The organism is Dyadobacter sp. HNCC25DJ183 (genome assembly GCF_056895175.1).
The window spans coordinates 230,685-288,355 of record NZ_JBXHAP010000004.1 but is presented as its reverse complement, the minus strand read 5'-3'; the positions used below and the strand labels follow the sequence as shown (position 1 = coordinate 288,355).

General features: G+C 49.7%; 45 protein-coding genes (2 of these 45 cut by a window edge). 24 read left to right on the top strand and 21 right to left on the bottom strand.

All coding sequences use genetic code 11. The features are described 5' to 3' along the window. Nucleotides 1-112, top strand: the 3' end of a protein-coding gene (locus AC1XTG_RS11715) for a hypothetical protein (RefSeq protein ID WP_484842130.1). The gene continues 1,136 nt to the left of window position 1, outside the view; the window shows 112 of its 1,248 coding nt (coding positions 1,137-1,248); its start codon lies off the left edge, out of view; its stop codon occupies nucleotides 110-112. 21 nt (nucleotides 113-133) lie between these two features. Here the strand turns inward: AC1XTG_RS11715 and AC1XTG_RS11710 are convergent, their stop codons facing one another. The 4 genes from AC1XTG_RS11710 to AC1XTG_RS11695 form a co-directional block, all read right to left on the bottom strand. Next, nucleotides 134-790, bottom strand: coding sequence for an ATP-binding cassette domain-containing protein (locus tag AC1XTG_RS11710; RefSeq protein ID WP_484842129.1), 657 nt, complete (start codon nucleotides 788-790; stop codon nucleotides 134-136). Beyond that, nucleotides 787-1,107 (bottom strand): hypothetical protein, encoded by a 321-nt coding sequence (locus tag AC1XTG_RS11705; RefSeq protein ID WP_484842128.1) that lies wholly within the window; start codon nucleotides 1,105-1,107, stop codon nucleotides 787-789. The genes AC1XTG_RS11710 and AC1XTG_RS11705 overlap by 4 nt, the downstream gene beginning before the upstream one ends. Nucleotides 1,108-1,200: 93 nt before the next feature. Further along, nucleotides 1,201-2,985, bottom strand: coding sequence for a serine hydrolase domain-containing protein (locus tag AC1XTG_RS11700; RefSeq protein WP_484842127.1), 1,785 nt, complete (start codon nucleotides 2,983-2,985; stop codon nucleotides 1,201-1,203). Between the two features lie 49 nt (nucleotides 2,986-3,034). Continuing rightward, the gene (locus AC1XTG_RS11695; protein ID WP_484842126.1) at nucleotides 3,035-5,449 is read right to left on the bottom strand and encodes an ABC transporter permease; all 2,415 of its coding nucleotides are present in this window, start codon (nucleotides 5,447-5,449) and stop codon (nucleotides 3,035-3,037) included. A 278-nt stretch (nucleotides 5,450-5,727) separates the two neighbouring features. Between AC1XTG_RS11695 and AC1XTG_RS11690 the strand changes: the two genes are divergently transcribed. Continuing rightward, nucleotides 5,728-5,982 carry a hypothetical protein gene (locus tag AC1XTG_RS11690; protein ID WP_056282221.1) on the top strand — a complete coding sequence of 85 codons (255 nt, stop codon included), beginning with the start codon at nucleotides 5,728-5,730 and terminating at the stop codon, nucleotides 5,980-5,982. Nucleotides 5,983-6,020: 38 nt separating this feature from the next. Here the strand turns inward: AC1XTG_RS11690 and AC1XTG_RS11685 are convergent, their stop codons facing one another. Then, nucleotides 6,021-6,911 (bottom strand): dienelactone hydrolase family protein, encoded by an 891-nt coding sequence (locus AC1XTG_RS11685; protein WP_056282225.1) that lies wholly within the window; start codon nucleotides 6,909-6,911, stop codon nucleotides 6,021-6,023. Nucleotides 6,912-7,076: 165 nt separating this feature from the next. Between AC1XTG_RS11685 and AC1XTG_RS11680 the strand changes: the two genes are divergently transcribed. From AC1XTG_RS11680 to AC1XTG_RS11670, 3 genes are all read left to right on the top strand, one after another. Continuing rightward, entirely contained in the window at nucleotides 7,077-7,340 is a 264-nt protein-coding gene (locus tag AC1XTG_RS11680; RefSeq protein WP_056282228.1) for a hypothetical protein, read from the top strand. Between the two features lie 115 nt (nucleotides 7,341-7,455). Beyond that, complete coding sequence (locus tag AC1XTG_RS11675; RefSeq protein ID WP_484842125.1) at nucleotides 7,456-8,976, top strand: FAD/NAD(P)-binding protein; 1,521 nt, start codon at nucleotides 7,456-7,458, stop codon at nucleotides 8,974-8,976. Continuing rightward, nucleotides 8,960-9,874, top strand: a complete 915-nt coding sequence (locus AC1XTG_RS11670) for an AEC family transporter (RefSeq protein ID WP_056282234.1) — start codon at nucleotides 8,960-8,962, stop codon at nucleotides 9,872-9,874. Before AC1XTG_RS11675 ends, AC1XTG_RS11670 begins: the two co-directional genes overlap by 17 nt. Here AC1XTG_RS11670 and AC1XTG_RS11665 read toward each other — a convergent pair. Together AC1XTG_RS11665 and AC1XTG_RS11660 are read right to left on the bottom strand one after the other, a co-directional pair. Further along, nucleotides 9,848-10,345, bottom strand: a complete 498-nt coding sequence (locus AC1XTG_RS11665; protein WP_056283471.1) for a DoxX family protein — start codon at nucleotides 10,343-10,345, stop codon at nucleotides 9,848-9,850. The genes AC1XTG_RS11670 and AC1XTG_RS11665 overlap by 27 nt on opposite strands. Before the next feature lie 63 nt (nucleotides 10,346-10,408). After that, nucleotides 10,409-10,975, bottom strand: coding sequence for a Crp/Fnr family transcriptional regulator (locus tag AC1XTG_RS11660; RefSeq protein ID WP_484842124.1), 567 nt, complete (start codon nucleotides 10,973-10,975; stop codon nucleotides 10,409-10,411). A 300-nt stretch (nucleotides 10,976-11,275) separates the two neighbouring features. Between AC1XTG_RS11660 and AC1XTG_RS11655 the strand changes: the two genes are divergently transcribed. The 5 genes from AC1XTG_RS11655 to AC1XTG_RS11635 all read left to right on the top strand — a co-directional run bounded on the left by AC1XTG_RS11655 (nucleotide 11,276) and on the right by AC1XTG_RS11635 (nucleotide 20,331). Continuing rightward, a complete protein-coding gene (locus AC1XTG_RS11655; RefSeq protein WP_484842123.1) occupies nucleotides 11,276-14,407 on the top strand; it encodes a SusC/RagA family TonB-linked outer membrane protein in 3,132 nt (1,043 codons plus the stop codon). 11 nt (nucleotides 14,408-14,418) lie between these two features. Further along, nucleotides 14,419-16,314: a RagB/SusD family nutrient uptake outer membrane protein gene (locus tag AC1XTG_RS11650; RefSeq protein WP_484842122.1), complete on the top strand. Its 1,896-nt coding sequence runs from the start codon at nucleotides 14,419-14,421 to the stop codon at nucleotides 16,312-16,314. 128 nt (nucleotides 16,315-16,442) lie between these two features. After that, nucleotides 16,443-17,123 (top strand): DUF3823 domain-containing protein, encoded by a 681-nt coding sequence (locus AC1XTG_RS11645; RefSeq protein WP_484842121.1) that lies wholly within the window; start codon nucleotides 16,443-16,445, stop codon nucleotides 17,121-17,123. Nucleotides 17,124-17,392: 269 nt separating this feature from the next. Further along, nucleotides 17,393-18,697 carry a glycoside hydrolase family 99 protein gene (locus AC1XTG_RS11640; RefSeq protein WP_484842120.1) on the top strand — a complete coding sequence of 435 codons (1,305 nt, stop codon included), beginning with the start codon at nucleotides 17,393-17,395 and terminating at the stop codon, nucleotides 18,695-18,697. Nucleotides 18,698-18,765: 68 nt separating this feature from the next. Next, nucleotides 18,766-20,331 (top strand): glycoside hydrolase family 43 protein, encoded by a 1,566-nt coding sequence (locus AC1XTG_RS11635; RefSeq protein ID WP_484842119.1) that lies wholly within the window; start codon nucleotides 18,766-18,768, stop codon nucleotides 20,329-20,331. Here AC1XTG_RS11635 and AC1XTG_RS11630 read toward each other — a convergent pair. Continuing rightward, the gene (locus AC1XTG_RS11630; RefSeq protein WP_484842118.1) at nucleotides 20,328-22,880 is read right to left on the bottom strand and encodes a galactose oxidase; all 2,553 of its coding nucleotides are present in this window, start codon (nucleotides 22,878-22,880) and stop codon (nucleotides 20,328-20,330) included. The genes AC1XTG_RS11635 and AC1XTG_RS11630 overlap by 4 nt on opposite strands. A gap of 202 nt (nucleotides 22,881-23,082) precedes the next feature. Between AC1XTG_RS11630 and AC1XTG_RS11625 the strand changes: the two genes are divergently transcribed. Continuing rightward, on the top strand, nucleotides 23,083-25,314 hold the full coding sequence (locus AC1XTG_RS11625; RefSeq protein WP_484842117.1) for a GH92 family glycosyl hydrolase: 2,232 nt from the start codon (nucleotides 23,083-23,085) through the stop codon (nucleotides 25,312-25,314). Here the strand turns inward: AC1XTG_RS11625 and AC1XTG_RS11620 are convergent, their stop codons facing one another. Together AC1XTG_RS11620 and AC1XTG_RS11615 are read right to left on the bottom strand one after the other, a co-directional pair. Then, entirely contained in the window at nucleotides 25,315-28,419 is a 3,105-nt protein-coding gene (locus AC1XTG_RS11620) for a M12 family metallo-peptidase (protein ID WP_484842116.1), read from the bottom strand. Nucleotides 28,420-28,508: 89 nt separating this feature from the next. Next, the gene (locus AC1XTG_RS11615) at nucleotides 28,509-29,198 is read right to left on the bottom strand and encodes an HAD family hydrolase (RefSeq protein ID WP_056283482.1); all 690 of its coding nucleotides are present in this window, start codon (nucleotides 29,196-29,198) and stop codon (nucleotides 28,509-28,511) included. Nucleotides 29,199-29,278: 80 nt separating this feature from the next. Between AC1XTG_RS11615 and AC1XTG_RS11610 the strand changes: the two genes are divergently transcribed. From AC1XTG_RS11610 to dgoD, 3 genes are read left to right on the top strand one after another with little or no spacing between them, the layout of a single operon-like run. After that, on the top strand, nucleotides 29,279-29,842 hold the full coding sequence (locus AC1XTG_RS11610; RefSeq protein WP_484842115.1) for a Crp/Fnr family transcriptional regulator: 564 nt from the start codon (nucleotides 29,279-29,281) through the stop codon (nucleotides 29,840-29,842). A gap of 59 nt (nucleotides 29,843-29,901) precedes the next feature. After that, nucleotides 29,902-31,605, top strand: coding sequence for a PQQ-dependent sugar dehydrogenase (locus AC1XTG_RS11605; RefSeq protein ID WP_484842114.1), 1,704 nt, complete (start codon nucleotides 29,902-29,904; stop codon nucleotides 31,603-31,605). Nucleotides 31,606-31,660: 55 nt separating this feature from the next. Further along, the gene (gene dgoD / locus AC1XTG_RS11600; protein WP_484842113.1) at nucleotides 31,661-32,809 is read left to right on the top strand and encodes a galactonate dehydratase; all 1,149 of its coding nucleotides are present in this window, start codon (nucleotides 31,661-31,663) and stop codon (nucleotides 32,807-32,809) included. 29 nt (nucleotides 32,810-32,838) lie between these two features. On the opposite strand, the gene AC1XTG_RS11595 is transcribed toward dgoD, so the two are convergent. Then, complete coding sequence (locus AC1XTG_RS11595) at nucleotides 32,839-33,294, bottom strand: YdeI/OmpD-associated family protein (RefSeq protein ID WP_200942729.1); 456 nt, start codon at nucleotides 33,292-33,294, stop codon at nucleotides 32,839-32,841. Between the two features lie 182 nt (nucleotides 33,295-33,476). On the opposite strand from AC1XTG_RS11595, the gene AC1XTG_RS11590 reads away from it, so the two are divergent. Next, nucleotides 33,477-33,755 (top strand): type II toxin-antitoxin system RelE/ParE family toxin, encoded by a 279-nt coding sequence (locus AC1XTG_RS11590; protein ID WP_056283490.1) that lies wholly within the window; start codon nucleotides 33,477-33,479, stop codon nucleotides 33,753-33,755. 20 nt (nucleotides 33,756-33,775) lie between these two features. Next, nucleotides 33,776-34,087, top strand: a complete 312-nt coding sequence (locus tag AC1XTG_RS11585) for a HigA family addiction module antitoxin (RefSeq protein ID WP_056282487.1) — start codon at nucleotides 33,776-33,778, stop codon at nucleotides 34,085-34,087. 96 nt (nucleotides 34,088-34,183) lie between these two features. On the opposite strand, the gene AC1XTG_RS11580 is transcribed toward AC1XTG_RS11585, so the two are convergent. Beyond that, on the bottom strand, nucleotides 34,184-34,429 hold the full coding sequence (locus AC1XTG_RS11580; RefSeq protein ID WP_056282490.1) for a hypothetical protein: 246 nt from the start codon (nucleotides 34,427-34,429) through the stop codon (nucleotides 34,184-34,186). A gap of 116 nt (nucleotides 34,430-34,545) precedes the next feature. Here AC1XTG_RS11580 and AC1XTG_RS11575 point away from each other — a divergent pair, with 116 nt between their 5' ends. Further along, entirely contained in the window at nucleotides 34,546-34,740 is a 195-nt protein-coding gene (locus tag AC1XTG_RS11575) for a hypothetical protein (RefSeq protein WP_157474629.1), read from the top strand. Between the two features lie 13 nt (nucleotides 34,741-34,753). On the opposite strand, the gene AC1XTG_RS11570 is transcribed toward AC1XTG_RS11575, so the two are convergent. Beyond that, complete coding sequence (locus tag AC1XTG_RS11570; protein WP_056282497.1) at nucleotides 34,754-36,049, bottom strand: alpha/beta hydrolase family protein; 1,296 nt, start codon at nucleotides 36,047-36,049, stop codon at nucleotides 34,754-34,756. Between the two features lie 232 nt (nucleotides 36,050-36,281). Here AC1XTG_RS11570 and AC1XTG_RS11565 point away from each other — a divergent pair, with 232 nt between their 5' ends. Genes AC1XTG_RS11565 through AC1XTG_RS11555 form a run of 3 tightly spaced genes read left to right on the top strand, consistent with a single transcriptional unit; the run spans nucleotide 36,282 to nucleotide 40,815 of the window. Continuing rightward, entirely contained in the window at nucleotides 36,282-38,687 is a 2,406-nt protein-coding gene (locus tag AC1XTG_RS11565) for a GAF domain-containing protein (RefSeq protein WP_484842112.1), read from the top strand. Between the two features lie 42 nt (nucleotides 38,688-38,729). Beyond that, entirely contained in the window at nucleotides 38,730-39,944 is a 1,215-nt protein-coding gene (locus tag AC1XTG_RS11560) for a Pycsar system effector family protein (RefSeq protein WP_484842111.1), read from the top strand. A gap of 4 nt (nucleotides 39,945-39,948) precedes the next feature. Then, nucleotides 39,949-40,815 carry an SdiA-regulated domain-containing protein gene (locus tag AC1XTG_RS11555; protein WP_484842110.1) on the top strand — a complete coding sequence of 289 codons (867 nt, stop codon included), beginning with the start codon at nucleotides 39,949-39,951 and terminating at the stop codon, nucleotides 40,813-40,815. Here the strand turns inward: AC1XTG_RS11555 and AC1XTG_RS11550 are convergent. From AC1XTG_RS11550 to AC1XTG_RS11535, 4 genes are all read right to left on the bottom strand, one after another. Beyond that, nucleotides 40,812-42,524 carry an alpha-amylase family protein gene (locus AC1XTG_RS11550; protein WP_484842109.1) on the bottom strand — a complete coding sequence of 571 codons (1,713 nt, stop codon included), beginning with the start codon at nucleotides 42,522-42,524 and terminating at the stop codon, nucleotides 40,812-40,814. The genes AC1XTG_RS11555 and AC1XTG_RS11550 overlap by 4 nt on opposite strands. A 133-nt stretch (nucleotides 42,525-42,657) precedes the next feature. Beyond that, nucleotides 42,658-43,848, bottom strand: a complete 1,191-nt coding sequence (locus tag AC1XTG_RS11545; RefSeq protein ID WP_484842108.1) for an efflux RND transporter periplasmic adaptor subunit — start codon at nucleotides 43,846-43,848, stop codon at nucleotides 42,658-42,660. 41 nt (nucleotides 43,849-43,889) lie between these two features. Continuing rightward, nucleotides 43,890-48,266, bottom strand: coding sequence for a CusA/CzcA family heavy metal efflux RND transporter (locus AC1XTG_RS11540; protein ID WP_484842107.1), 4,377 nt, complete (start codon nucleotides 48,264-48,266; stop codon nucleotides 43,890-43,892). 81 nt (nucleotides 48,267-48,347) lie between these two features. After that, on the bottom strand, nucleotides 48,348-48,668 hold the full coding sequence (locus AC1XTG_RS11535) for a DUF6660 family protein (protein ID WP_484842106.1): 321 nt from the start codon (nucleotides 48,666-48,668) through the stop codon (nucleotides 48,348-48,350). A gap of 158 nt (nucleotides 48,669-48,826) precedes the next feature. On the opposite strand from AC1XTG_RS11535, the gene AC1XTG_RS11530 reads away from it, so the two are divergent. Together AC1XTG_RS11530 and AC1XTG_RS11525 are read left to right on the top strand one after the other, a co-directional pair. Beyond that, a complete protein-coding gene (locus AC1XTG_RS11530; protein WP_484842105.1) occupies nucleotides 48,827-50,296 on the top strand; it encodes a PhoX family protein in 1,470 nt (489 codons plus the stop codon). A 64-nt stretch (nucleotides 50,297-50,360) separates the two neighbouring features. Next, nucleotides 50,361-52,145, top strand: coding sequence for a cytochrome-c peroxidase (locus AC1XTG_RS11525; protein ID WP_484842104.1), 1,785 nt, complete (start codon nucleotides 50,361-50,363; stop codon nucleotides 52,143-52,145). Here the strand turns inward: AC1XTG_RS11525 and AC1XTG_RS11520 are convergent. The 3 genes from AC1XTG_RS11520 to AC1XTG_RS11510 all read right to left on the bottom strand — a co-directional run bounded on the left by AC1XTG_RS11520 (nucleotide 52,126) and on the right by AC1XTG_RS11510 (nucleotide 55,597). Next, nucleotides 52,126-52,947, bottom strand: a complete 822-nt coding sequence (locus AC1XTG_RS11520; RefSeq protein ID WP_484842103.1) for an MOSC domain-containing protein — start codon at nucleotides 52,945-52,947, stop codon at nucleotides 52,126-52,128. The genes AC1XTG_RS11525 and AC1XTG_RS11520 overlap by 20 nt on opposite strands. Further along, nucleotides 52,944-54,668 (bottom strand): FAD/NAD(P)-binding protein, encoded by a 1,725-nt coding sequence (locus tag AC1XTG_RS11515; protein ID WP_484842102.1) that lies wholly within the window; start codon nucleotides 54,666-54,668, stop codon nucleotides 52,944-52,946. Before AC1XTG_RS11515 ends, AC1XTG_RS11520 begins: the two co-directional genes overlap by 4 nt. Nucleotides 54,669-54,742: 74 nt before the next feature. Then, nucleotides 54,743-55,597, bottom strand: a complete 855-nt coding sequence (locus AC1XTG_RS11510; RefSeq protein WP_056282524.1) for a helix-turn-helix domain-containing protein — start codon at nucleotides 55,595-55,597, stop codon at nucleotides 54,743-54,745. 104 nt (nucleotides 55,598-55,701) lie between these two features. Here AC1XTG_RS11510 and AC1XTG_RS11505 point away from each other — a divergent pair, with 104 nt between their 5' ends. Then, the gene (locus AC1XTG_RS11505) at nucleotides 55,702-56,580 is read left to right on the top strand and encodes an SDR family oxidoreductase (RefSeq protein WP_484842101.1); all 879 of its coding nucleotides are present in this window, start codon (nucleotides 55,702-55,704) and stop codon (nucleotides 56,578-56,580) included. A 92-nt stretch (nucleotides 56,581-56,672) separates the two neighbouring features. Beyond that, a complete protein-coding gene (locus AC1XTG_RS11500; RefSeq protein WP_484842100.1) occupies nucleotides 56,673-57,542 on the top strand; it encodes an NmrA family NAD(P)-binding protein in 870 nt (289 codons plus the stop codon). Here AC1XTG_RS11500 and AC1XTG_RS11495 read toward each other — a convergent pair. Beyond that, a protein-coding gene (locus AC1XTG_RS11495) for a hypothetical protein (RefSeq protein WP_484842099.1) crosses the window boundary here: on the bottom strand, nucleotides 57,539-57,671 show its 3' portion. 1,208 nt of this gene lie beyond the right edge of the window; 133 of the gene's 1,341 nt are visible here — the last part of the coding sequence; the start codon falls outside the window, past its right edge; its stop codon occupies nucleotides 57,539-57,541. The two genes, AC1XTG_RS11500 and AC1XTG_RS11495, sit on opposite strands and share 4 nt — an antisense overlap.

Genomic DNA, 57,671 nt, shown 5'->3' with positions numbered 1-57,671 from the left:
CAAAGCTTATGTTGATCTTTCGGTCGGCGTCAGCCACAATCTTTTGAAAACAGATGCAGATTCGAAGCGTTTCCTGGGCGCAGTTAAGCTTGGCTTCGGGTTGATTTTGTAAAATGTGAAGGGGAGAAGCTGTCTAATAAATATATCCGAAATCGCGCAGCTGCTGCAAAGGTTCCTGCAAGAGAATAGTCCGTCCGCCGTTGTTGAGCAGATATACCTGGTCCGACAATGCCAGTACATCCCGGTAATAATGATCTGAGATAAGAATGCCTTTGGTGGCTTTCAACGCCAAAAGCCACGCCTTGATCCGCTCGACATGCAGTGGCATCAGATTCGAAAACGGTTCATCCAGCATGATAAACTCAGCCGGAAAAGAGATAACCATGATGGTCTCGATCAAACGCTGCTCGCCTCCTGATAGCTGATTCAGCCGCTGCGGCAACATTCTTTGCAGCTCAGGGAAGTACGCACCCGCTTCCGAAACGGGGACTTCGTAAAGCCGCAATGCTTCCGAAACTTTGAGGTACCCGGGGACAAACTGCCGCTGAGGCAGGTACGCAGCCGCATTGGGTTGCTGGTAAAGTTTGCTGACGTATTTCTTGTTAATCCTTACAGAGCAGTTTTGAGCTGCCCTGGTTCCGTAAATCACTTCCAGCAAACTCGATTTCCCGCTTCCATTCCGCCCCAGCAGGCCCACAATATTTCCCTTCTCTATTTTCAGGTAAATGTTCTGAAGAATTTTCCTGCGGCCATATTCCAGCAGGATACTGTCGGCTTCGAGCATATTCATCCGAAAATGATGGTCGCTAAAATGATCCATAATGCGAATACGACAAGATCGAGCAGGTAGGCCAGCAAAGCCAGCTTTACCTCCGACAGTCCGAAATGGTGGTAAAAAACAAAGCCTTTCCTGTTTGAGGAACGGAACAGGTACCATATCAGCACCTGGCATGCGCTCCGCAACCAGAGGAAAGCAAGGATAAACGTGGGGAACACCTCAGATGTTAAAGATGGAAAACCCGCAATGCCCCACATCAGCAGGGAAGTGGCTGTGGTTACCGGCCAGATACTTCTGTAAAAAACAGACACAACTTGAAGCTTTCGCATTCCCTTTTTTTGGGGGGAAGATAGCGTGCTTCAATCAGCAGCGGGAAAATTTAACAACTTTTAACCTGGTCGACCAGCTTCTGAAAAGCGCATTTACTTTCGCACAACATCGCAGTCCGTGACCAGGCCCGCTGCCGTTAAATGGACAAGTACAAACTGGTCTGGTTTATCGGCGAAAAGCCGGTAAGTAACAACTTCACTCACATCACTGCCGTGCCGCTGAATGCCGCGACCCTGTACATTTTCAGAATGTACAAGCTGGATGGATTTCATTCCAAGCAGGTCGCGGGTTCCCTGTGTGAAAGAGCGGCGGGTTCCGTCCGCTATACCCGGCGTCTCTTCCACCATTTTCCCGCCTTTGCCCATTGCATTCAGCGCAACTTCTATCTGCTTCGTGCGGCCCGGGTTCGGGTCGGAGATGGTTTTCGGGTTTGAAAATAATGGTCCGATCCGCGGGACTTTGCGTTGGTCATTTCCTGTTTTCCACATAAAGTCGGTTACCTTACCATTTGCATCGGGCGTAAAAATGACGATCGCATCACGGTCGGTGGAGGCGAATTGGGTTGGCGAGAGTGGCACAAATTCCTCGTCCGGCAGGTTGTCGGTTAATGAATAAAGGCGGTTGTTTTCAAATTGGAAGGCGATCATTCTGTTGTTATCCAGCTCATACCTTCCTTCAAAAGCCGCGGTTTGCGACGGAGTGACACTGGCTGCAATCCGTTGAATGGGTTTGCTCACCGGAAAGCCTTCCCAATGGTAATGCGCGGCAACTGCATTCAACACCTGGCCCACCATTCTTGAATTATCATTGGCATTAATCATGATCACCACGCCCTGTCCGGTCTCTGCGCCAGCTGTCATCAAAGCGTCAAATCCTTCGTCACGCCCTCCGTGTCCAAAGCGGAGGTTTTTCCCAGTGCCTTCCACAAACACGCCGAGTCCGTCATTGTTTTTCTGGTCGGTGAGCATTTGCTTGATCATGGATTGAGAGAGTACTGAACCGGCTTTTCCCGCAAGACCATTTTGAATACTGATTGCGAAACGAGCCAGGTCCGACGGTGTGGTCCACAATCCTGCGGCTGCCATTTCGGGGTAAATATGCCAGCGGCCTTCTACCATCGCCCTGTCGCTCGTGTGAGCAGTAGCGGTCAGCCTGGCCTTGTCCGCGGGCAGCGGCTGTGCAAAAGTACTTTCGCGCATGTTGATGGGAGCCAGCACCGTTTCCTGCATAAACGCGGGGAAGGATTTACCGGTGACATCGATGATCATTTGCTGCATTACCGTGTACCCGCCACCGGAATAGCGCCATTGGCTGCCGGGAACAAAGTCGACGCGCACAGGGCCGGTGTTAGCCGGTGGGGTCCCATCAAGTATCTGTACAACAGACGGGATAGATCCGGCTGCCGGATACCCCGGAAATCCGCTGACGGTCAATCCGGTAGTGTGGCTGAGTAAGCCGCGTAATGTAACTTTCTTGTCTTTTAAAAATTCATTTTCAGGTACTTTCCAGGTTTTGAGTTTGTTGTTAACATCTTCGTCAAGCGACAGTTTGCCTTTTTCCACCAAAAACAATGCGCCTGCTGCCGAGACGGATTTGCTGATTGAGCCGGCTAGAAACAAAGTCGATTCCGTCACTGGTACCTTGCCCGTTTTATCTGTAAACCCGTAACCTTTGGCCTTCACTATTTTACCATCCTGAATAACAGCCAGCGAGAGCCCCGGTACCTGCCGCTTTTTCATAATTGACTCAATGAAAATGTCCAGGCTGTCTGCCTTGATTTCTGATTTGACCTGATTACTTACACCAATTTCTGACGCTGAATTTGCCACCTGGCTTTGCAAAGTAATGGCCGCCAGCAGGAGGAATGTATATTTCATTCTGGGTAATGGTTTCGTGTAAATGATTAAAGTAAACAGGCGAAATCTCCTAGTCTGCGCGGAGTGCCTTTACCGGGTTTTCCAAAGCAGCTTTCAATGCCTGGAAACTTACGGTCGCAATCGTGAGTAAAAGTGCAGCCAGCCCCGGGCCCGCAAATATCCACCACGACATTTCTGAGCGGTAAGGATATTTTGATAACATTTGAACAAGAAAGTAGTAGCTGACGGGCGCGGCAATGCAAATGGCGACCAATGTAAGGTATACAAAATCCCGTGCGATCATGGCCCAGATACCCGCGATGGATGCACCCAGAACCTTCCGGATGCCAATCTCGCCCCGCCTTTGTTCGGCAGTGAAAGCTGCCAGCCCGAACAAGCCCAGACAGGATATACAGATCGCAACAGCAGCAAAAATAAAAGTAAGCTGCCCGATGCGGTTTTCGGCACTGAACTTTGATCCGTATTGCATTTCGGCAAACTGGAAATCGAACACGGCGCCGGGTATGTGCCTGTCAAACAGCGGGCGGATTTTGGTGAGCGCAGTGGCTGTCTCGACATCTTTATTCAGCTTGACAAACAGGTAATTAGGTGCGTAAGTCATGAAGTAAATCGTCCGCTTCACAGGTTCGTAGGGCGACTGCATTACCATATCCTGCACAACGCCCACAATGTGGTATTCAGCGTCTACGAAAGTCCCGTCTTTCCAGCGCACCGTCGTTCCCACAGGGTCAGTAAGTCCCATGTATTTGGCGGCAGACTGGTTGATGATGATTGCAGAAGAATCGGCGATGAAATCTTTTGAAAAATCCCTTCCCTGCATCACCTTCCAGCCGACAGTCTTCCCATAGCTGTGCGAGGCTGCTATCACTGCAAATTGATCCTCGTCAGTTCCCGCTTTGCCTTTCCAGGAAAACCCGCGGGCATTGGAAAGTACATCCGTAACAGGACCGGAAGATTGCGCCACAGATGATACCACCCCTGATTGCAGCAGATCGTTTTTCAATGCTTCCAGCTGCGCATTGCCGCGCGGTATCTTCACATTCAGCAAACCCTTCTGATCATAGCCGGTATCCCTGTTTTGCCCAAACTGAACCTGGCGGAATACACCTACGGTACCGATAATAAGGGAAACGGAAATGGTAAATTGCAGTACAACCAGCACCTTCCGCGGTACCGAGGCAAACCTGCCGGAGTTACCCGCGCTAGATTTCAAGATGTTCACCGGCTTAAAAGAAGAGAGGTACAATGCCGGATACCCGCCCGCCGCGAGGCTCACCGCCGCACAGAAGGCAATGGCGATCCAAAGGAAATAGGGATTTTGAAAAGGTCCGTTCTGGCCAAAAAAATCAATGTGCTTGTCCGTGATCGCATTGAACTGAGGCAAAGAGACCTGCACAACGAGCAGAGCGGCCGCAAACGAAAACGCAACCATAAGAGACGATTCACAGATAAACTGAAAAACAAGCTGTGCGCGCATGGAACCGACAGCTTTGCGCACACCAACTTCCCTCGCACGTTGCGCGGACCGGGCTGTGCTCAGGTTCATGAAATTGATGCAAGCCAATAGGAGAATGAAAATTGCAATGCCGGTGAAGAGTTTGACATAGTAGATCTGTCCGCCTGTATTAACACCATTTTCCCAGTCAGCATACAAATGCCACCTGTCCATCGGATGCAATGAAATGAGTGATGCGGCCGACCCGGCTTTATTTTTCAGGTGTTGGGAAGGTATGTTCTTTATCTTTTCCGAGGCGGCTGCTATCGTGGTGCTTTTCCGGGTTTGCACCAGGATTTCGAATGTATTTACCTCCCAATTATCCTTTATTTCATCCACCCACCGCCGGCTTTTAGCTGAGGTGAAGAGCTTCCATGGAGCGATGAACGCCAGGTTATAGTAGTCTGAATTGGACGGAAAATCCTTGTATACACCTGCTACAATCCCTTTCAGCTCGTTGTCAATGGTCAGGATCCGTCCATTCGCCTCCTTCGTGCCGAAAATCGAAACAGCAGCAGATTCCGACAGCAGCAGGTTTGTAGGGCCTTTCAATGCGGCATCACTGCCGCTGAGCATTTGCAGCGACAGGATTTTGGCCCCTTCAGGTTCCAAGAACCGGCCCTTTTTCCGGAATTTGTGCTCTCCTGACATCAGGTTGTAGTCTTCCGTATCCCACGAAACAGCAACGTGCTCAAAATCCCCAGCGAAATCCTCCCTTAATGTAGCAGCGAGCGGAAACGGCATATTGGGCGAGCTGACGATTTCTCCGTTTTGAGTGCGGTGCGCCATTAACCTTGCTACCTGCCGGTGGTTTTCAGCGGCTTTATTGAAATTCCACTCGTCCCATACCCATACAAAAATCAGCATGGCCACGCCCATACCAAGTGTGAGTCCCGACAGGTTGATTAGGGTGTAACCCTTGTTTTTGTAAAAACCTCTGAATGCGATTTTAAAGTAGTTTTTAAGCATGTAGGGAAATCGGATAGGGTAGCCGGGATCAGGTTTTTTAAGGCTCTTTGTACTATGTCACTACTTGTAAGATAAATATAGTGCCATGTTGATAATCAGCTGGTCAGTCTGTTTTTCAATGCATTCATGTTCGTATTCGGACACTTTATCCAACGTTTTCGGACAGCATCCCAGCGTTTGCAGAAACAGATTTTTGCAGCGGCACAATGTTTGAGACGCACAGGACTGTACGCAACATCAAAAAGGTATTTACCAGTAATCCCTGCAAGACTGCATTTATGAAAAAGAAAGACAGTTTGAAAAAAAGCTATATGAAAATGCTCGAATGGTACCAGTACCGGGCAGAAGAAAATACAGGATCATTGAAAAAGCTGCAAAAGCTGCTGGCCGAACTGGACAGGGAATCGGAAGCGAGTGAAGCTTATGAAAAAGACGTGGACGATCTGGAATCGCTCAAATTCATTTATGAAACCGGTATCCGCAATTTTGAAAGCCAGGTGGAGAAGTACAAAGCAATGATCGCCGAAATGTAAACGGGAGAGCACAATACACTGCATTGTGCTCTCATTTATTATGATTTTAGCTTCGCATTGAAAAAATCAATCGTGCGTTTCCAGGCAAGCTCAGCAGCTGCTTTGTCGTACCGCGGCGTGGTATCGTTGTGAAAACCGTGGTTTACCTCGGGATAGATGTAGGCTTCATATTCCTTGTTGTTGGCGGTTAATGCAGCCTGATAGGCAGGCCAGCCTTCATTCACGCGGGTATCGAGCCCGGCATAGTGGAGTAGCAGCGGCGCTTTAATTTTCGGCACATCTTCCGTCGCAGGCTGACCTCCGTAAAATGGTACAGCAGCTGCCAGTTCAGGCACGCGTACTGCCATCATATTGGCAATGCCGCCGCCGAAACAAAATCCGACCACGCCGATTTTCCCATTGCAGTCAGGATGATTTTTGAGGTAGTCAAATGCACCGATGAAATCCTCCTGCATTTCATTCCTGTCGCGCTTGCTTTGCATGGTGCGGCCTTCGTCGTCATTACCGGGATAGCCGCCAAGCGGGGTAAGTGCGTCGGGAGCGACGGAAAGAAAGCCCGCCAGTGCGGCCCGCCTGCCCACATCCTCGATGTGCGGGTTCAGGCCGCGGTTTTCGTGAACAACAATCACTCCGCCCAGCTTTCCTTTCGCATCAGCCGGTTTGGAAAGCAAAGCTTTGATCTTGCCGCCGCCTTTTGGAGAATCATACGTGATATAGTCGGATTTCAGCCTTGGATCGCCTGCATGTACCTGGATCGCGCCGTGGTAATCGGGCATAAGAAAGCTCATCAACGAAGCTACTGTAATCCCGCCAACCGCGTAAGCAGACAGTTTTTGCATAAAATCCCGCCTTTCCACCCGGTTGTGCGCGTAGTCGTCGTAGAGGTCAAACACTTCCTGTTTGATATCTTCTTTCCTGATTTCTGACATATATCATTTTGGGTTGATGTGATATGTAAATATATAGATTTGACCCGATATCCCTGCTTATGTATGCTTCACCCGAACTTATTACCGGTAACAAAATAATTTCGACCGATTACTAGCGTTTTTGGCACAAAACGGATAATTTATGTGGCAAAAATGCATTCATCCATGAATTCAAATCTAGAAGAGAAACGGAGGGAGTTGTTTGAACTTCATAAAGCGAAACTGGGCACTGACGCCCCGCTGATGAGAAGGCCGGTTGCTGCGCCCGCGGTGGCACAGAAAGTAAGCGCGACTAAAATGAGAGAAGCGGAACCCAGAGCGCCGCTCACCGCCAGAAGCAAGATCACGTATGTTATCATCGGCATTACTGCGCTGATCGTCGTAGCCGAGCTCGTATTCCTCGCTAGTCAGGCAGGTTGGCTCGGATAATCAAAGCTTTTTACGAATACCTGTCTCATTTTACATGGTTGTATAGCACGATTGTTTTAGTACACGCCTGAGCCGGAAAGTTGGTTTCGGTGTGTGTCGAAAGCAAACGTTAAAAATGAGTTCAGTAAATATTACAATCATCGGAGGAGGAGCGTGCGGAATTTCTGCTTTTACTGAGCTTTTTCTCCAACTCAGGATCGCGAACCTTCACCGGAAAGTTGGGATCACAATCATCGAAGAGAATGAGGAAGTTGGGAAGGGGCTGGCTTTTGGCACCAAACAGCCCGGCCACATTCTCAATACCCAGGCGGACCTGATGGGTATCCACCTGACCGAACCTGAACATTTCAGCGAGTGGCTGATCAGGCACCAGGAACGGATCGGGGAGGAGATTGTTGACAACCAAGGGCAGGACGAAGCTTTTACAACCCGCCGCCTCTACGGCGACTACCTGAAAGAGCAGTTTGAGCATTACTTTTCATTAGCCAAAGAAGAAGGAATGCAGGCGGAAGTGGTACATGCAAGTGCCACGAACGTCAAAAAGGAAGAAAATGGCTTTAACGTCTTCCTCTCCAATCAGCAAACACATGCATGCAATTACCTGGTGCTGGCGCCGGGTACCCCCGTGGCTAACAATTATCCGCATCTAGAAGGCAAGAAAAACTATTTCGGATCGCCCTGGCCTTCGTCAGACATTCTCGAAAATGTGCCCAGAGATGCAGATGTAGGCATTTTGGGTTCAAGCCTGAGCGCCATAGATGCACTGATGACGCTAGCCGACAATGAGCACCAGGGTAAAATCACTTTTTACTCGCTCGACGGTTTGCTGCCGCGGGTCCAGGTTGAAAAACCGGAACCTTACCAGCGGAAATACCTCACCATCAAAAATCTCCACCGCATTCAAAGAGAAAAGCTGCGCAACCCGACTGTTGTTGAGGTTTTCAGGCTTTTCATGAAAGAAGCCGAAAGTTATACAGGTGGAAAAATTGACTGGAAAGCCACCAAACGTGACGAAAAACCTGCCGCTGAACTGTTACGGGAGGATATACAAACTGCCCGCGCAGGCGGCGACGCATTGATGAACATTCCCTATTCGCTGCGTTACGATAGCTCCGAAATGTGGAAGGCGCTCGACGAAAGCGAGCGGATCAAATTCAAAAAATGGCTCGGCGGTTACTGGGCAACCAACCGGCACGGAATGCCGCTGGTCAATGCGGAGCGGGTTTGTAAATTATTTGATAACCAGCAGCTAAGTGTCGAGTCGGATCTGGAAGAGGTGAAATATATCGATGAAAAAGAAGGTTTCGAATTGCGTTTCGGTGATCAGGTGAACTTTACAAAGTACCTGATCAATGCAACCGGCCCTGCTTCGGCAGTGAAAGCAATGAAATCGGATCTTGTGAAAAATCTGGCAGAAGGAAAGCTCATCGAGCCAGAACCTGTCGGCGGGATCCGGATGGATACCCAAACCATGCAGGTAGTTACTTCCGGCAAGCCTGTCCCTCACTTTTACGTACTCGGCCACCTTTGTAACGGACTTTTACTCGACGTGAATGCGGTATGGTTCAATGTACGTACAATTGGCAGTCTGAGCCAGCACATTCTTAAAACCATTGTCAGTGAAAATCCTGCTTAAACTTTACGGCGAGCTGCTCCCGGTGATGGCATTTATCCCCATCGGATACTGGGTAAAGAAGAAATTCAATGTACAGGCCAAGTACATCAGCGGACCGCTGATCAAGGTACTGCTCCCGCTTGTCGTGTTTTTCAATGTACTGGACGCGGAAGCGCAGAAGCTTTATATTCTGCCGGTGATTACTTTCATCCTCGCATTGTCGATGAACCCGGTGGCGAATTTTGCCCACAAGAAATTCGCAAATGACATGGAGCCGCTGTTGTTGCGCAGCTCTTTTTCATTTTTCAACATCGCCTTTTTCGGCATTCCTACGATTACTGCATTGTTCGGCGAAAAGGATGTGAGCACATTGATCTGCATTTACCTGGGTTCCGCATTGTACGGGGATACCATCGGGTATTTTCAGGTTGCGAAAACCAAACTTTCCCGATCAGAAGCGATCAAAAAAGTACTGCAAATTCCGTTTCTGTACGTTTTTGTAGCAGCGATGATTTGCAAGGTACTGGAAGTGGAAACGCCCGAATTCATGAAAGCGCCCATTAAGGTAATCAGCTTCTGCGTGTCATCTGCTGGTATGCTCATCGTCGGTTTACAGCTCGCTGACGTGGATTTCAAAGAGCTCAAAGGCAAGCTTTACGCCAAACTTTTTGCATTAAGAACAGTCGCGGCCGCTCTGATCGTCGGTGCATTGATCCTGGCAGAATACCTGATCTTGAACCAGCTGGAAGATAAAGATTATAAAATGCTGGCGCTGGTACCGCTGTTTCCGGTGGCCGCCAATGTAACCGTGTTTGCATCCTTCCTGAAAACGGGCGAGTCGCAATCTGTGCTGCTTGTTTTCCTGTCGACAATCCTGTCGCTGGTGCTTGTTTCACTTGCGGTACTGTTCCTCTTCTAGGCGCCGCCGCTGCATGATCGTACGCGGCCGGATCGCAGAAAAGTAAACCCATGCGATAAAGAACAGCTGCAAAGGCATCCTGAACCACAGGTATCCCGGCCCGCTGCCGTCGTAAGTGGCTGTTTGCAGGTTAATGTGGTGCATTGCGCCGTAAATATTGGCCGGAAGTATCATTACAAAAAACACAATCAGCAGCCAGCCGGTTAACCTGGTGAATTTTGGTAAAAGCAGTCCGGCTGCGGCGGCAAGTTCCAGCACGCCCGTGATCCATACGAGCTCCCGCTTGAATGGCAGAAAGTCCGGCAGCATCATTTCCATTCCTTTTGTAAATCCGAAATGTGCGAGCCCGGTCACGATCAGCATCGCCGCCATCCCGATCTGCCCGGCGAGTGAGGGATCATAGTACCCGCGGGTTTTTCTCAAAATCAATAATGAAATTGTAAATACGACGATCAGAACTATCTCAGGCATATCGGTCCACGTTTTGTTTCCGTAAAGTTGCACCGCTGTGAAGTGCGATGAAATGAACCTGGGTTAAGAAATGCGTTTCCTGATGCGGCTGAGCGCCTGCGGGGTGATACCGATGTAGGAAGCCAGGTACTTACCCGGAATTTCCTGAATGAGCTTGGGCTGGTTGTCGAGTAAATGCAGGTACCGCTCTTCCGCAGTTTGTGTCAGGAATGCGAGTTCGCGTTCCGTTTTCTTTAAAAAAAGCTGCTCAGCCGCAAACCGCCCGATCCGGTTACCTGCGCTGGTACGTTCATAAACTTGCTGTAAATCGGGGTGACTAATGCGCCAGAGTACTGTTTTCGTCAAGGCCTGTATGTGAAAACCTGCCGGCTTCCGGGTAATGAACGAACTGTACCCGCTCATAAAATCGCCCGCGAACGCGAAGTCAAATGTGAGCTCTTCTTCATTTTTGTCAAGAAAAAACCGCACAATCCCCGACTCGATAAACGAAAGGTAATGCTCCACCTTTCCTGCTTTCAGCACCAACTCCTTTTTTGCAAATTCCTGTCTCACTAATCCGGCGGAAAATGCCTCCCATTCCAAGTCGGAGAGCGTTGTAATCTGTTCAAAATAGTTGCGGATCGCCTGCATTGGGGTAGGTAGCTTTTTTTAAATGAAAGATAAGCTGCGAAGCGGGTTAATGGCCGTTTTCTTTCAATTTGTCTATTTTTTATACAGATAATTAAAAAATTAATGGCTTTTCGGGGGCTGTTAATGATTTATTAACCATTTCTTAATAGCGCCCGCCTTTCTTTGGACCCAAGGTCAGGCCGACCAATCACCCTTATATTTTAACAATGAAAAGAACCCGGAGACGCACTTTCCCAGGCGGTACAACTGTGCGCAAACCTGTTGATCAGTCAAAAATGAAACTGGAACTAAACGGATAATATGGAAAATCAACTTTTATTAAAACGGGGAATTTTACAGAATTTCCAGAGAATACGCCGGTACTTATGCATTTGTCTGCTCCTCGCACTGCCGGTTGTTGCGGCAGCACAAAGCAGCGAAGTACAGATAGCAGGAGATGTCCGCGACGAGAAAAATATGGGAATACCTGGCGCGAGCATTGTTTTGCAGGGTACAACCAAGGGTACTACCACCGATGCAGACGGAAAATTCTCGTTCTCCGTGCCCAGGTCAGGTTCAGTTCTGATCGTAAGCTTTCTGGGCTATAAGCGCCAGGAAGTCACGGTGGGCAGTCAAACCAGCTTCACCATCAAAATGGAGCTCAGCACCGACGAGCTGAACGAAGTGGTCGTGGTTGGTTATGGTACCCAGCGCAAGCAGACACTCACCGGCGCCATTTCCAATATCGTCACCGAGCAGATCAAAACCACCACACATACCAGCCTTGCGCAGAGTTTGCAAGGTAAAGTAGCCGGTGTGCAGATCCGCCAGAACTCGGGCGAGCCGGGCTCATTCAGTACCAATATCAATATCCGTGGCTTTGGCGAGCCGCTGTATGTGGTGGACGGCGTTGCGCGCGACGGCGGTTATGAATTCCAGAAGATCAATCCCGACGACATTGAAAGCATTTCGGTGCTTAAAGATGCTTCTGCGGCGATTTTCGGTATTCGTGCCGGAAATGGGGTAGTGATTGTGACGACTAAAAAAGGCAAGCAGGGCAAGCCGCAGTTCAGCTACAATGCAGTGTACGGAAGGCAAAGCCCAACTGACGTTCCAACAATGACAAACGCGCTGCAATGGGCTGAAATGCGGAATGATGCGGCGAAGAACCTGGGCGAAAATCCGGTGTACTCTCCCGAAGAGATCGAGAAGTTTAGGACAGGCGCGCCGGGTTACGAGAGCACCGACTGGTACAAGGAAGTGCTCAACAAATCGGCCGGCCAGCAGCAGCATTTTATCTCGGCTTCGGGCGGCGAAGGTGCGGCGACCTACTTTGCGAGTTTCGGCTTTCAGAATGAAAACGGCCTGCTGAAAAGCAAGGATATGGGTTATAAAAAGTACACTTTCCGCACCAATGTGGGCATTGATCTGACCAAAAACCTGAAAGCGGATATTATCCTGTCGGGCTTGTTTGATAAACGTGACCAGCCGGGGGATAATTTTTTCAACATTTACAAAGGTACCCGCATTGCCCTCGCAACCGAAAAGCCTTACGCCAATAATAACCCGAGATACCCTTCCCTTTTGAGTGGCGGCTACAACCCGGTCGCACTGGCAAATGGCGATCTTACCGGATATAGCGAGGATGTGAACAAGTTCTTCCAGTCCACATTTGCATTGACTTACACGGTGCCATTTGTGCCGGGTTTGCGGGTAAAAGGTTTGGTGGCTTACGATAGCAATAATTACCGGAACAAATCGGTTTCGAAAAGCTATAATCTGTACACTTACGACGCTACGCTGGACAAATACATTCCCCACGCGCAGCGGAACCCGTCGCGGATCGGTAACAATTTCTCTGATAACAACCGCGTCACTTTCCAGGGGCAGCTGTTTTACAATACGGTGATTGCCAAAAATCATAACCTCGGTGCCACGCTCGTGTACGAACAGCAGGAATCAAAAAACCGCTGGGCGGGGCTTGGTCGCGAATATGCATTCTACACTAACGACCAGATTGACCAGGCGGGGCTTAATAACCAGACTACCAGCGGCTCAGAAAGCGAATACGCAAGCCAGTCGTACGTAGGCCGGTTGAATTACGATTTCAAGGAAAAATACCTGCTTGAAGTAGCTGCCCGCTACGACGGTTCTTACCGCTACCACCCCGACCGCCGCTGGGGATTGTTCCCGGTGGTATCTGCGGGCTGGCGCGTGACGGAAGAGGAGTTCATGAAAAAGATCCCATTCATTTCCATGCTGAAACTGAGAGGATCGTACGGTTTGGTGGGTGCTGATGCCGGCGCGCCATTCCAGTATGTACCCGGATTTTCGCTTACAGGCGGAGGAGGTTATGAATTTACCAATGGAAATTATACCACCGGCGCAGCTTCACCGGCGATCGTGAATGAAAAGCTGACCTGGTTCAAATCCAATATCCAGGATGTAGGTATCGATGTAGGTTTGTGGGACAACAAAATCGATTTCACATTTGATGTTTACCAGAGAGACCGCAAAGGCTTGCTGGCCAGGCGCAATGTTTCACTTCCCAATACATTCGGGGGTACTTTGCCGGAAGAAAACCTGAACAGCGACCGGGTGCGCGGGATTGAATTTTCAGCCAGCTACAATGGACAGATCCGCGATTTTAAATATGGCATTTCGGGCAACTTCAACTACGCCCGCACCATGAACCGCTATGTGGAAAGGGGCGATTTTCTGAGCAGTATGGACCGGTGGCGCAACGGCGCTGCCAACCGCTGGAATGACGTGGTTTGGGCGTATCAGCTCGAAGGTCAGTTCCAGAATGCCGACGAGGTCATTTATGCGCCTATCCAGAACGGTGACCTGGGCAATACCCGCGAGTTGCCTGGTGATTTCAGATACAAAGACGTGGACGGAAATGGCGTGATCGACGGAAATGATGCAATGCCGCTTTTCTTCGGTGGCGATCCTAAAATGTACTATGGTGTGACCTTAACCGCAGGCTGGAAAGGCTTTGATTTCACTGCATTGTTCCAGGGGTCGGGTAAATATAGTGTGCGTTTCAGGGAAGTGTATGCAGAGGTATTCGCATTCCGCGGCAACACACCCGAGTACTTCTACGACCGCTGGCATTTGTCGGAAGACAACCAATGGATCCCCGGCACCTGGCCTGCTTCCCGCTTCAATTACAATGTAGGCGCAATGTACGCGGAGAGCTCGGCATGGCGGAAAGATGCTTCCTACCTGCGGTTCAAAAGTGCGCAGCTGGGATACACTTTCAATCTCGGCTGGCTGAAAAAGATCGGGATCCAGGATGTGCGGATTTATGGAAATGCGCACAACATCTTCACCTGGGCTGATCCGTTCGTGAAGCCTTTTGACCCTGAAAAAATCGAAGGGTTGTTTGGCGCGGGACTTACTTACCCGGTGACACGCAGCTACAACTTTGGTATTAATGTTAAATTCTAACAGCGCTAACAATGAAAATGATTAAAAATATAGGGCTTCTGCTGGTCGTCTTTTTCGCATTAAGCTGCGGGAATGTGCTCGACAAGCAGCCGCTCGACAAGTTGCAGGGAGAAAACCTTTTCTCCAATCCTGAGGGTGTGAAGCTGTATATGGCCAACCTATACTATCAGTTGCCGATCGAGGATTTTACATTCTTCCGCCAGGGTTTCAACTGGAACACAGGCGATCCCAACAACGGCGGATTTGCCCCGGCGATGGTGACCGACGAAGCAGTACATACCGAGTTTGGCGACTTTATCGGAAATGAGGATTTTCAATGGTGGGACCAGGGTTACAAGCTGATCCGTGATACCAATATCCTCATTGACATTATCCCGACACTGGATATTACCGATGATGAAAGAAAGGCGCTGATCGGAGAAAGTTCGTTTATCCGTTCTTACGCTTATTTTGGTTTGGTAAAAAGATACGGCGGGGTTCCATTGATCACAGCTGTTCAGAAATATGAAGGTGACGTGGAAGCTTTGAAAGTACCGCGCAGCACAGAAAAGGAAACCTGGGATTTTGTGATGAAAGAATGCGATCTGGCCATTGCTAACCTGGCAGAATCTTGGCCGGGCGGCGAGCGGAGAGCAACCAAGTGGGTGGCTTATGCATTGAAATCACGGGCTGCATTGCACGCTGCATCTTTGGCAAAATACGGGGACAGGTCTCCATTGTCCGGTACTGCTGTAGACCAGAAGCTGGTGGGTCTTGACAAATCTGCCGCCGCTGAATTCTACAAAGCGGCAGCCGACGCGGCTGAGGCGATCATGAATTCCGGTAAATTCTCTTTGTTCCGGGCTAATCCGGCTACTCCGGAAGACGCGGCTAACAACTACCGGTTGCTTTTCGAAGATCCTAACAACGCGCCTGAGGAAGTCATTTTTATCAAAGGGTATGCAAGACCTGGTTCAGGCACAGGCCATAACTACGGGATCTGGTACCAGCCCAATCAAACCGCAAATGGCTGGCCGCACCCGGGCCGTATGAACCCGACCCTGGAACTGATGGACATTTATGAAAGCTACGACAAGCCGGGCGTAAGTGCACCGATCATGACCTCCGAAGCAGGCAACGATCTGACCGACTACAATGGATTCAATGCAGCCAAACAGTACAAGCGTTTTGAGGGGCCGAATGATATTTTCAAAGGGAAAGATGCGCGCATGTGGGCGACGATGATTTTGCCCGGTACCAACTGGAAAGGCCAGAAAATCATTATCCAGGCAGGTTTTATCAAGCCTGACGGCAGTCCGCAGATCATGGGAGGAGAGCCTTTTACAGTGAATGGAAAAACCTATTACACCTACGGAGCCGCCGACCGCACGCAATATTCGGGTTTTGATACCTGGGGTGGCAACAACACGCGTACCGGGGTAAGCTTCAAGAAGTTTTTGAATGAAGGCGTGAATGTGCCCCCTGGCTGGAACCAGAGCACTACTGATTTCGCCGATTTCAGGTATGCCGAAATCCTCCTGAACTACGCAGAGGCAATAGTGGAAAGTGGTACAGGCGATAAAGTGAAAGGTGCCAAAGCCCTCAACGATATCCGCCACCGCGCAGGCCACAAAACGGATATTCCGCTTACGATCGAGAATGTCATCCGGGAGAGAAGGGTAGAGCTGGCGTTTGAAAACAAACGTTTCTGGGATTTGATCAGAAGAAGGGAGTACCACACGACATTCAACAATACGATGCGTCACTCCATCCTGCCCGTACTCGACCTGCGTGCTACGCCTGCAAAATACATTTTCATCCGCACCAACGTAGCCAGAAGCAACCCATCAACCTTCGACTACAAGCAGTACTACCGCTACATTCCTGGGATCGGAGCAAATGGACTGGTGCAGAATCCGCAGTATTGAGTTAGCTGTTAGCCTTTAGCTATTAGCTCTTGGCTTTTAGTAATCCAAATTATTATAGATACTGTTTTTTAATAACCCTATGAGCCAACAGCTAATAGCTAACAGCCAATGGCCAAAAGCAAAAACAAATGAAAAATCTAGCATTTTATTTCATCTCCCTGCTGCTGCTCGCTTCTTGCAGCATCGACAACTATCCTGCGCCGGATGCGCAGTTGTTTGGGACTATTCTGGATATTGACACCAATGAGCCGGTGGAGCAGGATATCATTCGCGGCAGCGCCATTGAGTACATTGAGCACGGATATGCCTCGCAGACGAAGCAATTGATGATATTTAAGAACGATGGTTCGTACCGCAACAATCTGATTTTTTCAAATACCTACACCATTGCGCCGGTGCGCGGCAACTTTGTGCCGCTTACCCCGCAAGAGGTAACTGTGAATGGAGAAACGAAGCTGGATTTCAAGGTACAGCCTTACATTCGGATGAAGAACGCCAAAATTGAGAAGGTGGGATCCAAAGTAGTAGCCAGCTTCAAATTGCAGCAAACCGTGATCAACAATGTGCGCAAGATCGGCTTGTACGCACATCCTGAACCCTCAGTAGGAGAGCCAATGCGCACTGCGCTGGTTGAGCAGGAAATCAACGGAGCAGTAGATGCGAACAAGGTCTACACCCTCGAACTCGATGTCGCCGCCAACAGCAATGTCCTGAAAACAGGCAACCAATACTTCTTCCGCATCGGAGCCATCATAGACGCGCCCGAGTCGAAGTTCAATTACGCCAAGGCCGTGCGGCTGGGGTTGTGATGCTGGCTTTGTCACCCTGAGTACGCCCCCTTTTTGTGCCTGAGCGGCTCCCGCCTTTGTCACCCTGAGCGGACCGGGCCGCCGGGCGGTCGAAGGGAAGTAGCGCAGTGCCCGCCCTTCGACCGCCCGGCGGCCCGGTCCGCTCAGGGTGACAAGGTCTAGTGGGCTCAGACTGATAAAAAAAGGTACTCAGGGTGCCAAGGCTTTGACACACTCGCACAAACACACAAACCAAAAATTCAAAAATTAACAGAATAAACCAGTAACAAATGAGACTATTCCTAATCCCTTTTTTACTCTTAACGCTTGGCTGTGCGGCCAGTAATGATGATGGGCCCGGCACACCGCCGGCTCCCGTTGAAGAAGTCAAATACGACACGACCGGCGTTCTTTTTAAAAGCTACAAAGGACTTGTGATGGCGGGGTATCAGGGCTGGTTTACGGCTGAGGGTGACGGGGCCGGGCGGGGGTGGCACCATTATCAGAAAAACGGCAGGTTTGAGCCGGGATTTGCTTCCATTGATTTCTGGCCGGATGTGACTGACTATTCCAAAACCTATAACACTGCATTCAAATACGCGAACGGGGAAGCTGCAAAAGTGTACAGCCCCTACGATGAAGAAAGTGTCGATTTGCACTTTAAATGGATGAAAGAGCACGATATCGACGGGGTGTACATGCAGCGGTTTGTGAGTGAGGTAAAAGGAGAAAGCGGCAAAAAGCACTTTAACAAAGTCCTCGCCAACGCATTGAAAGCTTCTAAAAAGTACGGCCGCGCGATCAGCATCATGTATGATCTCAGCGGCTCTGTTTCGGCGGATATGGATTTCATAGTGAAGGATTGGGAGGAGCTGCAAAAGCTGTTCAACCTGTTTGACAACAAACAAAATCCGACTTACCTGCGCCACAACGACCGGCCACTCGTCGCAATCTGGGGCGTAGGGTTCAATGATGGCAGGAAATATACCATTGCCGATATTCAGAAGCTTGTTGAAAAAATAAAAGGTCCGACCAAGAAAGCGTCGATCCTGCTGGGAGTACCTTACTTCTGGCGCACGCTGGGAAATGATACCGAGAACTCGCAGCTGCTGCACAAGGTCATTAAAAGCGCCGACGTGATCATGCCTTGGGCGGTAGGCAGGTACAATGCGGCTTCCTACACGCAGGTGGCAGGTACGCAGCTGCCGGCGGATATTACCTGGTGCAAAACCAACAACATTGACTACGCGCCGCTTGTTTTTCCGGGGTTCAGCTGGGGTAATCTTAAAAACGATAAATCGCTGTACAACCAGATCCCGCGCGCCAAAGGAGCGTTTTTATGGCAGCAGATCGCCGGTGCAAAAATGTCCGGTGCGGAGGCTTTGTATGTTGCCATGTTCGATGAGGTAGACGAGGGTACTGCCATTTTCAAAACCAAAAAAGAAGGCGAAACCCCGCTGAATGCAGATGGTAAATTTGTGGGCATTGAAGCCGATCTGGCAACGGATTACTACCTCTGGCTTACCGGTCAGGGAGCTAAATGGTTTCATGGCGCAGGCGGATACAATGCCAGCAAGCCCGAACGCAAACCCTAGCAAGCGCATTTTCACTTCTGAATTCTGGATAAAATTCTTTTTCTTAGGTCAACCATTCTAATGAAAAGATGAGATTTCAGCTGCTTGCATTTGCATTGATCCTGTTTTTAAACCATCATATAACAGCCCAGAAAACGCCGCCTAGCCGGGTGATTACCTACCGTAACCCCGTGATCGCCGGCGACTTTGCTGATCCTTCGGTGATCAGGGTGGGGGATACCTATTATGCAGCCGGTACCTCATCCGAATGGGGGCCGGCTTATCCTGTTTACAGTTCCAAAAACCTGGTCGACTGGGAGTATGTGGGACCTGTTTTTGATGAACTTCCTGCATGGACAATGGGCAGCTACTGGGCGCCCGAGCTCTTTTTCCGGAACGGGACCTTTTACGTTTACTATACAGCCCGGCGCAAGTCCGATCAGAAATCTTTCATCGGCGTAGCGACTACAAAGGATTTGAAGAAAGGTTTTAAAGACCACGGCTTGCTGCTTGAATGGACCAACGAGGCAATCGACGCATTTATCGTGGAAGACAAAGGCCAGCTTTATCTGACCTGGAAAGCCTACGGGCTCGACAAGGACAGGGGCATTGAGATCCTCGGTGCCGAACTTTCGGCGGACGGATTGAAGGTGACCGGTAAGGAATTCAGCCTGATCAAAGCCGATCCTACTGGCTGGGAAAGCGGCGGGGCCGAAGGGCAGGCGATTTTTAAACGAGGCAATTACTGGTATATGCTCTACTCGGGCAATGCATGCTGCGGCGAGAAATGCGACTATCAGGTCGGGTTTGCGCGGGCTGAAAACCTCAAAGGGCCTTGGGTGAAGTACCCCGGAAATCCTGCCCTTTTTGGTGATGAAACCTGGAAATGTCCCGGTCACGGAACAATGGTGGTCACGCCCGATAACCGCTACTTTTACTTGCACCACGCCTACAATGGTGTCGACTTTACTTTTGCGGGCCGGCAGGGTGTGTTAAGCGAGCTGGTGTTTGACGAGGCTTCCAAATGGCCGGCTTTCCGCTATGGAAAAACAACGCCCGCTCAGGCAGAAGCGCCTTCCTCGGCCACTGTGATCCTCAATCCGAGCTTCTCGCTGGACTATGAACGCGATACTTTGCAGGCGCCGTGGGTCTATGACGTGCATTTCCCCAAACCAGCCTACGCCGTGGAGCGCAGCGCATTGCGCATTGATAATACCAACAAAGGAGCAGCAGGCAACTTCCTCGGAATGGTCCTGAAAAAAGGCAGCTATACCTTTTCGGCCGAGGTAGGGCTCAATGAACTGATGCAGCACATCGTGTTGTACGGCGATGCTGAGAATGCGATAGGGCTGGGCGCACGGGACGAGATGCTGGAAGTGTGGAAGATCCGTGACGGAAAGCGCCAGGTGATCAAGTCGCAGGCTATTCCCGAGCGGTTCAAGTACATCGACCTGAAACTCAACAGCCGGTTCGGGAGGTTTTATGAGTTCAGCTGGGAGATCAAGGGCCAGAAAATCGACTCGCTGGCCAGTACCGTTACCATGGAAGCACCCTGGCTGCCGCGCTGGGACCGCGCGCCGCGTGTGGGGGTAAGTGTGTCGGGTACAAGTCCGGGCAAAAGCGAGATCAAGGCAATCCGGATGAAATACGATTAAGAGTGCAATACTTCGGGCATATCCTTGCTGAACTCCTCGCCGTAAATCCTGCTGTACTCGCGGGCGAAGTTTTCGAGGGTGGTCTTGGCCAGTGAATGTTTGCCCAAATGCGCCAGCGCCTTGCATTTCAGGATCATAGCCTCTTCATTCACGGGATCGAAATAGAAAATGTAGTTGGCGAGCCGGATCAGGAACTCGGGATCGTCGGCCATGTTGACAGACCCGGCATACCGCAGGTAAGCATCGACGATTTCATTCGATACCTCCGATTTGAAGCTGTCCAGCCACTCATATTCCAGGTTGGAAAGGAAGCTTCCGCGCTTCGTAATGTTTGCCAGCCGGGTAATTTCGTGTTTGTTCAAAATGCGCTTTCCCGATACCAGGGCAAGGTATTCGGCGTAATCTACGCGTGTGATATCGTAATCTACATTCAGTCGCCAGTAGCCTGTTTCTTTCGAGATCACAGCGCTTTTCAGCTTTTCCAGTACTGCTTTCAGCTTGGCGATATTCACAGACCGGTTGTTCCGCGCGCTGTCCGCTGACTTATCAAACCACAATAATTCCTTCAATTTCTCTGAACTGATCCCTTCCCGGCGTGTAGAGTAAAGCAGGAGAACCAGAAACAGCTCTTTCAGCAAAGGCGTAAAAAGCTTGGTGATTTCCCTACCGTCTTCATCAAAAAGTTGCAGGTTACCAAACAGGAAAATGCTGTTTTGAAGCGGAATGGGGCTGAATTCCTGAGTAGGCGCGACTTCAATCTCAGGAACAGAATCAACAGTAACAGCATGATCGGCATTCGCCGGGATAGCCGGCTGTATACGCTTTTTGTTTTTGAAATAAATGAATGCAAGAACCAGAGCAATAGCGCCGGCTAGCAGGGCGAGCAGACCAGCGCCGGAAAAACCCGGCGACTTTTCGCCAGCCTCCTGGATTGTAGGACCGCTGCCTGGCAATGGCGGCGAGTAAAGCGAGTAAATGGAAGCCACAGTCTGGTTCCGATCGTTTTTGTGAAGCGTGACCGCTACAAAACGACAGGTATGTTTATCATAAAAAAGATCTGCATAAGAACCTGTGTCCAGAAACTGAAACGGGATTTTGGAACCCACAGCTTCGTAGTCCGGTGTTTTGAACGAGCCCCGGATCAGCTGCATTTCGGTCTGAAATTTGTCTTTCGGGAAGATCAATGCATAGTAATTATCCTCTTTTTCATTGATCACCATAGAATTGGCAAACACAAAATCCTCGCCCGGCGTGGGGAGCTGGTAAATCCGCCTGAACGATTGATCGCGCACATTGAAATACAGCAAATCATACCAGTTACGCGGATTGAGTACCTGCTTGCCGGTAGTGCTGCCGTAACCGCCGATCAGGTAAGCTCCGCCTTCCGTACGCCCCAAAGCAGCCAGGTACCTTGGATTAAATACGGTATCTCTCTTCGTGAGATCGGCCCAGCTGCTGCTTTTCAGATCATACTTCTGAATGTTGGCTTTGTATTCAAGATGCCCGTAGCCGCCCAGCATATAAATGGACGAATCCAGCGGGTTGAAAAACTTGTTGGCGTGAAGAAAATGCGTTTTCTGTGACGAATCAGCCACATTCCGGTTCCAGGTACCTGTTTTAAGGTCAAATGCAGTGACCTGTTTTTCATTGATAAACAGGTTGAAAATCTGGTTTTTCGATTTATCAAAAAGTACCTGGTTATCCATAAAAAACGACTGTGCTGGATAGGAGCGGTAGCTAACCGCATCTGTGGCCACCCGGTAGCTGACGAGCGTATCTTCACCCACCACAAACACCGTCCCCGATTCCTGGTCGCAGGTAACCCTGGCGGGACCCTGCAATGTGAAAGTGCGCAGCGGCTGCCAGTCGTAATGCATTTTCTTGATCCACAACGGGTTGGTAGCCAGTCCGTCCTTGTGGCTGACTATTTCACCCGCCTTGCTTTCCTTCATTTCGTCCAGCGGCCAGTGGTATTTGAGCGCTCCATTGTCGGTCAGCTGCACGTTCCGGATTTTCATCGGGGGCACGTCCGTCGTGTTGAAGTTCTTGTACCGCGTGGCGCCGAAAAGTATTTTGAAGCAGGAGGTAGGATTGACAGTCAAAGCGTGCCTGAAAGTCCTCGTTCCGGAGATCAGCCTGATTTCCTTTTGACTGCTGCTGTAAATCAGACGGATCCGGTTCCATTTTTGAAAAAGATCCTGCTCGGGAATATCAAATGCAATGGTGGAAAAGCGGTCGCCTGTAACCACTTTGAAATGCTGCGTTACGGCGTCCGAGTTATCGTAAAGAATGTCGATGTTACGGTTGTTATCGTCGATCAGCCTGACAATGTAGCCAAAGTAGTTTTTCTTGTCGGGCAGGAATGAGAGTTCAAATGAAAGCTCGAAATCTCCCTTGAAACAAAAGTTACTTCCGGGACTCAGGTCCAATCCTGTGCGCTTGTCCTGCACGGACTCGAAACTTTCAAATCCAAGCCCGTAAGCCTGCCCTTGCGCGAAGACTGCCGGACTTGAAATGCAGGTAAGCAGCAGAAAAACGCAGAAAAGCATGGTTCTCCTGCGGGTAATCGAGGGGTGTCTGATGAAGTGGAAAAGGGTTTTCAAATAAATCTCAAAAAGCGGGTTATACAGGAGCTGTTAAGCAAATATTAAGCTTTTTTTAAGTGCGATTTACTTAATTCGCTTCTCAAAAACGCCGTTGCGTTCGTTCCGGAGAACGAATTTGCATTATTATTTAAATTTAAATGAATTTATGCTGATTAAACAGTTTGGCCTTCTCGCTTTTGCGCTGTTACCCTTTTTCCCGCTTCAAGCACAGAAGAAAAATCCGGAAGCAGGCGCCGGCAATCTCCAATATATAGATCCCCGGATTGGTAACGTTGGGCAGCTGCTCGAACCGACACGTCCAACTGTTCAGCTGCCTAACCAGATGATCAGAATGGCGCCGATCCGCGCCAATTACCTCGACGATCAGATTTCTAGTTTTCCATTAACCATTGTGTCCCACCGGCTCGGGGAAGCATTTTCTATAAAACCTTTTATAGGCGATGTAAATGCAAAAAGCTGGGATAAAAAGCTGGCTTACGACCACGACCTGGAAACGATCCGGCCCTGGTTTTACTCGACGTATTTTGTAGATGACGAAGTAACAGTTTCCTATGTGCCCGGCAAAAAGACTGGGATTTTCCGCTTTCAATTTCCGGCCAATGCGACTAAGAGCCTGTTACTTGGCTTGTATAACGGAGCCGGAAGCTGGGAGTTTCTGAATGAACGGGAGGTAGTGGCAACCGAACTGTACCACGGGATGAAAATCCATTTATACGGGGTTTTCAATGAAGCCGGCAATGTGGTTACCGGAATGGGAGACAAGCTGGGCGCCGCCCGGAAGGTGGAAGGGAAGGGTGCACGTGCCGCCATTCATTTCCCGAAAAGCGATAAAGAAATAGAACTGAAATATGCGATCTCGTTCGTGTCTGCCGATCAGGCGAAGAAGAATTTTGAGAATGAGCTGAAAGCCGCTGATTTCGAAACCCTCAAAAAGCAGGGAGAGGGTGCCTGGGAGAAGGTGATCGGACAGATACAGGTTCAAGGCGGTACCGAGGCGCAAAAACGCAGCTTTTATACCGCATTATACCGGACTTACGAGCGGATGGTCGACATTTCGGAAGACGGGAAGTATTATAGCGGGTATGACAACAAGGTACATCACGAGAACCGTACTTTTTACGTAGACGACTGGATGTGGGATACTTACCTGGCGCACCATCCGCTCCGCACCATTCTCAACCCTGCCCAGGAAGAGGATATGCTGCAATCTTTTGTGGATATGTACAAGCAAAGCGGCTGGATACCACAGTTCCCGGTTTTGTTCGGCGATAATCCCTGCATGAATGGGTTCCACTCTTCCATTGTGCTGCTCGACGGCTACAAGAAAGGACTGCGCAATTTTGAAATCGAAAAAGCCTACGAGGGAATGGTGAAGAATGCGAACGAGGGTACCATGCTGCCCTGGGTGAATGGGCCGAAATGCGAGCTGGATGACTTTTACCTTAAAAACGGCTACTATCCTGCGCTTGGAAAAGGCGAAAAGGAAACCGTGAAGCTTGTTACCCCATTTGAAAAGCGCCAGTCGGTAGCTGTGACGCTGGGCGGTGCTTACGACGACTGGGCTGTGGCGGAATTTGCCGCTGCATTGGGCAAAACACAGGATCAGGCGGTTTTCAGCAAACGCGCTTTGAACTACAAAAACCTTTGGCACAAAGAGCAGATGATGTTTATTCCCAAAGACCGCAAAGGCAATTTTATCAAAATCGATCCCAAGTTCGATGGCGGAATGGGCGGCCGGGAATATTACGACGAAAACAACGGGTATACTTATAAATGGCAAGTACAACATGATATCCCGGGATTGATCAGCCTCATGGGCGGCAAGCAAAAGTTTGAAGCCGAGCTGGATCAGCTGTTCCGTGAAGATCTGGGAAGAAGCAAATACGAGTTCTGGGCCAAGTTTCCCGATGCGACGGGCAATGTGGGCCAGTTTTCAATGGGGAATGAACCGAGCTTTCACATCCCTTATTTATACAACAGTACTTCTCCCTGGAAAACCCAGAAACAGATCCGGTTTTTACTCGATGTATGGTTTAAAGACAATATTTTCGGGATACCCGGCGATGAAGACGGCGGCGGTATGACGGCATTTGTGGTATTCTCGTCTATGGGCTTTTACCCGCTCACGCCCGGCAAGCCGGAGTACACGATCGGTAGTCCGCTTTTTGAGAAAACAACCATTGACCTGCAAAACGGAAAGCAGTTCACGGTGCTCGCTAATGGAGCTTCTGTCGTGAACAAGTACATTCAGAGCGCGAGGTTTAATGGAAAACCTTTGAACAAACCTTCGTTTACACATACCGAATTAATGGCCGGCGGTACCCTCGAACTCGAAATGGGACCGAAACCTAACAAACAATGGGGGCTGGGGGATTAATCATCTCCTGAGTTCGACCGGTCGGCTGATCGTTTCCTTTCCATTGTCAATGCGGATGAAATAACGTCCGCCGGGAAGTGACGATAAGTCGACCGTTTCGGAGGTTTTCAGGAGCTGAACCTCTTTATCGACCAGCTTTTTTCCTTCCATTGTAATAACCGAGATCCGTCCGGGTGTCCCGGTTTGTTCGGGGAGCAAGGTGATGTGTACGGTATTTTGTGTTGGGTTTGGATATAAATAGGGGTCCGCAGCGTCAGGAAAAGTCACTGTTACAATCTTGCTTAATGCAAAATCCTGGTCTGTCTCTACGGATTTGAGGCGGTAATAATTCTTCCCGGCCGCCGGGTACAAGTGCCTGAGCTCGTAGTAAGGCTTCTGGGCAGCTTCCATGCGACCTGCCGGCTCAAATTTCTTTCCGTCGGTGCTGTGTTCTACCACATATTCGAGCATATCCACTTCGTCTTCCACCTGCCATTTCAGCTTCACCGCATGTTCCTCCTTGTCAGCTTCAAAGCTTACCAGCGTCACAGGCAACAAGCCGGAAGTAGCAATGCGTACGACACCGAAAATGGAAGTTAACCAGCAGCTTTCGTATTTATCTACATACATGGCGCCGCTTAGATTTTCATAAGGCATTTCCACCTCCATATTTTCCCAGGAGCCATCTTTGAAGCGATAAATGGAAGATTGGGAACCAGTCTCGAGAACGTAGGGTGTCCCGTTTGGCGCGAGTGCCAGGGTGTAGGGGGAGTTGATCGGAGAGTTGTTACGATCATAAACTGTCCAGCTGCTGCCGTTGTAGCTTGCCACTGAGCTGATTCCGGTATTGCTGTCAAGCTGACGTAGCCATATCGTACCATTTGTCGCCAATTCCAGCTGATATATGAAATTCTGAATGCCAGGTTGGGTGTTGTGGCTGATCGTCTCATAATACGAGGGATTTTCCAGATCAGTTACTACAATCCTGTTGCTACCATCATTTGAGTCAGATATGAGTGTCCAGACCTTTGTTCCCGAAACTTTTACCTGAATAATGTATTCATTTGGGGCGAAGTACCGGTGCTGCATGACATATCCATTCTTTTCCCAGAAAATCTGCTGCGAACTCCACGCAACTTTTCCATCGGGATCGAAGTCCTGCACATTTTCATAAAACTGGACTACGGTAGATTCCCCCGTCAGGTCCTCATTCACTGGACGCGACCACCTTACCGCATTGTAAGTGCCTCTGCTCATAAACTGGACCATCTGGTTTTTATCCGAATGCACCGAACGCGGCAACATACCCGAGCCGATCAGTCCGTCCGAAGTGTTCCGGTTGAAAATCTGGTAGTCGAGGTTGATCGGGTGCATACGTATGTATCCTGTGCCCGGTATTTCAAACCAGACATATTTGTTGGATACAGCCATATTCTGCGAAAGGGTACCAAACAGTTTGGCGTCGGTTGCAGTCAGGAAGGTGATCTTATCCGGCAACTTCGTGCTGCCGATTGTGAGTGTCATGACGTAGCTTGTAAGCGGTATTTCAGGGTACATGAGCCGGTTATCATTCCATTCTTCCACTTTCAGGTATAAGGTTTGATTGGCAGGAAGATCTTTGAAAAAACCGGTTGGCTCCTGCTCCTTCACAGTAATCGGACTACTGAAATCACTGTTATCATCAATCGTAACGCGCACGTGCGAAATCGGGTCCAGCATCGAATAGAAGTAGGGAAACGAAGTCAGGGTTTGCTGACCGTTCCAGCCGGCGGGAAGGATGAGGCCGTTATAGGGACTTACATTCGGAAGAATGAAGGAATGATCTGACCAGCTCCCTTTTTCGCTCCCATTGACCGCTCTTACCCGCCACCGCATGGGCATTCGGTACGGGATTGTAAAGCTGAAATCCGTCGTAGGGATCGTCTGATTTACGATCGCATTATTAAAACCAAGGTCGAGGGCATGCGAAATCTGGATCTCGTAACCGGAAGCGCCTGCTGCTGCATTGAAAATCAGCTGAACTGAGCTGCCGGTTTCCGTTCGCATGTCACTGCCGAGTGGCGCGGTGATGACGGGCGTGCCGATGTTTTTTGGCGTAATGGATAAAATGGAAGTCGCTGACCAATCGGAAGCCCCGAGCGCATTGACAGCTTTTATCCTGAAATAATACCCGGTACCCGCAACAAGCTGGCTCGTTTCAAATCCATTAAATGGAAGTTCGGTGATCGTTTCGCCTGAAAAATCCGGGTTTTGTGAAATGCTGAGTTGGTAGCTGGTAGCAGATAAAATGGGATCAAAAGTGAAGAAATCCTGCTGCCCTGCATTGTAAGCAGGTTGCAGGCTCACCTGCTCAGGGGCAGATCCAATGCTTGTAAAGTGACCTGCCGCGTGCAGCATCATAATTTCACGGGACAAGGGATGAAATGTATTTTCGCGACTGTTGCAGTAGCTCATAATGGAGCTTACCTGCAACATTTCCAGTGACTTATCGTAGCATCCGTACTCTGGCGCGCTGCAATAGTCGATCGGCCCGCCGGGCCAGTTGCAGCTGTGCGTATGTGGAGAACTGAAATTGTGGCCGAGCTCGTGCGCCAGCACCTGCGGCGAGTATAATGGAGATACGCTCTCCACTCCCGACAGGTATGCGATGCCGCCGAAGCCGTTATTTGGCTTGGTATAAAGGTAAATGTGTTTGTCGAAGCCGACTGCAAGTGGCATTTGGTTGATGCGTGTCAGCCAAACGCCGGAATCGTTGATTCCCCTGAACGGATCCGGTTCATCGGGCTTCCAGATCCTGATCACGCTCACTACCAGCCGGGTATTGATTTCGGCTTCATAGATCTTTGAACACCAGGAAACCATTTTCAATACATCGCGGCGGATTGCGGCAGTATCTCCGGCAAACTCAGCGTAAGTATCCGAGTCGATTTCGACAGCCAGCCGGCAAATGTTCATGTTCGCATTCGCGCGCGCGCGCATCAGCCCGGGCGACTGGCGCATCAGGTTCAGCAGGCTGTCTGTTTCCCTCGAAGTTTCTTCTGTGGTACCGCAGGAAACATCCTTAGTTTGCGCCGTAACCACAATGCTGCTTACCAGGAAAAATGTTGTTAGTAGAATTTTTCGCATAGGGATTTGGAAGTTTCCCATATGACCCTGAAAAGAAATCGCCCGCTGCCTGAGCGGCGCGGGCGATCTGAAATTTAGAATGCGCTGGTTTACAAATGGTCCAATATTTCTCCCAATCTTTCCAGCTGCATGAAATTGGCGTGTTCCAATGTGTGTTCGTAGTGCTCGTGGTGCCAGGTTACGTGAAAAGGAATGTGCGCCGCAAAGCCTCCGAGTTCGAGTACGGGCAGTACGTCCGATTTGATTGAATTTCCCAGCATCAGAAAGTTTTCGGGGCGGCAATCCAGGTGCCTGATCAGCTTGCTGTAATCCTGTACCCGCTTGTCGCTCATGATTTCAATGTGGTGAAAATATTCCAGCAGACCCGATTTCTGTAATTTTCGCTCCTGGTCGAGCAGGTCGCCTTTTGTTGCTACGATGAGCCTGTACCTTCCCTTGAGGGTTTCCAGTACATGCTGCACATCTTCCAGCAGCTCCACGGGTTTGTTGAGCATTTCCTGGCCGAGCGCGATAATGTCCCGGATGATCTCCATACTCGCCGTGCCTCCTGAAACATTGTACGCCGTTTCGATCATGCAAAGCATAAAACATTTGATTCCGTAACCATAAAGCGGCAGGTTTTTGACCTGCATTTTATAGAGTTCCTGTGAAATGGAATGCTGCGGAAGAAAGTCTTCCAGCATCGTGCAGAATTGCTGCTCTGTTTCCTGAAAAAACGGCTCATTAACCCACAAAGTATCGTCAGCGTCGAATGCAATGACCTTGATATGATTCTTCATTGTAATGTTTAAATTTAAGCCGCAAAAATCAGCCGCCTCGCCGGCAGGGAAAAGGACATTTGTCCCAATTGACTTAAAAAATGCTGCGTACCAATCTCACGTTTTTATCGTACATCGAATCACTTTTCGATAACCCGCAGAACAGGCAACATATCGCTTTGGAAGTATTCCCCAGAAAGGCGGCGATACTCAGCAAGGGAAGTGTTACTAAGAAGGTGTTTTTTGTAAAAAGCGGTGTTACCAAGTGCTTTTTAAGCGAGGAAAACGGGAAAGATTACATCGTCGAATTTTTGGGTGAAGGCGAGATCGTCGGCGAGATCGAGGCGATCAAGGATTCGGTTTGCCTGTGCAACATCGAAGCGATCACGGAGGTACATGCCTATGCATTGACTGTGAGCTACTTTAACGCGCTTTTGGAACAAAATCAAAAATTCAACAGGCTATTACTGGAAGAAATGGCCGAGCGGATCATCAACACGAGCAGCCGGTCGTCGGCACAGCAGCTTTACACCATGGAGCAAGGCTTGAAAAAGCTGCTTGAATTTCAATCCGGACAAAAAACAGCGCTCTCCAAGGAAGACATGGCGAGTTACCTAGGTATTACGGTGCGGAGCCTCAACCGCGCATTGAAGTTGCTGCAGTAACTTCTGCGCATTTTTATATTATCTTTCAAAATTCCTTTGCCCGATTCCTAAACCTGAATATGTCCCGCAAGTTCCTTTACCTTTTACTGGTTATCGTGCTTTTTACGCGATGTACCCGCACGCAGAAATTCAGCGCCAGCCAGCAGACAGCGGTTTCGCAAACCTCCGGCCAGGCCCTTTTTACTTCCAACTGCGCGTCCTGTCACGCACTCGAAGCCGAGGAAATCGGTCCGCGGCTCGGCGGGATCACAAGTCTGTTGCCGGCCGATCAGCTGACGGCGTTTATCAAAAATCCTGCCGCATTCATTGAAAAAGGCGACAAGCGCGCAATCGCCCTGTCGGCGCGCTACAAGATGGTCATGCCGCCATTTGATTTTTTGAAAGATGACGAGATCAAATCGATACTGACCTACCTGGACCAGGAAAGCAAGTCACGCGACCTGAAACCGCTGGTAGTAGATACCGATGAAATAGCTCCCAAACCGGAGCGACTGGCTGCGCCGATTACGAAATCAAGCCTGAAAGTAGAGCTGGAAGATTTTGTCACCATGCCGTTTTCAAGTGAAAAAATGCCGCGTACCCGCATTGCGACGATGCGTACTTCGCCTGCGGGAGACGGAAGTTTGTATGTGAGTGACCAGCGCGGATTCATTTACCGGATCGCCGGTGGTCAGGTAAGCGAATTCATGAACATCCGTCCGCTGGTTGACAACTTCATCAATGAGCCCGGGTTGGGTACTGGTCTGGGCAGCTTTGCATTTCATCCCGACTATCTTAAAAACGGCCTCATTTACATCACCCACACCGAAGCATTTAAAGGTAAAGTTGCCCACAATGTATATAACGATACCATCAAAGTAGCGATGCAATGGGTTATTTCGGAATGGAAGGTGGACGATGTGAAAAGCCCCGTTTTCAATGGAAAAAGGAGGGAACTGTTGCGGATCAATGTGCCGGGGGCTGTTCACGGCGTACAGGATATCGGCTTTGTTCCGGGCGTTGCAAAAAGCAGCCCGGAGTACGGACTTTTATATATAGGTATCGGCGACGGTTCGTCCACGATCAGCGGTTACCCGCAGCTTTGTCACACCTTGAAATCGCCGCTCGGCACGATTCTCCGCATTGATCCGCTTGGGAACAATAGCAAAAACGGCAGCTACGGAATTCCGAAGGATAACCCGTTTGTACGAGAAAAAGGGGAAGGTATTTACACTGAAATATACGCTTACGGATTCCGGAACCCGCACAGAATGGCTTGGTACGATGGAAAACTGTTTAGTGCGGAGGTGAGCGAGTCTAATTTTGAGGAGATCAATGTGGTGGTACCCGGCGGGGATTACGGCTGGAATGTCCGCGAAGGTAATTTCGGGATTTCGTTTAAAGATCTGAAAAAAGTATATAAAGTAACGGAGCCCGATACGCTGAAATACATTCGTCCATTTGCGTTGTACGATCACTATGATGGCAGCGCGATCAGCGGCGGTTATGTATATGAAGGCAAGCTGAATGCCTTGAAAGGCAAGTACATATTCGGTGATATTGTGAGTGGGAAACTGTTTTTTGTAAATGTGGATAAAAACCTGAGTGATCCTTCCGTGTACGAACTGACGGTCACATATAAAGGCAAGGATACCAGCCTCACTGAACTCACAGGCGCCAAACGTGTGGATGTAAGGATTGAATACGACCGTCAGACTGGTGACATGTATATCATGACCAAGCCCGACGGGAAGATCAGGCGGGTGGTGAATGCAACTTTATAAGTACGCAGCAACTGGTGGGCTGCTATACAAATGATGATTTAAAAAGAACATTGTAATGAAAATCAAAAGCTACGAATTGTTCCAGGTACCGCCGAGGTGGTTGTTTTTGAAAGTAGAAACCGACGAAGGTATCATCGGCTGGGGTGAACCCGTGATAGAAGGAAAAGCGGCTACCGTGAAAGCGGCCGTGATCGAGTTGATGGACACATTGATCGGTAAAAATCCGCTTGACATTGAAGAGCACTGGAATACTATGTACCGCGGCGGCTTTTACCGTGGCGGGCCTATTCTGATGAGCGCGATTGCGGGAATTGATCAGGCACTGTGGGATATCAAAGGTAAGTTTTACGACGCGCCTGTGTATGAGCTCCTTGGCGGTAAATGCAGGGATAAGATCAAGGTATATTCCTGGATCGGCGGCGACAGGCCTGCGGAAGTAGCAAGTGCCGCTCAGGCTGCCTTTGACATTGGTTTCAAAGCGATCAAAATGAATGGAACCGATGAAATGCAGTACATCGATTCATACGAAAAAATCGACCTGGTACTGCGGCGTGTGGCTTCCATTCGCGAGGCAGTTGGCTATGGACTGGATATCGGCGTTGATTTCCACGGCAGGCTGCACAAGCCTATGGCAAAGGTACTGGCCAAAGAGCTGGAACAGTTTCGCCCGATGTTTATCGAGGAACCTGTACTGCCCGAAAACAATGAGGCGCTACGCGAGATTGCGCAGCATACCTGTATTCCGATCGCTACCGGCGAGCGGATGTTCAGCCGCTGGGACTTCAAAAACCTCCTCATGGACGGATATGCGGATATTATCCAGCCCGACCTGTCGCACGCAGGAGGAATAACCGAATGTAAAAAGATATTGTCCATGGCAGAAGCATTCGATGTAGCCGCTGCGCCGCACTGTCCGCTCGGGCCGATTGCACTGGCTGCCTGTTTGCAGGTAGATGCCACCTGCCATAATGCATTTATCCAGGAGCAAAGTTTGGGAATCCATTATAACCAGGGTAACGATTTGATGGATTACCTGGAAGATAAATCAGTATTTACCTACGAAAATGGTTTTGTAAAAATACCTGCCGGACCGGGCCTGGGCATTCAGATCGATGAAGCGCAGGTACGGAAAATGGCCGAAGTGGGACACAACTGGAAAAATCCATTGTGGACGCACGAAGACGGCAGCGCGGCTGAATGGTAAGATTTTTTGAGGAAAGCGTGGTCTCAGGGTCACGCTTTTTTTTCTTGTTCCAGATCAGCAATTGCCTTTTCAATGCGTTTTTTCCGGGTATCCTCCGCCTTTGCCTGCTCGATGGGAATGGTAAAACGCTTTTTGTTGCTGTTGGAAAGCGTTTCAAAAAATTGCTTTGCAGCAGCATTCGCATTCAATGCAGATTGGAAATCCTCGGGCAATGCAACTTCGCGCACTTCTGTGTCGAGCTCCAAAGTGACTTCCACAGTTTCCCCTGCATTCACACCCGACTTTTCACGAACTTCCGCGCTTACAGGCAGCATAAATACCCCGTCCATCACAGCTACTGTGCTCTGGTAGGTGTAACTATTGATCGTAACCTTTACCGGCGGCTTCTTTCCAGCACCCAACTTTTCCACAATTTCAGCAGGCACCTGCACACCGGTAGCCGTTTTCTTAGCAAGAAGCAAAGTTGTTGTAAAAGAGAGCATCATGTATTTTTTTTGGGATCGAATTGCAGAATAAAGTTGGTAGCGTGGTGATCATACTGAGCGATGGCTATAAAAAAGCTGCTTGCTAAACAATACCTGCCATTGAATAAGATATTCGCGATTGATCGTTGCGAGCAACTAACTTTTCTTTTGTGATGTGTGACATTACACGTTACAAATTTGTTATGATTGTATCGATACGGCATAAAGGCTTATTGCTTTACTATGAACAGGGAAATGGGTCGAAGTTGCCAGCGGCCTATCTGGGTAAGATCAACCGGATTTTTGACCAGCTTGAAGCGGTTACATCAGTCGACGATATAAAGCAAATGGGTTCAGGAATCCACAAGTTGACAGGTGATTTATCAGATTTTTGGTCAATAAAGATTTCGCCGAATTTTCGGATTGTCTTTCGTTTTGATAACGGCAATGTGCTGGATGTCGATTATGTGGACTATCATTGAGTCATTTAAAGAAATATGGTATGTTGAAAAGAGGCTTGCCGCCGGTACATCCCGGTGAAATTTTAAGAGAAGAATATATAAAGGAGCGCGGATTGACCGTGACGCAAGTGGCCAAGGGAATTGGTGTTGCGCGGGAAAACTTATCAGCTGTTGTTAATGGCAGGGCCGGTATCAGTCCTGAACTCGCAGTAAAGCTTTCGGAAGCATTTGGAAACAGCACGCAGTTCTGGGTCGACTTACAAAAGAACTACGAAGTGTGGCATGCAGAAAAAAAGGTAAACCGTTCACAGATCGAGCATTTCGCAGGAAAAGATCTGCAAATTGCGCAATAACAGCGTCTTGAAGCCGATCTTCTTGTAAATAACCCTTTCGGGCTACCAGTAATCCATTATCTACAAAAAAGGCTGACATCTCTGCCAGCCTGATACTCAATGTTTCTCCCTCGTCGAATCTGCATTCAAATTGGACTGGTTTGCAGGATAGCCTGGTACTTCGTCCTGATTGTCTTCTCCCACACCCATTGCTTTGGTGCTTTCGGCATTGCCGCTGTCCGTTTTCATGGTGGTCGCCGAGCTGTCTGACGAGCCGCCGCTATCGTTTGTGGTTCCGCATGAATAGTTGGTAAAACCGATGGCCAGTGTCGCTAAGACGAAGCCAATTTTGAGCTTTTTCATGATCGTTTGGTTGATGAATAAGCCAGCCTTGTAAAAAAATGATACCACTTTCACCTTATTCCACCCCTAGCACGGATTTTGTCTTGCGTATTACTAAAATGTAAATGGTACTTCACATGAAACAATGCGAATTCAAAACGAAAGATGATGAGTCAGTTACCGTGCGGTTCTCCCTGGAAGATGTGACGGACGTTGTTCCGGATTCAGATATGCGGTACACACTGGTAGTCCTTAAAAACGGCGACAAGCATTTTATTTGCGGTACTAAATTGGAAATCCTTGATCAGCTCGGATTGAACAATGTGAATTAAAATTCACTGGCATTTACAGCAAAAATCGCTGCATATAACTGATCATCAGCTTCCAGTCACCCGGCAAGACGGTGTGGCCGCCGTCGTGCATATAGTAACCAAGATCATTCATTAACAGGGAAGTATCTCCTGCTGCGGGCATAGTTGTCGCGGTAGCAGGAGCTGTCTTGTTGAACAATTTGTAAACCGGCGCAGCTGCCTGGGCGGACAGGAATTCACCTTTCGGGTCGGACCAGTAATCCGTGCTGCCTGTTTGTAAAAGCAGTGGACGTGGCGCCATCAATGCCACCAACGCGTGCGCATCGAAGGGCATTGTGTTCACCTTATCCGCATAGAAGTGGTAGTTGGGGGCAAACTGGTACAGGTAGCGCGAAGGATCTGTGATGTGGCCGATCGTTTCACCATAATTGCGCCGCGCCAATGCCGCTCCGCCTTCTCCCGAAATGCTGGCAATGACCATCTTGAAGCGCGGATCGTGAATACCGGCCCAAAGTACCGTTTTGCCCAGCCGTGAAGCGCCCTGCAATGCAACCCGCTTACTGTCGATTTGTTTGTCGGATTCAAAATAATCCATAGCCCGGCTGAGTCCCCACGACCACGCTGCTATAGCGCCCCATTCGTCAGGAGCTGTTTCGATTTGCCCTGGTTTGAGATACATCTTCCGGATACCGTAGTTGATACCGTCTTTAAAGTCAGGCTCGATGTCGCCGTAGTAAACAGTAGCGAAGCCGATTCCCGCATCCATAAATTGTGCAATATCCATTTTACCAAAAACACTGGGCTTATCAGCCTTCACCCGTTTGCCTTCCTTGTTCCAGATCGTGCCGACCAGCAGACCCGGATCGTCGATAATCTGGTTGTATGCAGCGAAAGAAATGTTCAGCAGCATTGGAACAGGCTTTTTGGCAGCGGAAGGCAGGTAAATGAGCAGGTTCATCTTATGGTCCGAAGTATCTTTGGTAAAGTAAACCGTTACCTGCTTGCGGATCGCCTTTCCGTTGAAAGCGGGCGTACCTTTATCAAAGACGTGAAATTTCAGGGCAGCGGGTTTCTCCGGCATTTTGCCAAACTGTATTTCTTCAACTAGCTTCAACAGTTCCGGCCGCCGTTTTTGCGTCCAGATTTTCGCATTCGTAACAGCTTGTCCGTTGGCGCATTTCAGCAGATCGGGGAGGGTGTATGTGCCTGTTGAGTCTTCACTGTAATTAACGGGAATTCCCGCGACCAGCGTGGGGCGGTTGGCTGCCTGTTGTGCGTGCGACACCGTGCCGGCGATACTGAGGAGAATCAGCAGTAATAGATGTTTCATGTTCAGGAACAAATGGATTCATCCAGGAAAGGCAGCAATGGAAGACACATACTACCAGCACAGTCGCTCATTTTTGTTTTATGAAAAATAGGCGTAATTCATGCTGTCTTCCATCATTATCAGGAATTGAATTTTCACGTTTATTGTTAAACGGTTACCCAAATAGCGCAATAAGGCACAAACTCACCTTCCAGGCCGCAAATGCCAGCTGCGATAGCCACAAAAAATGTCAATGGAACCTATTACAATCGATGTAACAAACGACGTTCAATACGACGTCATTCCGATAGATTCGTCTATTTCATTTGAAAGCTTCATCCGCTTTCTGGAAGAAAAGGCGAATGAAGAACAATCAATCAAACGTACATTTTTCGAAATGGCGCTGGCGCGCCTGAAAGCGAGGCCTGAATTAAGCGGTACCGTGCCGCTGAAAGACATCGGCCGCTATAAAGATGAAATGGCGCTTGTGTGCAGTCTGCTGATGCCCATGTTCGCCGACGAAAAGCAGGTATGCTGGGCAATGAGCGCGCCCATTAATCCTACTGTATTTTATGGCACGTCGGGTTTTTACAACCTGTTGCTCGACAACAAAACGGGCGGTATCCGTTGCGATATCGTCCTCGATGACGAGGATAGTACTACCAAGAAGAAAGAAATGGTGTACTCCTTTGTGCTGGAAAAATTTTACGGCATACCTCCGTTGCACCGTCACGAACTCATTATTACAGTCCGCGACGATCACTCGGGATTGCAGAAATTTTACAAACTCAATATTGACACCCGTTTTTGCGAGGTGACCCCGAAAGATGCATTGCCGGACCTGGATCCGGAGTGGCTGGCATTGGTGACCCGGGACGGAATGGACATGCCGAAGATCATGGAGGCATTACCACTCTCACTTTTCCGGTTTGTAGGTTTTTCCGTGATCACGCTGGAAGATGTAACTGCCGAGAATGCGGTGGAACAAATCAAAAACACCATACTCGACCGGTCACTTTTTGATCCGAATGCATATTTCAACCGCGTGGCACATTCACTGAAAATGCTCGCCGGGGATCCGCAGTTTAATTTTGGTACGATGCCCATTTTACGGGTAAATAACCGGTTGATCTTCAATAAAGGGACTGTGCTGTTCAGCAAGCTGATGAATGCCGCTACCGAGAACAATATGGCGGAGCGAATGTACCTGCAAATGGCCGACGAATACCTGCTCGACCCCAAGCCGCTGCTGATCCGCGAACTCACCGCTGAAGATAGTAACAAGAAGGATTTTGCGCGGCTGTTATACGAAGATGGCGTTCGATCATTCGCTTTGATCCCCGTTTTTCATGATAAAAAGGTGGTCGGGCTGCTGGAAGTGTACTCCGGCCGGGCAGATTCGGTTGATGAGCAGGTGCTGCACAAGCTGGATGCCGCGCTGCCGCTGCTCGCGCAGATCTTCAAAAATTACATTGACGAATTCAGGACTGCGATCGATAATGTGATCCGCGACAAGTTCACCTCCCTACAACCTGCCGTGCAGTGGCGTTTCAGGGAGTCGGCCTGGCATTACCTGCGCGACAAATCGCTTGATCCGCAGACTGCCGTGATCGAAAAGATCAACTTCAAGAATGTTTATCCGCTGTACGGCGCCGTGGATATCAGAAATTCCACTATCGAGCGGAACCTTGCATTGAAACAGGATTTAAACCTTCAATTTGACTTATTGATAGAAACCTTTACTACCCTGAAAGAAAAGCTGGGATTTGGTCTGGCGGACGAAATGATCTTCAAATGCAGAAAATGGATCGAGGAGATCAATGACGATTCGACGGACATTGATGAAATGAAAGTGCGCGATTTTCTGGATAGTGAGGCACATCCGTTTTTGCAGCATTTCAGGGAAGAGAGCGTGGAGCGTTCCGGTGCAAGAAACGCGCGTTTTGATAAAGATGAAGTCGTGCTGCGGGACCAGATTGACCGCTATTTCGGTATGATCGATGAAAATACGGGCACTGCCAATACCAACAGGAAAGCGCTGGAAGCTTCCATGCAGCGGGTTAACAGCTCGGTGAACCTTTACCTGGACTTGTTTCGCCAGGAAATCCAGCAGGCTTACCCGACCTATTTTGAAAAGTTCAGGACGGACGGGATTGAGTACGATATCTACATTGGGCAGTCGATTGAACCGGAAAAGAAATTCAGCGACTTGTACCTCAAAAACATCCGTCTCTGGCAGCTCACTTCCATGGCAGCTATCACGCGGATCACGCACGCGCTGGTACCGCAAATGGAGAAGCCGCTCGAAACTACGCAGCTGATCTTTATCCATTCAACCAGTATAGATATCAGCTTCCGTGACGATGAGCGGCGTTTTGATGTGGAAGGCGCCTATAACATCAGGTACCAGGTGATCAAGAAGCGCATTGACAAAGTGCGGATCAAGAACACAGGCGAGCGATTGACGCAACCCGGGAAAATCGCACTCGTGTACTTTGCAGGAAAGTCGGCGGAAGAATATGTGGGATATATCAGGTATTTGCAGGAAAAGAATACTTTACTTGATGATCTGGAATTCCTGGATCTGGAAGAATTACAGGGCGTTTCAGGCCTGAAAGCATTGCGGGTAGGTGTAAACCTGAATGTAGACTGGGAATAGCATCATATCAAAATACGGACTCTTCAACCGAAGCACATATATATGAATTATCAGCATCAGCTCGACAAGGTAAGGCACAGTGTTCATCATTTTTTCAAAAATAAAAACCTGTCGCAGCTTTGTTACCACAACCTGGTACATACCGAATCGGTGGTGGCCAATGCTGCCCGGATCGGCGGTCACTATGAGCTGAATGAGCGGGATTTGTTTATTGTACAGACAGCGGCCTGGTACCACGACACGGGTTATGTCAATGGAGAAACAGCCGGACACGAGCAGCGCGGTGCCGAGCTCGCGGCTGCATTCCTGCGATCGGAAGGGATAGGAGAGGAAATCGTTGCAAAAGTGCAGCAGTGCATTCTGGCTACGATCTGGCCGCAGAACCCGTCGGATTTATTGGAGCAGATCGTATGCGACGCCGACGTGTACCACCTCGGCACGCCCGAGTTTAGCGACTGGAACAAGCTCGTGCGAAAAGAGGCCGAGCAGAAAGCCGGGCATAAAATCGACAAAGCAAAGTGGCGAGAGAGTACGATCAGACTTTTTGAAAGCCACCGGTTCCAGACAGATTACTGCCGCGACCTGCTGAACAAGCAAAAAGAGAAAAACCTCGCCAAGCTGAAAGAAAAACAGACAGAGGCAGCTGATACCAGTGAACCGCCCGCCGCATTGAAGGCTGCGGAAGTGCAGCCGAATGTAGCTGAGGATAAGAAAACAAAGTCGGACCGGCCCGATAAAGGCATCGAAACCATGTTCCGGATCAGTTCCAATAACCACCAGCGACTAAGCGATATGGCTGATAACAAGGCGCATATTATGATCACAACCACGTCTATCATCATTTCGGTGCTGCTAAGTGTGCTGATCAGGCGGCTGGAAGATAATACTTACCTGATTTTCCCTACTACCTTGCTGCTCGCTGTTTGCCTGGTGACAATGGTCTTTTCCATTCTGTCGACGCGGCCAACTATCCCGCACGGGACGTTTTCGCAAGAGGATATTGATAACAAAAGTGTGAACCTGCTCTTCTTCGGCAACTTTTACAGAATGTCTTACCAGGATTACGCCGGCGGAATGCAGCGACTGATGAACGACCGAGAGTTCCTTTACGGTTCGCTCACAAAGGACGTGTATTCACAAGGGGTTGTTCTGGGTAAAAAGTATCGCTTACTCCGCATCGGGTACAACGTGTTCATGTTCGGCATCATCGTTTCTGTGATTTCTTTTGTAGTGGCTTCCCTGCTTTTTGAACATTAATCCAATGCAGTTGACCGTTTTTAGCTTTTTACCTTCTTTACTAAAACCCGCAATAATCCTGCTATTGCTCGTCAGCTGCAATGCTTCCGAGAAGAAGGAGGTACGCACCGGCGATTACGATCTGGCAAATCCCGACAGGTTCAATATGCCCGAAAGTTTGTTCGAGATTTCAGGGATTGCATTGCGCAACGGGAGTAGCGACACGGTGTATGCCGTGCAGGATGAAGAAGGAAAAGTGTTCCGGCTGGGCTGGGATGTAAGCCGGCAAGTACATACCAAATTTTCCAAAAAGGGGGATTATGAGGATATTTCCATACTCGGCGACACGATTTTTGTATTCAAAAGCAATGGCGTGATCTACAACTTTCCCATTGCTGAATGCACATTTGAAGAAGCTGAAAATGTGCGGGAGCTGAAAGGCGTGCTGCCGAAAGGAGAGTACGAGGGAATGTTCGCCGATGAGGAGTCGGGCAGGCTCTTCGTGCTCTGTAAGAATTGCCCCGGAGACGATTCCAAAACCGCAGTAACAGGTTATACATTAGATACCCGCAAACATTTCGCGTCCACCACATTTAGTATCAATGTAAATGAAATTGCCGCAATTCACGGAGAAGTAGCGCGCGGCTTTCGGCCTTCTGCACTTGCCCGCAATCCTGTGACCGGTGAGTGGTATATCCTCTCGGCGGTCAACAAGCTGCTGGTAACTACCGATGCAAACTGGAAAGTAAAAGACGCATTTCCGCTCGATGGTAACATTTTCATACAGCCCGAAGGAATCGCATTTGACAAGCAGGGCAGCCTTTACATTTCAAATGAAGGCGACGATCTTTTCAGCGGGAATATCCTCAAATTCAAAAGGATCGCCCATTAACGCATTACATCTCCCGCGCGAAACCATTTGTAACCGTATCCATCCAGAGACACCGTGTACTTATTCCCTGCCGGTTTCTGATCCTCCAAATTGATCAGGTCGAAAAGAGTGTCTTTGTCTTCCAGCGTAATGGTCGGTTTTTGCGGCTTGTCACTGAAATTGTGCAGTATCACCACCGACTTTCCCTCGTATGTGTACCGGATCGCAAATACATGCGGTGATCCGGTTTCAAGCAGCTGGTAGGTACCTAATGCAATTTCCGGGCACGATTTCCGGAGCCTGATGATCTTCGACGTCCAGCTCAAAAGTGAATTGGGATCACGCTGCTGCTGAGCCACGTTGAGCGTTTGGTAACCATATTCTCCCGAACTGATCACCGGCCTGAATGCCGTATCCGCGCTGGTAAACCCGCCGTTTTTCCCGGCAGTCCATTGCATTGGCGTACGTACCGAAATCCGCTCCTTCAATCTCAGGTCATCGCCCATCCCGATTTCATCCCCATACCTGATCACCGGCGTTCCGGGAAGGGAAAAAAGCAGACTATATGCGAGTTCAAGGTGTTTGCGGTTATTGGAAAGCATCGGAGCAAGCCGGCGACGGATCCCGCGGTCGTACAACTGCATGCTCGTGTCGGGGCCCATTTTGGCATAAACTTCCTGCCGCTGCTTGTCGGTTAGTCTGCCCAGGTCTATTTCATCGTGGTTACGCAGGAAATGCGCCCACTGTGAAGCCTGCGGAATTTGCTGGGTCTGGGTGATTGCTTTTTTAAACGGATCCAGGTTTCCTGTCGCCAGTGCGTAAAACAAATGCTGATTGGCAAAGAAGTTGAACATCATGTGCATTCCGCTTCCATTCTCTCCAAAGTAGTTTTTCGTATCCTCCGGAACTACATTAGCCTCGCCCAGAATGGCCACATCCGCCTTGCGCGTTTGTGCAAACTGACGGATATCAGTTAGAAACTGGAAATCAAGCTCAGGCTTTTCACTTCCCGTTTTCGGAACTTCAAGAATGAACGGTACCGCATCCAGTCTGAACCCGGAAATACCCTGATTGAGCCAAAACCCGATGATCTTCTGACTTTCCAGGACTACTTTCGGATTGGCAAAATTCAGGTCCGGCTGAAAATCGTAAAAACGGTGATAGTAGTACTCACCCGAAGCGTCTTTGGTCCAAACGGCCTTTTGCACACCCGGAAACACCATTCCTTTATCATAATCTTTCGGCAACTTGTCCGACCAGATGTACCAGTCGCGGTAAGGCGAGTTCTTGCTCTGGCGGGCGGCTTTAAACCACGGGTGCTGCTCGGAAGTATGGTTTATAACCAAGTCCATTATCACCCGGATACCGCGCTTTTGAGCCTGGAACATAAATTCAGCAAAATCGCCCGGCGTGCCGAGCTTTTCGTCTACTGCATAAAAATCCGCCACGTCGTACCCGTCGTCCTGGCCGGGTGAAGGCTGGAAAGGAGCCAGCCAGATCGCGTCAACGCCCAATGCGGTAAGGTAATCAAGCTTTTGGATCAGCCCGGTAAAATCGCCGCGTCCATCGCCGTCACTGTCTTTAAAAACACCGACTTCCAGGTTGTATATCACGCTGTTTTTATACCATAGCTGATCTTTGAGATCGACACTTGCCAGTTTTTTTTGCGAGAAGCAGGCCCCGGAAAAGAGCAAAAATGTGAGTTGTAAAAACGCGTATCTTTTTTTCATCAAGCTGATTTTTTGATTGCACCAAGCAGTCCGTTGGATGTGTTTTTGGACTTCGAACGCGTAGGGGCATCAAAAGATATGCCGGGTACTTCCGGGCGCATTTTTGTTGTGTGAATGCAACAGTGCCGGGTACTTAGTGCCCGTGTGTGTCTTCTTCCGAGTTTTTTAGTTTGGATAGAAGTGAATAAGCGCCTTTAACGACGATCTGCGCATCTTTCAGCTTCGCCGCTGCCGGTGACTTGATCTGCGTGTAGCCATTTTCCGAAGTTCCCTTGCTGATTTCTTCCATTACAAAATGGGCTTCCTGCGCTTCTTTCCCGGTTTGCTGCGCTTCATTTTGCTGTATAAAAACGAAAGATTTACCCTCAAAATCGACGATAGCTTCATTGGGTAAAGCACTTACCGGGTTCGCACCGGTTTCTATTATCGCGCTAACGAAATTTTGCGGCAAAAGGGCGGGATCATCTTTCGACAAATGGCAATGCACGCGCACCGTGCGGTCCTCATTGATCTTCTGGTTGATCAGGTAAACTTTCGCAAGATGCGATTTGCCGGGATTATTGCTAACCGTAAACCGCACCAGCTGCCCGATTTTCAATTTCGGAATGTCCTGTTCAAAGACCGATAGCTCCACGTGCAAATGGTCGGTATCCACGATCTCAAACATCACGTCAGTCGGGTTCACATACTTGCCCAAATTCACATTCACCGTCGTCACCGAGCCGCTGATTGGCGCGTAAATGGCCGCGCTATTCACAATAGTCCCTTTTTCCAGAACATGCATATTAATACCAGCGGTTCTCAGCCTTTCTTTCAGTCCTGCCAGGCGCGCTTTCTGCGTTTTTACTTCTGCCGCAGCCAGCTGGAAGGTTTTTTGCGCATTTACATTCTCTTTGCTCAGCGCCGCCTGCCGGGTATAATCCAGCTCCGCATATTCCAGTTTTCCGGCTGTTTCAAGATAATCCTGCTGCATCTGAATAAAATCCGGGTTTTCAATCGTCGCGAGCAGCTGCCCTTTTTTCACATGCATACCTTGCAACAATTCTGTCTTCCGCACAAATCCCCCGAGCGGGGCTGATATACTTACCAGGTTTTGAGGCGGAATGTCGATCAGTCCGTTTGCATTGATCACCTCGCTCAGGTTGCGTGTGCCGAGAGCGCCCAGCTCAATGCCGGCCGTCTGGTACTGCGCCTGCGTAAGCTCCACTACATTGCTTTCTTCTTCGTGGTGCTGTTCTTCCGTTTGGTGGGGCTGATCTTCTTCTTTTTTTGTGCAAAAAGTCAGCGTGCAAATCAGGATAATCAGAATGGCTATATTTTTCATTGTTATATTTTTTGGGTTAAAAACCGGGATCAAATAAAAGCTCAGGGTTTGTCGAGCAGGAACTCGATCTGTATCGCCGACTGGTTCAGCGAGTCGAGCAGGTCGAGGTAAGTTTCCCTGATCCGGAATGCGCGTGCAATCGCCTGCGAAAACTCCACGTACCCGATCTCACCTGCTTCGTAAGCTTTTGCTGCATTGCCCCTGATCACTTCAGCGAGAGGTAGTGACGTTTGTTCGTACAGGCTGAGGTTGTCTGCATCGGTTCGGTAAGTGAGTACAGCCTGTTGCAGATTGGCTTCCAGCTGCATGCTCGCAAAGCCCAGCCGCGTGGTCGCAATTTGCTGGTTAATCTCGCCAGCCCTGATCCGCGACTTTGCCGCTCCATTGAAAATAGGGATTCCGATACCTGCCTGAAACCCCTGGAATCGTTTTCCGGCACCGTAATAGATTTCTGTTCCATTTACATTCTGATTCCCGATGAGCGACTGGTTGAAGTACCCGATGCTGAAATCAGGCAGCAGCGCAGTTCTTTGCAAGGCCACAGACTGACGCTCCACTGCCACTTCCTGTTCGAGCAAACGCAGCAGCGGGTTTGCGCTCACAAGTTGTGCGTCAGCTGCAATGGAAGTCAAAGCCGGTCGGCCTACTGAGTCTTCCGCAGCTTCTACGGGGGCAGGACTGTTTACGATTAATTGAAGCTGCTTTTGCAGGTTAACCAGCCTGGTTTTATTCTGCGCCAGCCTCGCCTGGATTTCAGCCACTTCACTTTTCGCCACGGCCTCTTCAAGCTGGTTTGTCTCACCTGATTTGAAACGGAGTGTGGCAGCCGCTGCAAAACGGCTCGCCCGTTCATATTCATTCAGGAGCAGCTGCTGCCTGCTCTTCGCCGAGCGTTGCAGATAGTAAATTTGCTTTACACTTTTGACCAGCTCAGCCCTGGTCACTTCCACGCTGGCGCGGGCTGCATTCACCTGTTCCGCAAACAAGGCCTTTCGTCTTTTGCTTACGGCCGGATTGGGTAAGCTCTGAGATAAGGTAAAATGATTATCAAACTTCCTGCTGTTGTACTGTCCGCTCATCCAGGATAGCTCCGTCTTCGGAATTTCGGTCGCGGTACCCGACAATTCTTCCTGGTATCCCACCTGAAACTGCCCGGATTTGATCTCAGGATTCCTGGAAACTGCTTCTTCGATCGCCTGTGGCAGGGTCAGCTTTCTGGTGCCCGTACTGTCCTGCGCATTGGTATTGCTGGCCGCAAACACAGGTAACAGCAGAATAATGAGCGGTTTAACAGTAAGTTTATTGCCAAACCTTGATTCAATGATCAGGTAAAGGACCGGCAGCACAAGCAAGGTCAGCAATGTAGCCGAAACGAGCCCGCCGATTACCACTGTGGCAAGCGGACGCTGTACCTCGGCGCCTGCGCTGTTTGACAATGCCATCGGAAGAAACCCGAGTGAAGCGACCAGTGCGGTCAGCAGCACCGGCCGCAGACGCGTTTCGGTACCCTGGAAAATGACGGCTTTCAGATCCGAAAGTCCCTGTTTGCGGAGGTAGTTGAACTCTGCGATGAGTACAATCCCATTCAAAACAGCCACCCCAAAAAGCGCGATAAAACCTATTCCGGCAGAAATGCTGAAAGGCATACCACGCGCCCAGAGCGCAACTACGCCGCCGATTGCCGACAGCGGAATGGCAGAGAGTATCAGCACACTTTGCCGCACAGACCTGAAACTGAAATACAGCAGCACGAAGATGAGCAGCAGCGCCACAGGTACCGCAATGCCCAGCCTGCGGTTGGCCTCTTTCAGATTTTGAAACTGTCCGCCATAAGTTGTATAGTAGCCGGCAGGCAGTTTTATTTCCCGGTCAATTTTGGATTGCAATTCGCTGACAACACCCTCCACATCCCGGCCCCTTACGTTGAATGCCACGATAATGCGTCGCCTGGTATCCTCGCGCTGGATCTGGTTAGCGCCGGTTACCATTTCAACGGCAGCCACCTGGCTGAGCGGAATTTGTTCTCCGTGTGGTGTGGTGATAAAAAGGGCTTTTACATCGTCGAGCGTCTGGCGGTTCTTGCTGGCAAGCCGCACTACCAGGTCAAAGCGTTTTTCACCTTCATAAACCAGTCCGGCGCTGCTTCCTGCAAATGCGGTGCTGATCGTGCGGTTGGCGTCTTCAACATTCACTCCGAACTGCGCCATTTTATCCCTGTCAAAGTTCACCACGATCTGCGGCAACCCGCTTACTTCCTCCACATACAAATCCTCGGCACCTTCCACACCGGCCGCAAGCTTGCCGATTTTCCTTGCTTCCCGCGCGAGTACCGCCAGGTCTTCTCCAAAAATCTTGACAGCTACATCCTGTTTCACCCCGGATATAAGTTCATTGAAACGCATCTGGATCGGCTGCTGAAACCCGAATGTGACGCCCGGGATTGTCTCCGTGAGGAGTTCCTGCATTTTGCCCGCGAGCTCCTCCCGACCGGCCGCTTTTGTCCATTCCGATTTTTCTTTCAAAATCACCATCACGTCGCCAGCTTCCACGGGCATAGGATCTGTGGGTATCTCCGAAGAGCCTATTTTGCCGACCACTTCCACCACTTCATCGGGAAAATGCTTTTTAAGCAATCCCGCTGCCTTTTGACTCGCATCCACGGTCTCTGACAGTGAGCTGCCGGTCAGCACACGCATTTCAATGGCAAAATCACCTTCGTCAAGCTGCGGGATAAACTCGCCGCCCATTTTCAGAAAAAGCCAGAGCGCAACACCAAACAGCAGCACGGAGCCTGCTATAATACCCAGCCTGTTTTTCAATGCGAATGCGAGCGCAGGCAGGTACCTGCGGTGAAAAAATGCCGTGATCCGGTCGGAAATGTTAAGGGAATGCCGGTTTTCCTTACTTAGAAAAAGGGCTGAAATCATGGGTACATAGGTGAGTGATAAAATGAATGCGCCCAGAATGGCGAAGCTGACAGTCTGCGCCATTGGCTTGAACATCTTGCCTTCAATGCCGGCCAGTGCGAGGATCGGCAGGTAAACGATGAGGATAATAATTTCTCCGAATGCGGCCGAATTGCGGATCTTGGAGGCTGATGCATATACTTCCGCGTCCATTTCGTCCTGCGTAAGTCTGCCGGTCAGTTTTCTGGCCGCCATGTGGTGGAGGGTCGCTTCCACGATGATCACAGCGCCGTCGACGATCAACCCGAAATCAATTGCCCCGAGGCTCATCAGGTTGCCCGATACACCGAAGATGTTCATCATCGTCACGGCAAAAAGCATTGAAAGCGGGATTACCGAAGCTACTATCAGCCCGGCCCGCAGGTTTCCCAGCAACAGGATCAGGACAAAAATGACGATCAATGCGCCCTCGATCAGGTTACGCGAAACCGTACTGATTGCCTTGTTCACCAGCTTGGTGCGGTCCAGAAAAGGCTCTATTACGACTCCTTCGGGCAGCGATTTGCTGATTTGCGCAATCCTCTCCTTTACATTCCCGATCACTTTGGATGCATTCGCGCCTTTGAGCATCAGTACCAGTCCGCCCACTACTTCGCCCTCGTCATTACGGGTCATTGCACCATAGCGCACTGCCGCGCCGAACTGTACCTTCGCGATGTCCCTCATGCGGAGTGGAAGTCCGTTTTCAAGTTCTTTCACCCGGATCCTTTCAATGTCAGCCAGACTGCCGATGAGCCCTTCGCTGCGGATAAAGTAGGCATTTGGTTTTTTATCAATGTAAGCCCCGCCGGTATTCTGGTTATTCTTTTCCAGGGCGGTAAAAACGTCGCCCATGGTCACCTGCGCACTTCTCAGTTTAACCGGATCAATGGCGATTTCATATTGTTTCAAAAAGCCGCCGAAGCTGCTCACCTCGGCTACACCCTCGGTACCGAGCAGCTGCCGGCGCACCAGCCAGTCCTGAATGCTGCGCAGTTCCATGGGCGGGTACTGTTTTTCAAATCCCGGCCTGGTATGCAGCACATACTGGTATATCTCGCCAAGTCCGGTAGTGACAGGAGCGAGTTCGGGTGTGCCGGTACCGGACGGTATTTGTTCTGCGGCACTTTGCAGCCGCTCCGAAACCTGCTGCCGGGCCCAGTAAACGTCAACCTGATCTTTGAACACGATCGTAACCACCGACAATCCAAACCGGGATATCGACCGGATTTCTTCGGTATTCGGAATGGTGGCCATAGCCGTTTCCACCGGGAAGGTAACAAGCCGCTCTACTTCCTGGGCGGCCAGCGACGGACTTGTGGTAATGATCTGAACCTGGTTATTGGTAATGTCAGGTACGGCGTCAATGGGGAGTTGGGTAAGTGAATAAATGCCTCCCGCAACCAGGGCAAGCATAAATATCCCGATCACAAGCTTGTTGTGAATGGAGAAATGGATGATTTTATCCAGCATTTTAAATGGGATTGCGTGTAGGGATGCGCTCCTGCCGTCGCGAAAGCTCCGGCATTTGCAGAAAACAACAAACGGTGTACACTAAGCCCTGGGCGGCTGCCAGATGCTATTCAGGTTTTCACTGTGGCCGGGCGTGGTATAAGTATCAAACCGGTCCTGGAAAATGAGGGAAGAAGCTGCTTCGGGTAAGGCTGCGGGCACTTGCTGTAAGGTGATTCCCGCGCAGCACGCACAAATGCAAAAGGGTGAGCACAGGTCCATCGCTGCGTGCTCATCGGCAGGCTGATCGGCACGGATACTTGCTGCGTATGCTTCACTGACCGGTTCCAGTGCTTCATCCTGGCAGGGTATGCAGGAAAGCAGGATCGTGTACAGCGATAATATGTAGTAAAGCAGCTTCATGTGGCGGCAAATATAAGGTGATAAGATGTGCAACAGGGAGTCAGGTAGGGTTTGTTTTTGATGAATTTCAAAGACCCGCAGAATAGGATCACAATTGCTTAACACTGGCTTAACTGCCAGGTATTGTTGGCAGGATAGCTTTGTGAAAACAACTCACCATGACCAGACATCTTACTTTCTCCAAGGCTGCAAGTGCAGCTTCCATCATTCTGGCGTCCATGACGTTTTCAGGATGCGCATTGCAGGACCATACCAACCAGCCCGTCGATCCCGACAAGCTTGTAAACCGTTCGGTAAACCCCGCGTTGATTCAGTCACTGCCCGGATTTGAAGACCTGAAAATCACGACGCTGATCAGTTCAGACGACCAGCTTCCCGAATCGCCGGATTTCATTTACGGCGCACAGCCGGACGGAGGTGCATTCATGAAAAACCCGAATGGCGAAGGATTTGTGATGATCAACAACCACGAGATCCTGTTTTCTGTATCGCGCGTTTACCTGGATAAAGAACTGAAACCGGTAAAAGGCGAGTATATCGTAGATGCGGAAGGCGGACAATGGAGACTTTGCTCTGCTACCATGGCAACGCCAGAAGAGCACGGTTTCGGGCCGTTATTCCTGACTGCCGGAGAATCCAACTCCGAATCGATGACACACGCGATCGATCCTTTCGCTCCGGCTGACAAGAAAAACAAGACGCGTACTGTGGCTGCATTCGGTAAATGGAATGCGGAAAACGCGGTACCACTTCCGAAAGATGCATTTCCCGGAAAAACGGTGATCATCATCGGTGAAGATGATACAAACGGGCAGCTGGTAGCTTATGTATCGGATGTAGTAGGTGATTTGAACAATGGTAAACTATATGCACTGCGCCGTACCAACCAGGAAAGCGTAGAAACGGATATGGTAAAGGGCCAGAGCTACGATGTAGAATTCGTGCCTTTTGACAATGTAAAAACGAGCACAGGTACAGAATTGCAGGCGCAAACCGTGGACAAGAAAATGATCCAGTTTGCCCGGGTTGAGGATATCGACTACGTAAAAGGCGGCAATGGCGCCGGACGCGAGATCTACTTCACCGCTACAGGTGTGAGCCAGCCGGATAAAGTAACGCCGGTAGCAGGCAAGAACATGTGGGGCCGGGTGTACCACCTTGAATTTGACAAAACCAACCCGCTGAAAGGAAAGCTGAACATCATTATGGACGGTGCCGATAAACCTGGCAGCTTCATCGTGAACCCTGACAATATCTGCGTCACTAAAAACTACGTGTATGTACAGGAAGACGGTGATTCGTTCTACCGCGACAATGACCACGACGGTACGATCTGGCAGTATAACATTGCGACCAAGGAGAGCAAGGCAATGCTCCGCATGAACCACCGCCGCAACGATCCGACATTCAATGCGAAATACAACTCCGTGGGTAACAACAGTCTGAGTACCTGGGAATACGGCGCGATGATCGATATTTCAGAAGTAACAGGTATTCCTGAAACTTTCATGATCAACCTGCACCCGCACACGTGGCAGGATGAAAAATACAAAGGCGCTGACGGAAGCGGCATTTCTACCAACAAAGAAGGCGGACAAACCGTGATCGTAAGAGGTATCAGACAATAATTGATCAGAACATCATGCATCGGGAAGGTTCCGCTACGGAGCCTTCCTTTGTACTTATATATGTATGAAAAGATTTTTGGTATTAATGGGCTGCTTGTCGGCCTGGCTGGTGGTCGGCTGTACCGGCGGGCGGGACGCAAGCGAAAAAGTTTACGCACAATTTCTGGAAGATCTCAACACGCTCATTGCGAGGAATGAAGACTTCCTGGGTTATGTACGTACCAGCTCCGACAAAACTGAATTGCAGGAGAAGTTTCTCGAACTCAGGCTGCATTACAAGAAAACAGAGGCTTTTGCCGAGTACTTTTTTCCTACCACCGTCAGGCTTGTGAATGGCGCGCCGCTGGATGAGGTGGAGGATGAGGAAAATGCCGTTTTTGAGCCGGGTGGCTTACAGGTGATCGAGGAGCTGATTTATACAGACGAGCCGCTGAACCGGGAAGAGCTGATCCGCCACGTTCGGAAGTTGCAGGTGAACAGCAAGCGGATGAAAATGTTATGGGCTGATATCAGGATCACGGACTCGCATGTGCTGGACGCAATCCGTCTGGAAATGTTCAGACTGATTTCGCTCGGTATCTCCGGTTTTGACACACCGGCATCGGGCAATGCGATCGCCGAAAGCAAAGTGGTGCTCCTCGCTACGGAAGACTATCTCGGCTTTTATAAAAGAACATTGCCGGAAGTTGACCAGCTGCATGAGCGCATTGAAAATGCCGTGAAGTTTTTAGATAAAAGTAAAGACTTCAACAGTTTTGACCGGGCGGCATTTATCACCGAACACATCAATCCTTTTTGCGAAGCCCTGCATGAAAACCAGGTGCTGGCATCCATTCCGTTCAGTAAAGACCGCAAGTTGCTGCGCAGCGATGCGGCGACCCTTTTTGAGAAAAATGCATTTGATCCCGAAGCAATGGTCTCGGTGAGCCGGTTCAGTGCTACCGCAGACCGTGTCGCGCTGGGAAGAAAACTCTTTTTTGACGCACGCGTATCGGGCAATGGGAAAACAAACTGCGGCTCCTGCCACAATCCGGCGCTCGCTTATACCGACGGACTGAAAACAAGCAACGGCGCGGCCGACAATCCGATCCTGCGAAATGCACCCACGGTCATGTATGCGGCTTTGCAGCAAAATATGTTCTACGATTTACGTTCACCTTCCCTGGAAGACCAGGCTGCGGACGTGATCCACAATACCGACGAAATGCGCGGGTCTTTGAAGGAATTTACGCGCTTGCTCACCGCTGACAAGGAATATCGCACGCTCTTTGAAAGAGCTTATCCTGAGCTTGACAGTATCCGTCCGGTTTTTGTCCAGAATGCGCTTGCCACTTTTGTCCGCTCGCTCAGCCCGTTCAATTCTCCTTTTGACAGGTATATGCGCGGCGAGAAAAAAGTATTGACTGACAGTCAGGTGGCGGGTTTCAATGTATTTATGGGCAAAGCCAAATGCGGTACCTGCCACTTTGTGCCGCTGTTTAACGGAACCGTGCCGCCGGATTACCAGCGCACCGAATCGGAAGTGCTCGGTGTTACCAGCAATGCGGATTTTGTACACCCGGTGATGGACACGGACAAGGGCAGGGGCAAGTACAACCGTTTTCCGCAGTGGCAGCACGCATTTAAGACAAGTACGCTCAGGAATATTGCGAAAACCGCGCCTTACATGCACAATGGCGCTTATGCGACTTTGCAGCAGGTTATGGAATTTTATAACGAAGGGGGAGGAGCAGGATTGAAAATCAGCGTACCTAACCAGACGCTGGCTGCTGATAAGCTGAATCTGACGCCGAAAGAGATAGCGCAGGTGATTGATTTTCTTGAAAGTCTTACCGATCAGCCTCAATAACCAACACGGAATCTCCTGTGTTGACGGTACCCGTTCCTAACCCGATCACATTTTGGCCGAACCGGATCTTCTTGTCAGACCTGCGATAGCCGGCCAGCGTTTTGAGCGGTTCGGGACTGCGGTGGCCGGTTTGCTGGTCAACCGTCACTACCACGCACCTTTCGCAGGGAGATACTACTTCGAAATTAATGCCGCCGATCGAGATGTTTTTCCATGAATCTTCTTCAAAAGGCAAAGTGCCTGCGACTACGAAATTCGGACGAAAACGGTCCATGGTTACGGGGTGCATGAGCCTGCTGTTCAGATCGGCAAGGGAGGCTTCGGAGATGAGGAGAAATGGAAAATCATCGGCAAAGCTGACCCGCTTTTGCTCACTTCCGAGTCCGGGCGGCGAGAGGCGCGAGGAGGATTCCGGGAGTTTCACAAGCTGTACTTTCCTGCCCAGCTGGGCGGAGAGCCATTTATCGGCCTCGTCAGATACCGTGCATGCGGTTAATCTGTCTTTCCAGATCTTAATGCCTTTTTCCTGATCAGTAACAGGATCAAATGGTACCTGAATGCAGTTTTGCGGATTGTTTTTATCAAAAATCTCCAAACCTCCGGCATGTACCGCCACACCGATCAGCGCCATTCTGTTGTGCTCCCGCTGGGTCAGGAAAATGCCGTTTTCATCTACGATCAGCCAGTTGCGGTCCCATTGCAGCCCACGCTCTTCCACCTGCGCCGCACTTAGTTTTACCCCGCCAAGCGACTTTACCGGATAAATCCATATTTCAGAAAGATTGGCATGGGTATCTGTCATAGGCTTGTCTCGGCGATCTTTTCAGCGATGAATTCAGAGGCCTGCTCACAGAAGTCAAGCCCTGAATAGTCGGGATTATGACCGCCGATATAGGGTACCGCCATGATATACACGCGCTCGTTTGGCGCACCGTATTCATTGACGATCTGGAAGCAATCATTGATCGCCACGCCGGGTACTTTCAGGAAATAGTCGCCCACTGCATTGCGCACGATCCTTTTATCGCCTTCTTCCAGCATTTTGAACGCAACTTCTTGTGACTGGAACCGCTGATGCGCCTCACTCACCGACTTTTTCATCAGCAAACCTTTGAATGGGAATTCTTCAAACGAGAAGGTTTTCTGTCCGGAACAATCGACGAATGTGCGGAACGTCTTACGGTACGTTTTTCCATCCTCACCCGTGTATTTGTAAATGATCCCGCCTGATTTCTGCGGTATGGTTTCGCCGTCGTGACCTACTGATATGATATCCAGCTTTCCTGCTTCATGCAATGCAAATAATTCGTCGCAGGAGCTCTGCGGCACAAATGCGATCACTGTGGCAATGAGCGGTTTTAAAACTGTTTCCAGCCGCATCATATCTTCGGCAGAGAAGTATTTGGCGGGGTAGTTGAGCAGAAAGCTCAGTTCAGCCAGCATTTCTTTCCAGTAAATGGACTCGCGCTGTTCAATGGACTTCAGGGCTTCATTATATTCTTCCCTGAAAAGCTCGAATGGTGGTTTCCCTTCGCGCATATCCATCGCCATTTTCACGAATTCCTCCATCGTCAGGTTCTTGATTTTGCGATAGATTTCGGGATGTCCATCGCGGAAACCTTCCTTGAAGTTCTTTTCAAAAACATAATCCAGCGGCAGGAATCCATTATTTTCCTTCCTTTTCTTGATAACCTCTTCCTCGGTGAGCAGGGATTTGCCAGTCACCTGCGGTTCTTCCAGGTGGAACCTGATCGCAGGCAGCAGCCCGTTCCTGGAGTGCATCATGATCTTGAAACGTGAACTTTGCTTATCGCCTTCGTAAACGAGCTTGTTTTGTTCGTCGCAGTAAAAGCGGCCGTTCTGCCTCGCCAGCGTCCTGATCGCGTCTATCGCTGTCAGCGAAGCTCCCTTGATGGCGACGGTGTGGTTCAGTTTCAGTTCCAGTTTTGAAGGAGGATAGGGAGAGTCGAAGTATCCTTCAATCTTCCCTTCGTGCCTGGCCGGCCATTTGTGCCCGGTGCTGATCACCACCGCGTCAAATTCCTTCGGCTCGCTTCCTTGGGTTTCAATGAGGACCGTCTGTTGCGTGGGGTAATCGGTGATATCCGAAACCTGGCTGTTATAATGTACATTGGTCTTTATTCCTTTCTTATCGGCTTCTGCTTTCAGGAGCTGGAACTGGTCAGACAGATACTCGCCAAAAAGCAGTCTAGGCAGAACGTGGTACTTGTTGAATTTAGTAGGATCAATGCTGAACTGAGAGAGCCGGCTTTCGGGAACCGTTTTCATCCATTCCTGGATGGTCGTGACGAGTTCGGGAATTTCGTTACCTGACACGTTTGTGATATGTTCACGATTGGCGCCCTGTTTGCTGTACGGCATGCCGGCGCCGAGGGTTTCTGTTTTTTCAAAAATATCGATATCGTAGCGGGTCTTCGATCTGACCAACTTTTTATACATAAAAAGGCCGCTTGGTCCGCCTCCGATAATCGCAATGCGCCTCCGCGCTTTTCTCAGGGTCATAAAGTTTTTGATAGAGTCAGTTGTGTTCCATTGTATGTATATAAAAATTGATCCAGGAGTAAACTAACCGCGAATCAGCCCTTGCTGACACAGAATTCTTTGCCCAGGAAATCCTGCACAAACTTTCGGGGAGTTGTGGAAAGGTAATGGCGGAAGTCGCGGATCAGGTGGCTTTGATCGTGATAGCCAAACTGGTCGACGACGGAAAGCCAGTCAACCGAGCTCCCGTCCTGCTGAATGAATGCAATAACCTGTTTGAAGCGCAGGAAACGGGCGAGCTCCTTAGTCGAGAACCCCATATATTTTTGGAAACGCATCTGGATCGTACGCGTTGAAAGATCCGCGTCAATGGCAATTGCCTTGGAGGGCTGCGCATTGCCGGATCCCGGTTGCTGCGAATCACCAAGCAACAACTGCGCTTCTGCATCGGGCTCTCGTATGAAGATATTGCCATAGTCGATCAGTACATTCATGCGGCTTTCCAGCGTATGAAGTGGCTTCAATATCTCCCAAAGTTCCCTAAATCCGCCGATACCCAACATTACATCCGGGTTCCTGATCACCTCACTTTCCATGGTATCCACCGGAACCTGGAAGAGCCTGTAAAATCCATTGGGCCTGAATACAACGACCATCAGATCAGCTTTTGGCAGCAGCTCATAGTTCATCATTTTACGCAATGGTCCCGCTACGGCGACCTGTTCGAGCATTTGGCTTTCCGCCGCTTTGTCCCCGAACGAAACCTTGACCGGCTCGCTAAAATTGAAAATCAGCATCATTTCCAGGCTGGGTGACAAATGCTGCGTCATCGTAGCAAAGTCTTCCGGCGTGCGGATACAGTATACGTGCTTGATCACGTCGGACAATTCACCTGCCACTTCAAAATGCCTGCCAATTGGCTGCGGAGGTACATTGCCGGTATCTTTCATGCGTTTTTATAGTTGGCGTGCGTTTCGTTTTCTTACAATTTCCGCAGCAAGCAGGCTCCTAATTTTGGTAAAAAATAAATCAAAACCATAAACTTTTACCACAAATGGAAACTGCAAAATCACCCAAAATCCTGATCACCGGCGCAACCGGAAACATTGGCAAGGAACTTACGCAATACCTGTCCGGCAAAGGCACCCCGTTCCGTGCAATGGTGCGTTCACTGGATAAAGTGAATGCCGAATACCAACTGAATGCAGAATATGTAACAGGCGATTTCAACGACGCGCTGTCGCTTCAAAGTAGCCTCACCGGTATCGAAAAAGCATTTCTCCTCACAAACTCTTCCGAACTCGCAGAAGCCCAGCAGCTGCGTTTTGTAGAGCTGGCAGTGAAAGCGGGTGTAAAACACATTGTCAAACTCTCGCAATGGGCCGCAGACCTGCATTCGCCGGTTAGGTTTTTACGCTACCACGCCGCAGTGGAGCAGGCCATTATTGAATCCGGGGTGAAGTACACATTCCTGCGCCCGAACTTGTTCATGCAGGGACTGCTGGAATTCAGGGATACCATTCGTTATCAGGACCAGTTCTTCGGAGCGATCGGGGAGGCCAAAGTGAGCGTGGTGGATACCAGGGACATTGCCGCTGCTGCGGGTGAAGCCTTGACAAGCGCGGCGCACGAAAACAGGATTTACAACCTGACCGGCCCGGAAGCTTTGTCGCACTACGAAATGGCCGCGCGATTGTCGGAAGCTGCCGGAAGAAACATTCGTTTTGTCGACATACCGTCAGAAGCGCTGCGCGATATGTTGCGGCACGTCGGCTTTCCCGATTGGCAGGCAGAGGGTTTGATCGAAGATTATGCACATTATAAAAGGGGAGAGGCGGCTTCGATTGAAACCGGCGTGCGGGAAGCAACAGGCCAGGAGCCGCGCAGCTTTAATGCATTCGCGGCAGATTATACAGCTCTGTTTGCAAAATGAAAAAATGACAATTCCGAAGTGCCAGCGTGCCGGGAATAGTATTTGCTGTTTTGCTGAGAAATCAGGCGTTTTTTCACATAACTGAAAACGATATGCATATCATACTGGGAGGTACCGGTCACGTAGGTTCAGCTGTTGCCAATGCATTGCTCAGCAAAGGGGAGCCGGTGACCATTGTAACGCGAAATGCGGAAAATGCATCAGCTTTCACCAACAAAGGAGCGCAGGTAGCAATCGCTGATGTTTTTAATAGTGAAGATTTGAAGCGTGTTTTTGCAAAAGTTAAAACACTTTTCCTGCTCAATCCGCCGGCATTGCCACATACCGATACAGTAGAAGAGGAGAGAAGGAGCTTAACCTCCATTTTTAAAGCGATGGACGGTTCCGGGTTAGCACGCATCGTGGCGCTGTCAACTTACGGGGCGCAGCCTGGCGAACACATCGGCGACCTGGGTACATTATACGAAATGGAGCAGGCGCTGGGGCGGCAAACCATTCCATACGCCGTTATCCGCGCAGCGTATTATATGAGCAACTGGGATATGTACATTGACCTGGCCAATCAGACAGGCGAACTCCAGAGTTTATATCCAGCTGATTTCAAGATCCCGATGGTCGCGCCCGAAGATATCGGTGAGCTCGCGGCTGAGCTGCTTACAGGTTTTGACAAGAATGCAGAAATGCATTATGTTGAAGGTCCCGAGAATTACAGTTCCGGCGATGTAGCAGCCGCTTTTTCTCACAAACTGCAAAAAACAATAACTCCCGTTGAGGTACCTCAGCAGGATTGGCGAGGGTTTCTGACCGGCGCGGGCTTCTCCGAGTCGGCAGCTGAATCACTTGCAAATATGAGTGCGATTACATTGAACAGATCGTACGAAGTGACGTTGGAGCCGCACCGTGGCAGGATTACTTTGCAGGAATATATCGGTAAACTTGTGCCTTCGCAGGTGACTTTTTAAAAGTTGCCTGCGAATTCTTTTCCAGATTTAATGTCTGTCAGCGAAACTGCATTGATGCTGCCAATGCCGGAGAATGAAATGCTGACGCCATAAATGCGGTGCAACGGGCGCTGGTAGCCGCCTTCGTAC

Bases quoted from the DNA above. Each gene is read 5' to 3' on its own strand.
- AC1XTG_RS11710 (WP_484842129.1), bottom strand. From the start codon at position 790: ATGAATATGCTCGAAGCCGACAGTATCCTGCTGGAATATGGCCGCAGG.
- AC1XTG_RS11705 (WP_484842128.1), bottom strand. From the start codon at position 1,107: ATGCGAAAGCTTCAAGTTGTGTCTGTTTTTTACAGAAGTATCTGGCCG.
- AC1XTG_RS11700 (WP_484842127.1), bottom strand. From the start codon at position 2,985: ATGAAATATACATTCCTCCTGCTGGCGGCCATTACTTTGCAAAGCCAG.
- AC1XTG_RS11695 (WP_484842126.1), bottom strand. From the start codon at position 5,449: ATGCTTAAAAACTACTTTAAAATCGCATTCAGAGGTTTTTACAAAAAC.
- AC1XTG_RS11690 (WP_056282221.1), top strand. From the start codon at position 5,728: ATGAAAAAGAAAGACAGTTTGAAAAAAAGCTATATGAAAATGCTCGAA.
- AC1XTG_RS11685 (WP_056282225.1), bottom strand. From the start codon at position 6,911: ATGTCAGAAATCAGGAAAGAAGATATCAAACAGGAAGTGTTTGACCTC.
- AC1XTG_RS11680 (WP_056282228.1), top strand. From the start codon at position 7,077: ATGAATTCAAATCTAGAAGAGAAACGGAGGGAGTTGTTTGAACTTCAT.
- AC1XTG_RS11675 (WP_484842125.1), top strand. From the start codon at position 7,456: ATGAGTTCAGTAAATATTACAATCATCGGAGGAGGAGCGTGCGGAATT.
- AC1XTG_RS11665 (WP_056283471.1), bottom strand. From the start codon at position 10,345: ATGCCTGAGATAGTTCTGATCGTCGTATTTACAATTTCATTATTGATT.
- AC1XTG_RS11660 (WP_484842124.1), bottom strand. From the start codon at position 10,975: ATGCAGGCGATCCGCAACTATTTTGAACAGATTACAACGCTCTCCGAC.
- AC1XTG_RS11655 (WP_484842123.1), top strand. From the start codon at position 11,276: ATGGAAAATCAACTTTTATTAAAACGGGGAATTTTACAGAATTTCCAG.
- AC1XTG_RS11650 (WP_484842122.1), top strand. From the start codon at position 14,419: ATGAAAATGATTAAAAATATAGGGCTTCTGCTGGTCGTCTTTTTCGCA.
- AC1XTG_RS11645 (WP_484842121.1), top strand. From the start codon at position 16,443: ATGAAAAATCTAGCATTTTATTTCATCTCCCTGCTGCTGCTCGCTTCT.
- AC1XTG_RS11640 (WP_484842120.1), top strand. From the start codon at position 17,393: ATGAGACTATTCCTAATCCCTTTTTTACTCTTAACGCTTGGCTGTGCG.
- AC1XTG_RS11635 (WP_484842119.1), top strand. From the start codon at position 18,766: ATGAGATTTCAGCTGCTTGCATTTGCATTGATCCTGTTTTTAAACCAT.
- AC1XTG_RS11630 (WP_484842118.1), bottom strand. From the start codon at position 22,880: ATGCTTTTCTGCGTTTTTCTGCTGCTTACCTGCATTTCAAGTCCGGCA.
- AC1XTG_RS11625 (WP_484842117.1), top strand. From the start codon at position 23,083: ATGCTGATTAAACAGTTTGGCCTTCTCGCTTTTGCGCTGTTACCCTTT.
- AC1XTG_RS11620 (WP_484842116.1), bottom strand. From the start codon at position 28,419: ATGCGAAAAATTCTACTAACAACATTTTTCCTGGTAAGCAGCATTGTG.
- AC1XTG_RS11615 (WP_056283482.1), bottom strand. From the start codon at position 29,198: ATGAAGAATCATATCAAGGTCATTGCATTCGACGCTGACGATACTTTG.
- AC1XTG_RS11610 (WP_484842115.1), top strand. From the start codon at position 29,279: ATGCTGCGTACCAATCTCACGTTTTTATCGTACATCGAATCACTTTTC.
- AC1XTG_RS11605 (WP_484842114.1), top strand. From the start codon at position 29,902: ATGTCCCGCAAGTTCCTTTACCTTTTACTGGTTATCGTGCTTTTTACG.
- dgoD (WP_484842113.1), top strand. From the start codon at position 31,661: ATGAAAATCAAAAGCTACGAATTGTTCCAGGTACCGCCGAGGTGGTTG.
- AC1XTG_RS11595 (WP_200942729.1), bottom strand. From the start codon at position 33,294: ATGATGCTCTCTTTTACAACAACTTTGCTTCTTGCTAAGAAAACGGCT.
- AC1XTG_RS11590 (WP_056283490.1), top strand. From the start codon at position 33,477: ATGATTGTATCGATACGGCATAAAGGCTTATTGCTTTACTATGAACAG.
- AC1XTG_RS11585 (WP_056282487.1), top strand. From the start codon at position 33,776: ATGTTGAAAAGAGGCTTGCCGCCGGTACATCCCGGTGAAATTTTAAGA.
- AC1XTG_RS11580 (WP_056282490.1), bottom strand. From the start codon at position 34,429: ATGAAAAAGCTCAAAATTGGCTTCGTCTTAGCGACACTGGCCATCGGT.
- AC1XTG_RS11575 (WP_157474629.1), top strand. From the start codon at position 34,546: ATGAAACAATGCGAATTCAAAACGAAAGATGATGAGTCAGTTACCGTG.
- AC1XTG_RS11570 (WP_056282497.1), bottom strand. From the start codon at position 36,049: ATGAAACATCTATTACTGCTGATTCTCCTCAGTATCGCCGGCACGGTG.
- AC1XTG_RS11565 (WP_484842112.1), top strand. From the start codon at position 36,282: ATGGAACCTATTACAATCGATGTAACAAACGACGTTCAATACGACGTC.
- AC1XTG_RS11560 (WP_484842111.1), top strand. From the start codon at position 38,730: ATGAATTATCAGCATCAGCTCGACAAGGTAAGGCACAGTGTTCATCAT.
- AC1XTG_RS11555 (WP_484842110.1), top strand. From the start codon at position 39,949: ATGCAGTTGACCGTTTTTAGCTTTTTACCTTCTTTACTAAAACCCGCA.
- AC1XTG_RS11550 (WP_484842109.1), bottom strand. From the start codon at position 42,524: ATGAAAAAAAGATACGCGTTTTTACAACTCACATTTTTGCTCTTTTCC.
- AC1XTG_RS11545 (WP_484842108.1), bottom strand. From the start codon at position 43,848: ATGAAAAATATAGCCATTCTGATTATCCTGATTTGCACGCTGACTTTT.
- AC1XTG_RS11540 (WP_484842107.1), bottom strand. From the start codon at position 48,266: ATGCTGGATAAAATCATCCATTTCTCCATTCACAACAAGCTTGTGATC.
- AC1XTG_RS11535 (WP_484842106.1), bottom strand. From the start codon at position 48,668: ATGAAGCTGCTTTACTACATATTATCGCTGTACACGATCCTGCTTTCC.
- AC1XTG_RS11530 (WP_484842105.1), top strand. From the start codon at position 48,827: ATGACCAGACATCTTACTTTCTCCAAGGCTGCAAGTGCAGCTTCCATC.
- AC1XTG_RS11525 (WP_484842104.1), top strand. From the start codon at position 50,361: ATGAAAAGATTTTTGGTATTAATGGGCTGCTTGTCGGCCTGGCTGGTG.
- AC1XTG_RS11520 (WP_484842103.1), bottom strand. From the start codon at position 52,947: ATGACAGATACCCATGCCAATCTTTCTGAAATATGGATTTATCCGGTA.
- AC1XTG_RS11515 (WP_484842102.1), bottom strand. From the start codon at position 54,668: ATGACCCTGAGAAAAGCGCGGAGGCGCATTGCGATTATCGGAGGCGGA.
- AC1XTG_RS11510 (WP_056282524.1), bottom strand. From the start codon at position 55,597: ATGAAAGATACCGGCAATGTACCTCCGCAGCCAATTGGCAGGCATTTT.
- AC1XTG_RS11505 (WP_484842101.1), top strand. From the start codon at position 55,702: ATGGAAACTGCAAAATCACCCAAAATCCTGATCACCGGCGCAACCGGA.
- AC1XTG_RS11500 (WP_484842100.1), top strand. From the start codon at position 56,673: ATGCATATCATACTGGGAGGTACCGGTCACGTAGGTTCAGCTGTTGCC.